We start from the raw sequence: 57,671 nt of genomic DNA, 5'->3' as shown, positions 1-57,671 counted from the left end.
GCTGGGTGACAGAATATATGTTTTTGTATACGGCGGATGATTTCACCGGAGAGATGACTGCCTGCAATGAGGGGACTCTGGAGTGGGTGCCTAAGAAAGAATTGTCCCGGCTGAAACTTTGGGAAGGAGATAAAATCTTCCTGAAACTGCTGGCGGAGGATGCGCCGTTTTTCTCCCTGAAATTATCGTATGAGGGTGACAAACTGGTTTTTGCCGCCCTGGATGGAAAAAGGATAAAATAATGGGGCGACAAGTTGATTTTGCCGCCCCGGACAGGAAAAACTGTTTTATCTCAAAAAGAATCGGACTAGTTTCTCGTTGAGAAATTTATATGGCTGGTATCGCATCGGAAGATCCAGCCATAATTTTTTGTCTACGATGCTCTTATAATGGGAGAAGGTGCGAAATCCGTCCAGACCATGGTAAGAGCCCATGCCGCTGGCGCCGAATCCACCGAATCCCATCTCGCTGGTGGCCAGATGAATGATCGTGTCGTTGATGCAGCCGCCGCCAAAACCACAGCGGTTCATGACCTTTCTGGCAGCCGCTTTGTTCCGGGTGAACAGATACAGTGCCAGTGGATGAGGCATACTGCCAAGCCTGCGGATGGCTTCCTCCAGAGAGTGGAAGGTGAGCACCGGCAGGACCGGACCGAAAATCTCCTCCTGCATGACAGCGTCCCGAAAGCTTACGCCGGTGAGAACCGTCGGTGCGATCTGCAGGGTCTGTGGATCGGTATTGCCGCCTGCAACGACCTTCTTCGGGTCGATCAGACCTGTGATTCTGTGGAAATGCTTTTCGTTGATGATCTTCCCGTAATTTGGATTGCGAAGCGGATCGCTGCCGAACTGACGCCGGATTTCTTTTTTGATCTCTTCTACAAGGGCGTTCCGGATGCTCTGGTCACAGTAAATGTAATCCGGAGCCACGCAGGTCTGGCCGCAGTTTAAAAACTTGCCGAATACGATCTGTCTGGCGGCCAGGCGGAGGTTGGCAGATCTGTCCACGATGCATGGACTTTTACCGCCAAGTTCCAGAGTGACCGGCGTGAGATGCTCAGAAGCCCGCCGCATCACTTCTTTCCCCACAGCCTGACTGCCGGTGAAGAAAATATAGTCAAAAGGCTGTTCCAGGAGGCAGGTATTTTCCGCGCGGCCTCCGGTGACCACAGCCACATAGCTGGAAGGGAAACACTCATGGATGATCCGGCGGATGATCTCGCTGGTGTGCGGAGAGTAGGCGCTTGGTTTCACAACGGCAGTGTTGCCGGCGGACAGGGCGTCCACCAGAGGTTCCATGGTAAGCATGAACGGGTAGTTCCATGGACTCATGATCAAAACAGTCCCATAGGGAGACGGTTTGACAAAGCTTACAGCATGAAACTGTGACAGCGGGGTAGGCACTCGTCTGTCCCGGGCGAAAGAGCGGAGATGCTTCAGCATGTAAGTGATTTCACTGTAGACCATGCCGGTCTCACACATATAGCTCTCAAAATTACTTTTGCCCAGATCTTTTTGCAGCGCCTGATGGATGGCGCTCTCATTTCTTTTAATGCAGACTTTCAGTCTCTGCAGCGCCCGTATCCGGAAGGATACGTCCAGTGTGATGCCCTTCTGGAAAAAATCGCGCTGGTTGCGCAAAATTGTGTTAATCTTCTTTTGATTCATTGATCTCCTCCGTTTTATTGTCCGGGATGTCTGCGGGCGATCCGGAAACGGCCGCGGCGGTTTCCTCATGGGAAGAAGAGCCGGCATCTTCGGAAGCGTCCGGGGCGGCCTTGCCATGAGAAAAGGTGCCTTCATTGGCGGAAACAGCCGCAGCATTTCTATTATGGGATATTTTGGCTTCCTCGGCGTGGCTTTGCGCGGCTTTCTGCGCTTTGTACTGCGCTGCCCGCTGTGCGGCCTGTCTGGCATAGGCCTGGAAATCCATCTCCGGCTCTTCCGGATGATGGTGTTTCGGCATTAACATATAGTAGAACTTCTCCAGCTCCTGAGCGTTCATGAGAACAGGAACCGGATAGAGAGGATTTGCCTCTTTGTCCGCATAATGGCTGAGCTTCGGGATATCTTCCTCACGGATCTCTTCGATGGTATTGCCGATCCCGTATCGTTTCTTCATGTTCTGAATGGCATAGATAAATAACCGTGCGCCTTTATAATGTGGGATATCCTTCCTGGCTATACCTGCTGCAACGGCAAGGTGATGCAGTTTCTTATAGATACATTCACCGTAAGAATCCAGCACATATGGAAGAAGCACTGCGTTGGCGTAACCGTGAGGCACATTGTAAGCGCCTCCGAGAGAGTGAGCCACCGCGTGGACATAACCCACATAAGATTTGGTGAAGGCACAGCCGGCGTAGTAGGAAGCCTTTAACATGTTCCGTCTTGCCTCCATATTATTTCCATCTTTGACAGCGGTATCCAGATTCTTAAAAATCAGGGACACAGCCATCAGAGCATTCTTTCTGGTGCCCGGTGTGGTGGAATTGCCAATGTAGGCTTCCACTGCATGGGTCAGCGCGTCCATACCGGTACAGGCGGTAATAAACGGAGGAAGACTGCGGGTAACCTCCGGATCCAGAACCGCATATCGCGGAATCAGCGGGAAATCATTGATGGCATATTTATGTCTGGTCTCCGCGTCAGTGATCACTGCGGCGATGGTCGTCTCGCTGCCGGTGCCGGCAGTGGTCGGAATGGCGATCAGCAGAGGAAGCTTTTTATGTACTTTGAGAATCCCCTTCATCCTGGCGAGAGATTTGTCCGGACGGGCGATCTTTACTCCCACAGCCTTGGCACAGTCAATACTGGAACCTCCGCCAAAGCCGATGATAGCGGAACAGTGATGCGCATGATAAAGGCCGGCGGCCTCATATACGTTAGTGGTAGTTGGATTGGCCACTGTTTTATCGTAAATGACATAGGAAATATGCTTGTCTCTCAGAGCGCTTTTTAATTTTCTGAGAAGTCCGAGGCTGACAATGCCCTTATCTGTGACGATGAGAACAGAATGGCATTTTTTCTTTTGAAGTACATCCGGAATTCTTTTGACGCTGCCCAGAATCTTCGGATGCCGGTATGGCAGAAACGGAATGGCAAATTTGAGTACGGACTGGAATGTCCGGCAGTACATTTTTCTCACTGGATGCATAATAATCTTTCCTTTCTGATGGTGTATGCATATCTCAGACGTACGGACGAAAACCGCTCCGTGACACATTGTGACAGGAGGCAGAATTCCGGGGATATGCACCGGTATATCTGTTATGATGATACATCCGATGGCGGGGAAAGGTCAATGCTTTCTTATTGAAATTCGGTCATGTTTTTGCGGTACCAGAGCGGCAGCATGGTTCTCTGGCAGCGGGGATTATATCGCTGCCGGATGCCAATGTGAGTAAAAAATCCTTTCCAGAGATCGACGAATGCATCGTCCGGTTTTTGGGAAAGTTCCCGCATCTCATCCGGGGACAGGGAAGTTAGATAACACTCCTGGTCTGCGGGATGGACCATGGCGAGACGTCGTCCGTCATCGATGATCATCCAGTTCTCGGAGGGCAGACGGTCGGAAAAATACGGAGAGACCAGAGAGAGAACATTGCTTTTGGGTTCGATATGGCTGACCAGAACACGATTCTCATAGCTGGCAAACCGGATAAATTCTTTAAAATAGTGGGCTTCATTGGAGACCTTCCGGTCCAGTTCAAAGAGACGCATGACTGCCGGATGCTGCAGACAGTCTGTGACGGATGCGCCAACATAAAAACCGAGATTTAAAAAGCGGTAGATGGCGTCTAGTTTGTCATCCTGGTCGGACATGGCGGCGCGGCAGACCATTTGAAAAGCCCGGCGGGAGATCTTCTGCCGGATGGTGCGCACAACGCTTTCGGCCTTTTCCGGCTGGGCGTCCACATGCCGGTATGTGCAGAAAAGCTCCGGCGTGCCCAGCGGTTCTGTGAGAAGACGCACATTGGAGTGTCCCAGACGGGAGGCCCAGGCGTCATAAATGCAGGTCATCATATCGTCAAACTGATCTTCACAGGTAAATACAGTGATCATGGCAGAGCTCCTTTCTATAACTGTCCCGAAAGCGTTTTGGCGGAGTCTTCTATCATCACGTCTCCGTCAATGTGAAAATCATCGAACAGGGAAAGCTGCCGGTAGGTTTCCGGGTGAGTAATCTCCCAGTTCTTCGCGGAATTGTCACAGGTAAGCCTCCGGGTGATGAAGTCTTCCTCAATGGGAATCCGGTGGAGCATCTTTCCGCCGCAGGTGATGAAATACTGGGCGCGCTTGAGAATGACCCGCATCTTTTTTAAATGTTCGAAAGTGAGGCGTCCGTGTCTTCTTGCCTGGACGATCCGTCGGGCAGACTTCACTCCGATGCCGGGAACCCGGAGCAGCTGGGCATAACTGGCGTGCTGAATCTCCACAGGAAACTGCTCCAGGTGCCGGAGGGCCCAGTCGCATTTCGGATCGATCAGAATATTGAAGTTGGGCCTTTCTTTGCTCAGAAGTTCCCCGGCGTGGAAACCGTAGTACCGGAGGAGCCAGTCGGCCTGGTACAGTCTGTGTTCCCGGAGAAGGGGAGGAGCGGTGTTAAGGTCCGGCAGGGCGGCGTCTTCGTTGAGGGGCACATAGGCGGAGAAGAAAACCCTCTTTAAATCATACTGCTGATACAGCCGCTGAGTGACAGACAAAAGCTCCAGATCGGTCTCGCCGGAAGCGCCGATGATCATCTGGGTGCTCTGACCGGCAGGAACGAAGGAGGAGGCACCTTCTAACACCGAATCCGGAAGGAAGATCTTCGATGCTGCTGCCGGGGCTTCTGTCTTTGAAAAAATGGACTTGCCAGCTGTGCTGTCAGGCGCCATTGACGCGGCAGATAACTCTGTGCGGCCGGGAGCCGCAGTCTCCAGTGAAGCTGACGTCTCGAAGAGTCCCGGAGCCCGGGAGCCTGCGGTCAGAAATCTGTAAGGGTTCTCCTTAAAAATCGTATGAGCAAGATACTGGTTCCCGGAGGCGCGCTCCATCTGAGGGTCTTTGCCGATGGCAAGGCGGTGTCCGGCAATACCCTGCTGAATCTGCCGCATGGGCCGGACGAGATTCTCCGGATTCTTATATGGAGCCAGCCGGTGAAGGCCCTCTCTGGTGGGCAGCTCAATATTGACGCTCATCCGGTCCACCAGACAGCCGGTGCGCATGATCAGCTCTTCCGGTGCGCCGGGAATGGCCTTGGCGTGAATGTAGCCGTTAAAACGATAGCGGGTGCGGAGAAGATGGATGGTCTGGTACATCAGTTCCATGGTGTAGGCGGGACTTTTTACCACGCCGGAACTTAAGAACAGCCCTTCGATGTAATTGCGCCGGTAAAACTCCACCACCAGCGTGCATACTTCTTCCGGAGTAAAGGTGGCCCTGGGCCGGTCATTGTCGGAGCGGTTAAGACAGTATCGGCAGTTGAAAATGCATTCGTTGCTCAAAAGAATCTTGAGAAGAGAAATGCAGCGGCCGTCGGAGGCGAAACTGTGGCAGATACCCGCAGCGGAAGCATTCCCCAGATACCCCTTCTTTCCGCGGCGGTCGGAGCCGCTGGAAGTGCATGCCACGTCATATTTGGCGGCGTCAGCCAGTATATTTAATTTGTCCTGCAGAGAAAGAGAGCCATTTGTTATATCCATCCTGCAAATCTCCTTTCGAATGTATGTTTGCTTATATGCTACCATATACTGAAACAAAATACAATAAAAAACGAACAAAAGTTCGAAAAATGTGAGAAGTAAATTTTTGCCATAAAAGATGGAAGAATTTATGTAAATTATGATGAATACTTTGTTACATTTTTAGAAAAGATTGAAAAAAATTAAGCAAAAAGCTGATTTTTACCTGTTAAAAACAGGTTTAATCTGTTATAATAAATAAAAATGAGCGGATGAAATATTTTTATATCAAAATATTACGAACGGACAGAGAAAACAAGAAAAAGTGATCTTTGTCTGTTCCGCTTGTTGTCACTAATTTTTAAGGAGGATTAAATGAAATGGGCAAAGAAATGATTGCAATGCTTCTTGCCGGAGGACAGGGCTCCCGTCTTTATGCTCTGACACAGAAGCTGGCAAAACCTGCAGTTCCATTCGGAGGAAAGTACCGTATCATCGACTTTCCGCTGTCGAACTGCGTGAATTCAGGAATTGACACAGTAGGTGTTCTGACACAGTATCAGCCTCTGGTACTGAACGAATACATCGGAAACGGACAGCCATGGGATCTGGACAGACTGTACGGCGGCGTGCATGTGCTTCCGCCATACCAGCAGGTATCCGGTTCTGACTGGTATAAAGGTACCGCCAACGCCATTTATCAGAACATCAACTTTATCGAAAGATATGATCCGGAGTATGTCATCATTCTTTCCGGTGACCAGATCTGTAAGCAGGACTATAGTGATTTCCTTCGCTTCCACAAGGAGAAGGGTGCGGAGTTCAGCGTGGCTGTCATGGAAGTGCCGTGGGAGGAGGCTTCCCGTTTCGGCCTGATGGTAACCGATGAGAACGATAAGATTACCGAGTTCCAGGAGAAACCGAAGGATCCGAAGTCCAATCTGGCTTCCATGGGTATCTACATATTCAATTGGGACATTCTGAAAAAATATCTGATAGAGGACGAGGATGACCCGGAATCCGAGAATGATTTTGGTAACAACATCATCCCGAACCTGTTAAGAGACGGACGGGAAATGTACGCCTATCATTTCAACGGCTACTGGAAGGACGTGGGAACCATTTCTTCCCTGTGGGAAGCCAATATGGAAGTTCTGGATCCGGAGCACAGCGGAATCAACCTGTTTGACGACGACTGGAAGATTTACAGCCGGAACAGCGGTATGACCGGTCACAGGATCAAAGCGGGAGCCGTTGTGGAGAATTCCATGATCACAGATGGATGCCGGATTGCCGGTGAAGTGAAACATTCCATCCTTTTTGCAGGCGTGAAGGTAGAAGAAGGCGCAGTAGTGGAAGACGCCGTTGTCATGGGCGGAACCATTATCAAGGCCGGCGCAGTTGTAAAACACTGTATCGTGGCAGAGAATGTCGTGATCGGTGAGAACGCGCAGGTTGGCGCAATGCCGACGGAAGAAGAATCCGGAGTGGCAACGATTGGTGCCGGCATCTATATCGGTGACAACGTAAAAATCGGCCCGAATGCCATGATTAATGAAAATGTAAAGGATGGTGAAGAACAATGGTAATGTCCAACAAGAGCGCACTGGGAATTATTTTCCCGAATATTTATGATAAGCTTGTACCTGATTTGACCAGCGAGCGTTTGATGGCTTCCATTCCGTTCGGAAGCCGTTACCGCATGATCGACTTTATTTTATCCAGCATGGTAAACTGCGGCATCAGCAATATTTCCATTCTGGTCCGTGAGAATTATTTCTCCCTGCTGGATCATCTGGGCTCCGGCCGTGAATGGGATCTGGCCCGCAAGAACGGCGGTCTGAATATTTTCCCTCCGTTCGCCCAGAAGTCCATGAGTGTCTATGGCGGACGAATTGAAGCCATGGCAGGTATCCTTGGTTTCCTGAAGTCTCAGAAAGAGAAGTACGTGGTAATGTCCGATGCGAATATCGCCATGAACTTTGATTTCAGAGCTCTGATCGAGGCTCACATTGCCAGCGGCGCCGACATTACGGCAGCTTACAAAAAAGAAGAGATTCCGGAAGACACTGTGACCATGAGAGAAGATTCCAGCAAAGGAACCTACTATACATTTGATATGGACGGCGACAGAATCAACGGTCTTCATATTAACTCCCAGAAGTCCGGTATCCAGAATTTTGGTATGAACATTTACGTGATGGAAAGAGAACTTCTCATCGATACCATCAACACCGCATTTATCAGCGGCGGCGTTTATTTCGAGAGAGATATCCTTCTTCCACATCTTAACGACCTGAAGATCTGTGGTTATGAGTATACCGGATATACTTCCAGAATCCTCAGTCTGAAAGGATACTTCGATGAGAACATGAAACTTCTTGACGATGAGAATCTGGATGCACTTTTCTCCGGTCACACCATCTACACGAAGATTCGTGATGATAACCCGACAAGATATATTGGCGACGCCAAAGCTTCCAACGTGATGGTAGCCGACGGCTGTGTCATCGAAGGAGAAGTGGAGAACAGTATCTTATTCCGTGGCGTTAAGATCGGAAAGGGCGCCAAAGTAAAGAATTGTATTCTCATGCAGGATACTGTTGTGGAAGACGGCGTGGACATCGAGTACGTCATCACGGACAAGAAGGTGACCATCACCGAGAACAAACACCTGAACGGAACCGATTCCTTCCCTGTCTTTATCGCAAAGAGACAGACCGTATAAAAGGATCCGGCCCACACATTTATTTGACCCATACATTTATTGACAAAAATAGAGCTGTTGCTCTGGACGGAAGTCGCAGGATTTCTGCCAGGGCAGCGGCTTTTTTGCGCCATAGATCCGGAAGACGGCCGCCGTGTCTGCACGGGTGGACACCCGACGGCAACGAAGAGCAAACGGCTTTGACTGCGCTATAAAACGTGAGCGATAAAAAGCGAATCTGTGACTTTACGAAAAGCAGGGGGCAGTTTATAATAGAAAAAGGGAACCAATGTTCTGAAAAAGGAAAGGAAATGTAAATGGAAGCAAGAGAAGTATTAAATCGTGTGAAAAACGGAGAAATTTCCGTGGAAGAAGCGGAAAAATATTTTAAGAGAGAACCCTATGAAGAACTGGGCTACGCCAAGCTGGATCTGCACCGGGAAGTCCGCTCCGGTTTTCCGGAAGTGATTTACTGCAGCGGAAAGCCTGACGATTATCTGGTATCCATTTACCAGAAAATGTACGAACACAACGGGGAAGTTTTCGGCACCCGTGCCAGCCGCCATCAGTACGAGCTGGTAAAAGAAGTGATTCCTTCTATTATATATGATGAGATTTCCCACATATTAAAAGTGGAAAAACCAGATAAAAAGCATATCGGCAGCGTTGCAGTCTGTACCGCCGGCACAGCGGACATCCCGGTGGCAGAGGAAGCCGCCCAGACCGCGGAATACTTTGGCACCCGGGTGGAGCGGATCTATGATGTGGGCGTCAGCGGCATTCACCGTCTCCTCTCCCAGGTGGACGAGATTCAGAGCGCCAACTGCGTGATCGCCGTGGCCGGCATGGAAGGAGCCCTGGCCAGCGTCCTGGGTGGTCTTGTATCCAACCCGGTCATCGCTGTGCCGACCTCCGTGGGTTACGGTGCCAGCATGAACGGTCTCTCCGCCCTCCTCACCATGATCAACTCCTGCGCCAACGGCATCGCCGTGGTTAACATCGACAACGGCTATGGCGCCGGATACATGGCGACCCAGATCAACCGTCTGGCGGAACGGGCGCCGCGGAAGTAAGCGCAAAGCTCAGGCCGCGGACAGTTACGCTGTGACATGATATGATGTAACATGGAGAGATAAGGAAAGATAACAGAAATGCAGCAATAATATCGATACCAATACATTTGGAAATATATTTGGAAAGGATACCATATGCCACAGAATGACAGAATAGAAAACGGACAAAATGACATGGCACGAGCAGCCTTTGAGAAACTGGACAAACTGAAAGCGTGGATGAGGGAAAAGGGACGGGTGGCCATCGCCTTTTCCGGCGGAGTGGACTCTGCCCTTCTTTTAAAAGCCGCCTGCGATGCGCTGCAGGGAGAAAAAAATCCTGGAAGTACAGATAACGCTGAAAGCAACACTGAAAGTGAAAATTGCGTCGGTAAGGGGAACAGCGGAAATGTCAGCCTGGCAGAGGACGCTGATGCAGTAAGAGACAAGGTTCTCGCCATCACCGCAGATTCCCGGGTGTTCCCGGGCAGAGAACGGACGGAGGCAGAAGAATTCTGCCAAAGTCTTGGCTGCCGTCAGATCATTTTCCGATTTGAGGAGATGGCAGTACCGGGCTTCGCCGATAATCCACCGGACCGCTGCTACATCTGCAAGACAGCCCTCTTTACCCGCATGAAAGAAATCGCGGCTGAAAACGGCATGGACGTTCTGGCGGAAGGCTCCAACATGGACGACCTGGGCGACTACCGTCCGGGACTGCGCGCCATCGGGGAGCTGCACATCGCAAGTCCCCTGCGGAAAGCAGGTCTTACCAAAGCGGAAATCCGTTTCCTCTCAAAAGAGCTGGGGCTTCCTACCTGGCAGAAGCCATCCTTTGCCTGCCTGGCTTCCCGGTTCGTCTACGGCGAGACCATCACCGAGGACAAACTTGCCATGGTGGAGCAGGGCGAACAGCTTCTGTTCTCCCTGGGCTTTCATCAATTCCGGGTGCGCATCCATGGGACTCTAGCCCGCATCGAGCTGCTGCCGGAGGAAATGGACCGGCTTCTGACGCCGGAGCTGCGAACAGAAATCGCGGAAAAGTTCCGAAGCTTTGGCTTCTCTTATGTGACCCTCGATCTGCAGGGATACCGGACGGGAAGTATGAATGAGGGACTGAAAAGTGTGAAAAACACAAAGATACGTAAATATCAGAAAATTGGTGCGAAATATCATCAAAAAAGTATTTATGCTGGATATGATTGTTTTGAATGAGGACCGCCATGTGAATAACCTTGCTGTCATTTATAGCAACAAATAAATTTTTTGCAAAAAATGTAATGGAGATAAGCATGAACGAAAAAGAACGCATGTTATCCGGCCGTCTCTATCATTCCCTGAAGATGAATGACGGGCAGTGGGAGCGGAGCCGGGGAGTATTGAAAAAGTTTAATGATATGCCTTTTGAGCAGGCCAAGGAGCGGATGGAACTGCTGCGGGGAATCTTCGGACAGATGGGAGAGGACGTTTATATTGAGCCGCCCTTTTACTGTGATAAGGGTGGGCAGATTCATATTGGCGATCATTTTTATGCCAACACCGGTTTTCTGGCGTTGGATGAGGCGAAGGTGACCATCGGGAATCATGTGATGCTGGGGCCTCGGGTGTGCATTTACACGGCCTGCCATCCGGTGGACGCGCTGATCCGGAACATGCATCTGGAGTTTGCCAAACCGGTGACCATCGGAGACGATGTCTGGGTTGGAGGAAATGTGGTGATCAATCCCGGAGTGACCATTGGAAGCAACGTGGTCATTGGCTCAGGGTCTGTGGTGACCAAAGATATTCCTGACGGAGTCATTGCGGCCGGCAATCCCTGCCGGGTGATCCGGAAGATCACGGATGAGGACCGGCGGTACTGGCAGGAGCAGGCGGACGAATATTTTGCTGATGAAGATGTCAGGGAAAAATAATAGGCAGGAAAGTATTTTGCCGATGAGACTGTGAGGATTTCAGGATATGGGAGGGAAAATGTTATGGGAAGATTAAAAAGGTCTGTGGCTGGAACAGTATTGTGCGCCGGCGTAGTTTCCGGATGTATGACTCTGGCGTTTCCGGTTTGTGCAGCTGATGCAGCAAGTGCATTGATGCAGGATATGGGGACACAGAAAGTATCTGTGCAGGCGAAGGATATGGGGACGCAGAAAGTATCTATTCAGGCGAAGAAGATGAATAAGAATAACTGGTATAAAAAAGTGCTGAAAAAGAAAAAAGGCAGCTATAAGGTACGCTGCTGGAATTATCAGTATAGTTATGCCTATAAAACCATTCGGACAAATGTATCTTCGTATTCTTATTACAAAACAGTGGATATCAATAAGGACGGTACAAAGGAACTTCTATTGTCTACCAGTTCCACAGGAAGAGGAATGGGCTCCCGTGTACTGGTTCTCACATTTCGTAAGGGAAAGGTAAAACCGCTGATGGCTTTCGAGGAACTGCGGAACGGCCTTTTTCTGAGGGGAAAGAAACTGTACGCGCAGGTAGGCGGCAGTACGGAGAGCATTATTACCGGTTATAAGATCAAAAAGGGAAAGGCGAAACAATTTGTGAAACTGGAACGGCTCAGGAGATGGCCCGGCGGAAGTCTTGATGAGGTCACAACATATTGGAAGAACGGTGGTCAGATTACAGAGACTCAGTATAATGCTGAATGTATGAAAAGCATAGCTTATAAGACGGCGCTTTCGTTTGCAAGAATTGACTGAGAGAAGTGCCGGACTTCTGTTGGAAAAGTGCAGAGACTTTTCAGAATGCAGTGCTTCCGGCCAGGTATGATGAAAAGATGAAAATCAAAAGTACAGGCAGGATAAAGTGAAAACAGGAAAGTAAAAGGCAATCCGGACAGTTGGTGTTACTGTCACACGGATTGCCTTTTTGTTGTTTGTCATAAATGTGTCAGGAGTATCCTCTGTTTTGTTATTCTTTTGACCGCCTCATTTATTTCTCTTTCTTACTCTCATAATCCTTCAGCGCTGCCAGCGCTTTCTTTGATAATGGATAGAGCATAAAGATATTAAATACTGTCATGAGTCCGACGCCCACATCGCCCAGATCCCATACCACAGAGTAGGCGGCGAGACCACCGATAAAGAGCATGACAAGGGCCAGGATCTTGTAGATGGTCTGGGATGTCCAGTTATCTCCAAAGAGGTATGCCACATTGGAGCGGGCGTAGAACAGGATACCGATGAAGGTGGAAAAACTGAACAGGAAGATGATGACGGCAATGAAGATGACGCCGAATTCTCCCAGGTGATACTGCATGGACGTCTGCAGTAAATCCATTCCCTGAAGGCCTGTGGTAAGTTTTTCCGGTGTGAGCAGCATGATCATAGCGGTGCAGCTGCAGATCAAAATGGTATCGATGAACACGCCGAGAGCCTGAGAAAGACCTACTTTTGCCGGATGGTCTGTCTCGGCGGTAGCTGCGGCGCATGGAGCGGAACCGGAACCGGCTTCGTTGGAGAAGAGGCCCCGCTTGACACCGTTCATGATCACAGCTCCGAATCCTCCGGCGGCAACCTGACGCAGGCCGAATGCCTCGGAGAAAATTCTGCCAAATACCGATGGGAGCATCTGAATATTTATGATAATCAGAATGATCGTCATCAGCAGATAGATACCGGCCATGATCGGCACCATGATATCCAGCACCCGGACAGTGGCATTTTTACGAAGAACGATGACCGCGCCCAGGATCACAAGAACGATCGTGGTATAAAGCGGCGGGATATGGAACGCATTTTCAAATGCGGAAGTCACGGAGTTGCTGACCACCTGGCTGATGCCAAACCAGCAAATGAGTCCGGACAGGGCAAACAGTACCGACAAAGGCACATACCGACGTTTTTTACCGCTGCGTTCTTCGAAATATCTGTGGATGTAATAAGCCGGCCCGCCGCGCCATCCGCCGTAGAGCGGATCCTTTTCTTTGTAAAGCTGAGCGAGAGTGGCTTCAATAAAAGCAGTGGATGAACCGATGATGGCGGTGATCCACATCCAGAATACGGCGCCGGCTCCTCCGGCGGAAATGGCGGCTACCACGCCCACCAGATTCCCCATACCGACACGGGTGGCCGTGGATACGATCAATGTCTGAAGAACAGACAAGGCGCTGTTTTTTTCATCTTTTTTGCCAAGGACGGCGCCGACCATGTCTTTAAAAAGCCGGACCGGCAGGACTTTGGTGCGGATGGTGAAATAGATACCTGTGGGAATCAGTAAAATCACCAGGATGGACAGCGGAAGCGTTCCGCCTCCCGGGAGGGGAAGAAAGAACAGATCTCCCCATAAAAAATTGTAAACAGTCTCAATTATTCTAGTCATACTTTCCTCCATAATAAAGAGTCGCGGGAAAATCTGCCCATGCGACTCCTGGCTAAGAATTTCATTTCTTTGAAGCTATAACTCTTTAATGATAAAAAGTGTATCGTAGTGAGTATATAATTTCTTTTGACATTTGTAAAGAAAATCCTGCAAATGTTCCGGTCTTTCATCGCATATTCTCTTGATTCAACATGGAAAAAGAATTTCCGATATGCTATTATTTTATATGATGCCATTTCGATGGCGGATATATTTCTATTAGAAAGGAATTTTCTACAATGTCAAATATACTTTATCTGGAATGTAACTCCGGTATCAGCGGAGATATGACGGTGGCGGCTCTTCTTGATCTGGGTGCCAGCGAGGAAGTTTTAATGAAGGCCTTGGACAGTATACCAGCCGACGGATTTTCGGTGGAAGTGACCCGGGTCAAAAAAACGGGGATCGATTGCTGTGATTTCGCGGTGTTTCTGGATGCCGAACATGAAAATCATGACCATGATATGGAGTATCTCCATGGACATCCCCACGAACACCTGCACGTCGAGGGGCATGAACACCCTCATGAACACCCTCATGGCGAGGGGCATGAACACCTTCACGAACATTATCATGGCGGGGAACATGAACATATCCATGAACATTATCACGGGGAAGAACATGAACATATCCATGAACACCATCATGGCGAAGAACATGAACATCATCACGGCGAAGGACAGGGACATTCCCATGAGCATCCGCACGGACATGTGCATCGGGGCATGAAAGAGATAAGAGAAATCATCGCTGTGGTAAAGATGACAGACCACGCCAGAAAGCTGGCACTGCGTATTTTTGAGATTATCGCCGAGGCGGAGGCGAAAGCCCATGCGGTTCCGGTAGAGCAGGTACATTTTCATGAGGTGGGAGCCATTGACTCCATTGTGGATGTGGTGGCTGCGGCGGTCTGCCTGGACGATCTTCATATTGAAAGTGTGGTGGTTCCAAAGCTTTGTGAGGGAACCGGAACTGTGCGCTGTCAGCACGGTGTGCTTCCGGTACCGGTGCCGGCGGTGACCAATATTGTGGAGAAAAATGGTCTGAATCTGGAAATTATGGATGTACAGGGAGAGTTTGTGACGCCGACAGGCGCAGCCATCGCGGCAGCGGTGAAGACTTCGGATGTACTGCCGAAGGCCTTCCGGATTGTCCGGACCGGTATCGGAGCGGGCAAACGTACCTATGAGCGTCCGAGTATTCTTCGCGCCATGCTCATTGAGCCGGCAAAGACGGAAGAAAAGGGAGACAAAGACTGCATTTACCGGATGGAGACCAATATTGACGACTGTTCCGGAGAGGTGCTTGGCTATGTGATGGACCTTCTTTTTGAGGCGGGAGCCAGAGATGTGCATTACCATCCGGTTTATATGAAGAAGAACCGGCCGGCGTGGCAGCTGAACGTCATCTGTGACGAGGCCGACATTGCCCGCATGGAGGAGATTATCTTCCGGGAGACAACAACCATCGGTATCCGGAGAGTGAAGATGGAACGAACCGTCCTTTCCAGAGAGTCCCGGGATGTAAAAGTAGGCAGCGGACGGGTACAGGTGAAAGTCTGTCATTATGGCAGCGAAAGCAAATTTTATCCGGAATATGAAAGTGTGAAAGAACTGTGCCGGACAACCGGGCGGTCTTACCGGGATATCTATCAGGAAGCGGTGGCTGCCTGCAGGCTTACAATGGAAACAGGCAGAGTAATGTAAAATAGTAAAGACATGGCAGAAGGAGGAAAAAACATGGCATATTTGGGAGAAGACATTAAAAAACTTGGTTTTGGACTGATGCGTCTGCCGATGAAAGGGGAGGCCATTGATGTGGAGCAGGTCAAAGCGATGGTCGACCGTTTTATGGGAGAAGGATTTACTTATTTTGATACGGCGTGGGCTTATGCCGGCAGCGAGGATGCCATCCGGCAGGCGCTGGTGGAGAGATATCCGAGAGAATCTTTCCAGCTGGCCACGAAAAACGCCGCGTGGATTAATTGCAAGACCAGGGAGGAGGCTGTCGCGCAGTTTGAAACTTCTCTGAAACAGACGGGAGCCGGCTATTTTGACTTCTATCTGCTGCATAATCTGGGAGAGTTCCGGACGAAGTTTTTTGATGAGTTTGATCTGTGGAGTTTTGTGAGGGAGAAGAAAGAGGAAGGTTTGATCCGGCATATCGGCTTCTCATTCCATTCCACACCGCAGGAACTGGAAAAGATCCTGAACGCACATCCGGAGATGGAGTTTGTACAGCTCCAGATCAACTATGGAGACTGGGAGAATCCGGCCATTCAGTCCAGGGCCTGTTACGAGGTGGCAAGAGCCCATGGCAAACCGGTCATTATCATGGAGCCGGTCAAGGGAGGCATGCTTGCCAATCCGCCGGAACCGGTAAAAGAGATTTTTAAACAGGCGGAGCCGGATGCCTCCTGTGCTTCCTGGGCGATCCGGTTTGCGGCAGATCTGCCTGGCATTATCACGGTCCTTTCCGGTATGAGCAGCATGGAACAGATGGAAGATAATCTGTCCGTCATGAAGGATTTCAACGGACTTTCTCCGGAGGAGAAAAAGACGCTGGATGAAGCGAGAGAAGCCTTAAATAAAATTCCGCTGATTCCATGCACCACCTGTAATTACTGCGCTAAAATCTGCCCGATGGAAATCGGTATTTCCGGTACATTTACCGCTATGAATTATCTGACGTTATATCAGGATAAGGCTGCGGCCAAACATCAGGAAGAATGGCTGGTGAACGGACACGGAAGGAAACCGGCATCGGAGTGTATTAAATGCGGAAAATGTGAAGTGGTCTGTCCGCAGCACATCAAAATCCGGGACGAACTGGTGCGGGCGTCAGAAAGTCTGGCATAAAAAGTCTGGTATAAAAAAGACAAAAGAATGCTGGCTGTCTTCTGAAATTGGGAGACAGCCAGCTGTCTGTGTGTGAACAGATGGTTGAGTAAGAAAATGGAAGGAGAGAGAATCATGAAAAAACAATGCTGGCTTTTTCGTATTTTTTTCTATATTTTATCACTGTTGATTTTGGCTCTGGGACTTACGCTCAACACGAAAACAGGATTGGGCGTATCACCGATTATCTCCGTGTCCTACAGCATATCACAGATTTTTCATCTGAATTTTGGAAATACGACGCTTGTGTGGTATACCGTTTTTGTGATAGCCCAGCTGATCATCCGGGGAAAGAACAGACGCTGGTATGATCTTCTGCAGATTCCGCTGAGTATTGTGTTCACAAGATTCCTGAATCTGTTTGAGAAATGTATTCCCTGGGAGACGGATTCCTTTGCCGCCAATATGGCATTGCTGATAGTGGCGATTATCTGTACCGGAGTGGGTGCGGCCATGTCTGTCAATATGCGGCTGATACCAAACCCGGGAGACGGTATTGTCGCAGCCATTGCGGATTTCATCCACAAAGATATGGGATTTGCCAAAAATATGTTTGACCTTTTAAACATTTGTATGACTTTTGTGATTGGTATCATTTCCGGACATTTTCTGCTGGGAATCGGAGTGGGAACAGTCTTTGCGGTCATCGGAGTGGGAAGAGCTGTCGCGGCTTTCAACTATCTTTGCAAGGAAAAAATGAATATCCTGTCAGGGCTTTCCGCAAATCCGGAGACCTGCACGCAGTAAAAATGTTTCGGCGGTCTGTGTAAACGGAATGTTTCTGTCATTGATTTGTATGATTTAGAGGAGAAAAAAAATGAGTGAAGAAAAAAGAGAGACGGTGGCGGGCAATCCGCTGGGAGAGGAACCGGTATCCAGCCTCATGGTGCGTTTCGCTGTGCCGAGTATAGTGGCTATGCTGGTCAGTGCTCTTTATAATATTGTGGATCAGCTTTTCATCGGACAGGCGGTGGGAACGCTCGGCAACGCTGCCACCAATGTGGCGTTTCCGCTGACCACCTCCTGCGTGGCGCTGGCCCTGATGTTCGGCATCGGCGGCGCTTCCTGTTTTAACTTGAACATGGGAAGAGGAAATAAAGAGAAGGCTATTTATTTTGTGGGAAATGCATTGGTGTGTCTGGCGGGAAGCGGTCTTATTTTATGTGTCCTGACCCAGATTTTTATGGTGCCTCTTTTACAGCTGTTCGGGGCTCCGGCAAATGTACTTCCTTATGCGGAGACCTATGTGAGGATCACGGCGGTGGGCTTTCCGTTTTTGATTCTGACCACCGGCGGCTGTCACCTGATCCGTGCCGATGGCAGCCCGCAGATGGCCATGATCTGCAACCTGACGGGAGCGGTTATCAACACGATTCTTGACGCTGTGTTTGTCATGGTGTTCCACTGGGGCATGGCGGGAGCCGCCATCGCCACGGTCATCGGTCAGGTGGTTTCCGCTATCATTGTGGTACGCTACCTGCTGCATTTTAAGACGATTCCGCTGCTGCCGGAACATTTAAAATTGCAGGCGGCTTACGTGAAGCGGACAGCGCAGATTGGTCTGGCGTCCTTTTTCAATCAGATCGCCATGATGATCGTGCAGGTGGTGCTCAACAACTCACTGACTCATTACGGAGCGCAGTCTGTTTACGGTGAAGCAATCCCCCTCGCCTGCGCCGGCATCGTCATCAAAGTCAACCAGGTATTTTTCTCCGTGGTCATCGGCCTGGCGCAGGGCAGCCAGCCGGTGGAAAGCTTTAACTACGGGGCGGAAAAATATGACCGGGTGCGGAAAGCCTATCGTCTGGCGGCGACCGCCGGAGTTATCATTTCGGTGATTTCTTTTGCACTCTTTCAGATATTCCCGGGACAGATACTTTCCCTCTTTGGAACAGGAGAGCCGGAATATTTTGAATTCGGCGTTCGCTTTTTCCGGATTTATCTGTTCTTTATCTGGCTGGACGCCTTGCAGCCTATTACATCCACTTTCTTTACTTCCATCGGCAAGCCGGCAAAAGGTATCTTCTTGTCTCTGACCAGACAGATTATTTTCTTTGTGCCGCTTCTTCTGATCTTGCCGCTGTTTATGGGCGTGGACGGATGTATTTATGTGGGGCCGATCGCGGACTTTATGGCGGCCATGGTGACCATCCTCATGGCATTTCTGGAGTTCCGGAAGATGCCAAAACATGCAGTCAGCCATGGGAGTGCAGCATAAAAGAAACGGATCGTGCAGGTTCTGGCTACGGCAGTTCTCCGGCGTCAAGCGCTGGAAGGGCTGCCGTTTTTATGATTTTTATGATCCGCCTTTTTGTTTGCTGCGGTATTCCTTAGGCGTACAGCCGTACCATTTTCGAAAATACCGGATATAGGAGCTGGCGGAGGCAAACCCGGTTTCAGAAGCAATCTTGGTGACGGAAAGTTCGGTGTCCTTCAAAAATGCTTCACTCATGTGCAGGCGGTATTTGATGAGATACTGATACGGCGATTCTCCCACATATCTGCGGAAACAGCGCAGACACTCTGTCTTGCTGATATGGGCGGCAGCGGCGATGGATTCCACGGAAAGTTCTTCCTGATAATTGCTGTGCAGATAGGTGAGAAGCTTCCGGATACGGAGATGTTCCCGGGACGGCGCTGCCGCCGGCAGCGGCGGAAGAATGGAAATAAATGAAAGCCACAGGGAAACCAGTGCCGTACTCAGCCTGTATTCATAATGCGGTTTTGTTTTCTCTAAAGGAGAAAAGTAAAGGTCGTCCAGGGCCTTGAGTGCATTGAGAACAGGTTCGTGGGCGGGCTCTGATTTTTTTATAAGAAAATGTGTGAACCCAGGATGGCAGAGAAAAGATTTCACATCCCTTTTTTCCATGATACTGCCGGGAAAGAAGGCGAGCATCTGTTCCGGAATGATAAAACTGTGATACCGGCAGTCTTCTTTTTCTATGGTCTTGTGGGGAACCATCCGGTTGATGAACAGGCAGTCCCCCGCGTGGACTTCAATCGCCTCCTCATAAATGCGGGTCTGAATCACACCCTGCAATACCCGGATAAACTGTACTTCCTCATGCCAGTGGAGTACCCGGAAACCTTCATTGGAAGGCGTGCAGACCTGTCTTTCCACATCCAGTACCAGCAATGGAAATTCACCGCCTTCATGGGGATTATGGGAGTAAATGGGAGATGGGCGACCTTCTGGCTGTTCATGCTGCGTGATATGCTGCGGACGGCGCTGTCCGTCGGTGATTTGTGACATAAGAGGCCTCCTTGATAACGATTTTGGCTCTTTTTTTCTATATTATAGGTGTGAAAAAGCTATTTTGCAAGACTGCGGGAAGTTATTATTATATTGTATGGAACAGCTGTCACCATGACATTTGATATATGATAAGCAACTACGAATCACGAAAAGGAGAACAGTCATGATCATTGATGGAAATGAAATCGAAAAAGCAGCCATGAAAGAATTTCACAAAGGAAACCGAAAAGAAGGATTGCGCATCCAGGAGGAATTTGCGTCCGCATTTCGGGAAGAATACAAAGAAAAAGATCACTGCTCCTGCAAAAAAGCCTGCCGCTATCACGGCAACTGCAAGGAGTGCGTGGCCATCCACCGGGCCCATCAGGAGCATGTGCCAAACTGTATGCGCCCGCTGATCAACAAAAAAATCCGACTGCTGTCCGAACTGACGGAGCACACCATCGCCAATGAAATCGAGGCGCCGGCAGAGGTGACGGTGAACAGGGATTTGTAAATCTCTTTATAATACGCGATAGTCCACTTTGAAAGAAGACAAGTCATTGATAAAAGTTTTCCTCCTCCACTTCGGCAGGCTGACACCTGGCTATATTTTATTAATATAATGTAGACGCCTGCGCTCACAGTCGTCGTCAAACCATATCAATGATTTGTCTTCTCCAAATGCAGTCTGCGTGCATAGAGATTTACAAGAATCCTGGCTATTGTGGTGAAACAACAGGTTGTGGAGGTATGTTGGCTGTGGAACAGTTCTATCATCGAAAATTAAAATTTCAGTGGTATTTTTCGCCTGGCAAATCGCTGCAATCTTTGCACATATCATTAAAAAGTCAAGAGGAACACCGACAGTCCCGGCGAGCCAGCTACTCTGGTATAGATTTCGTCGATTTGAATCCGGTGGCTTTGCTATAATCCGGGTGATGCAGAGGACAGGGATTTGCGGTATATGTGATAATGATAGAAAAATGAATCAGGGAAGATCGACGACGACTGTGAGTGCAGGCGTCGCCGGCAGTTATAAAAAAGGGGACGGTTATCAGCCTGCCGAAGTGGAGGAGGAGACTTCCCTGACTGCGTTTTTCTAGGTTATATATAAAGCCGCAAATCCCGTCTGTTTATCCATACCCCGATCATTTCAAAACCTGCGGATTCAAATCGACAAATCCCCATTTCAATGATAAATCTCTTCGCATTTATGGTATAATAATCCCGGTGTCTTTTCGGATGCCGGGATTCTTTCTTGAAATAGAGTATTTCGGCGGAAAACTTTGTTTTTTTCGGAAAATGCTATGTCACTTTTAATTTTAATATCAGGAGAGGAAAGTATTATGAAAAAAGAAAACTGGAAAGCGCTGCTGCCCATCGGGGTGTTTTTGGTGCTGTATCTGGGACTGGGGATTTTGTTTGAATATGTGATGAAGATTCCGATGGGATTTTATAATGTTCCCATCGTGGTCTCGTTTCTGGCGGCTCTGCTGGTGGCCTGCATACAGAATCCGAAACTGAATTTTGACAAAAAACTGGAGATCATGGCGAAAGGCGTGGGCGATAAAAATATCGTGACTATGATTCTCATTTTTCTGGCGGCCGGCGTATTTGTGGGCGTTGTGGGAAGAAGCAGCGCGGAGAGCGTGGCGTACTGTCTGCTTTCGCTGATTCCGGCGCAGTATGCGGTGGTAGTGCTGTTTGTGGTCAGCGCTTTTGTATCTCTGGCCATGGGAACTTCTGTGGGAACCATCACGCTGCTGACGCCTATCGCCGTGGCGGTGTCGGAAGCTTCCGGATTCGGCGCGGCTTCCTGCGTGGGCGCCGTGGTAGGAGGCGCTATGTTTGGGGACAATCTGTCTTTTATTTCCGATACGACCATTGCGGCCTGCAACGGACAGGGATGTGCCATGAGAGATAAGTTCCGGGCGAACTTTAAGATCGCGCTGCCGGCGGCGCTGGCGGCCATGGTGGTGATTTTCTTTCTGACGGCCGGAAATGTTCCGGAAGGCCGGATCGTGCAGGAGTATAATCTCATCCAGGTGATCCCGTATGTGCTGGTACTGGTGGGAGGAATCATCGGCATCAATGTTTTTGTGGTCCTTCTCATCGGCATTGTGTCCGGAGCATTGATCATGCTGGCGACGGGAAATATTTCGGGCGTTGATCTGCTCACCAATATGGGGTCCGGAGCGTCCGGCATGTACGAGACGATCATGGTAACCATTCTGGTGTCGGCCATCGGTGGTCTGATCGGAGAATACGGCGGATTCGATGCGCTGCTGCATTTTATCAAGAGGGTATTCCGGAGCCGGAACGGCGGAAAACTGGGCATCGGACTGCTGGTGGGAGCGCTGGATATCGCCACCGCCAACAATACGGTGGCCATCGTCATGGCGAATCCGATCGCCAAAGACATGTCGGAAGATTATGGCATCACGCCGCAGAATACCGCTTCGATCCTTGACACCTTTTCCTGTATTTTTCAGGGAGTGATTCCTTACGGCGCACAGATGCTCATTGCCCTGTCGGCGTCGGCGGAGCTTGGATGTGAATTGTCGGCGTTTGATGTGATGCCGAACCTGGTTTATCCGTATATGCTTCTGATCAGTTCTCTGATCTTTATGTTCCTGGTGCCGGATAAAAAGACTCCGGTGAAGGAAAAACAGTTGCAAAGTCAGTAAAAAGTAGTATAATAAAAATGTTCATAAGAATAAAAACGGGGAGCTTGCGTATCAAGCAGGCTGAGAGGGGGCTGAATCGCCTCGACCCTTTACCTGATTTGGATAATGCCAACGTAGGGATATATACAGGCACGAGGAATTTCGGCGGATATGTCAGTTTGGCATATCCGCCTTTTTGGGTTTGATATGATCAGGTACATTGCCGGATATCGGCAGACGGCAGTGCCCTGCGGGATCATCAGGGCGGCTGCATGATGACGATGTACAAAGTGCAGCGATGGCTGCATCATCAGAGAAGGAGGAAATGCGATGCTTGGAAAATGTTTTGATAATGTGAGAAATACCGTTCCGCTGGTACATAATATCACCAATTATGTGACGGTCAATGACGTGGCAAATGTACTGCTGGCCTGCGGCGGCAGTCCGATCATGTCCGATGAACCAAAAGATGTGGTGGACATCACTTCCATCTGCGGCGGATTGAATATCAATATCGGCACCTTGAATGAGAGAAGCATCCAGGGAATGTTTGCTGCCGGAAAACGGGCCAACGCCCTTGACCATGTGGTTCTGCTGGACCCGGTGGGCGCCGGAGCCAGCGCACTTCGGACTGACACGGCGGTAGAGCTGATGAAGGAGCTGGAACTTAGCGCCATCCGGGGAAACATTTCAGAGATCAAGACGCTGGCTCTCGGCAGCGGAACCACAAAGGGAGTGGACGCCGATGTGGCCGATGCTGTGACGGAAGAAAATCTCCCGGAAGCAGTAGCTTTCGTTAAGGATTTTGCGAAAAAGGCAGAGTGTATCGTGGCCATCACCGGCGCCATTGATCTGGTCAGCGACGGAGAAGTCTGTTATGTGATTCGGAACGGACGCCCGGAAATGGGAAAGATCACGGGAACCGGATGTCAGCTGTCCGGTATGATGACTGCATTTCTTGTGGCGAATCCGGACGATCAGACGGAGGCTGCTGCCGCTGCTGTGTGCGCCATGGGACTGGCCGGAGAGATCGGATGGAGCCGGATGCAGGAAGGAGACGGCAATTCCACTTACCGCAACCGGATCATTGACGCCATTTATAATATGGACGGGGCTGCTCTGGACAAAGGCGCCCGTTTTGAAATCAGATAGGGAGGACAGTTATGGGACTCAATAAGAGCGACCTGCTTTTGTATGCGGTCACGGACAGAAGCTGGCTGGGCGGCCACACACTGTATCAGGATGTGGAGGCAGCCATAAAAGGAGGAGCCACTTTCATTCAGCTTCGGGAAAAGAAGCTGGATGAGGAACATTTTCTCGAAGAAGCAAAAGAAATCAAGGAGCTTTGCAAAAAATATCGGGTTCCTTTTGTGATCAATGACAATGTGGACATTGCCCTGGCCATGGATGCCGACGGCGTCCATGTGGGACAGAGCGATATGGAGGCCGGAATGGTCCGGGAAAAGCTCGGCCCGGATAAAATCATCGGCGTGTCCGCTCAGACGGTGGAACAGGCGATTCTGGCGGAACAGAAGGGCGCAGATTATCTGGGCGTAGGTGCGGTGTTCCCGACCGGTTCCAAAGATGACGCCGTGGAGGTCAGCCATGATACATTGAAAGCTATCTGCGAGGCAGTGCATATCCCGGTCATCGCCATCGGCGGCATCAGTACAGGAAATGTGATGGAGCTTTCCGGCAGCGGCATCTGCGGTATCGCGGTGATCAGCGCTATATTTGCAAAGCCGGATATCGAGACGGCCGCCAAAGAGCTGAGAAAACAGACAGAGAAGATGCTGGATGCGTCGAAAAACTGAACAGAAATAATCGTTGCAAGATGCTGCCGGAAAACAGCCGGCAACGACACATACGGAAAAGGCCGTGCGCCGGCGGAAAAGGAGAGGAAATGACAGGAGCAATTTTTGATGTGGACGGAACCCTGCTGGATTCCATGCCCATTTGGGAGGATGTCAGCGTCCGTTACCTGAAGAGTCTTGGTGTGGAGGCGGAGAGCAATCTCTCACAGAAACTGGAACGGATGTCCGTGGAGGAAGGGGCGGCATATATAAAGGAAAACTATCATCTTCGGAAGTCCGAGGAAGAAATTGCGGCAGCCACTTTAAAAATCGTGGAAGATTTCTATTATAATGAAGCCCCTCTGAAGCCGGGAGTGAGGGAATATCTCGCAAAACTTAAGAAAGAAAAAATCCCCATGGTGATTGCCACTTCCAGCGTGCGTCTCCATGTGGAAGCGGCCCTGCGGCGTCTGGGCGTCCTTTCCTGTTTTGATAAAATCTTCACCTGCTCGGAGGTGGGCGAGGGAAAGACCCGTCCGTTGATTTATGAGAAAGCAGGCGAATACATCGGCGGAGATTTCAGAGACATTTACGTGTTTGAAGATGCCATCCATGCGCTGGAGACAGCAAAGCAGGCAGGCTTTTATACGGTGGCGGTCTATGACCCGTCTGCAGAGAAAGACTGGGGACGGCTGCAGGAAGAAGCCGATGTTTCGGTGACAGATATGCGCCAGCTGATGGCACAGTAAGAAATTTGATGAAAAAACGGCGGCACATTGGGGGCACCACCTTGTGTCGCTACCTGCGGCCGGCAGTTCTGTCTTCCGGAAAGAGGGCGGACGCCGGGATGCGGGGAATAAAATTAATGCGAAAGAGGGAATGAAATATGAGAACAGCATTAACAATCGCCGGAAGTGATTCCAGCGGAGGCGCCGGCATTCAGGCAGATATCAAGACCATGCTCTGCAATGGAGTGTATGCCATGAGCGCGGTCACAGCTCTGACTGCGCAGAATACCACCGGCGTAACAGGAATTATGGAAGTGACTCCGGAATTTCTCGGAGAACAGCTTGACAACATTTTTACGGATATCCGCCCGGATGCAGTAAAGATCGGAATGGTTTCTTCCGCGGCACTCATTAAAAAAATCGCCGAGAAATTAAAAGAATATCATGCAGAAAATATTGTGGTGGACCCGGTGATGGTGGCCACCAGCGGAGCAAAACTGATAGAAGATGACGCCGTATCTGCTCTGAAAGAATATCTGCTGCCCATGGCGGCAGTATTGACGCCAAACATCCCGGAGACAGAAGTACTTTCCGGTATGGCGGTCAGAACCGGGGAAGATATGATCGAGGCGGCAGAGGTCATCAGCAAGACCTATGGCTGCGCCGTCCTCTGTAAAGGCGGCCATCAGTTAAATGACGCCAATGACCTTTTGTACCGGGAAGGCACAGGCAAATGGTTTTACGGAAAACGAATCGATAATCCCAATACCCACGGTACAGGGTGTACGCTGTCCAGCGCCATTGCTTCCAACCTTGCCAAAGGATTTTCGCTGGATGAATCGGTGGAGAGAGCGAAGCGGTACATATCCGGCGCTCTGGCGGCGATGCTTGATCTGGGAAAAGGCAGCGGTCCGATGAATCATGGGTTTGATCTGCAAAGCGTTTTTCTTGGGGAAGCGACAACGACAGGAGGGCAGCGGTGATGGAAATGAAACGAACGGGAATCTTTGAAAACGGACTGATCTGGTTTGGGGCGGCGGTTTCCCTGGCGGAAATCCTCACGGGAACCTATATCGCGCCTCTGGGATTTCAGAAGGGGCTGGCAGCCATCCTGGTGGGACATCTCATCGGCTGCGTGTTGCTTTTCCTTTCCGGCGTCATCGGAGGCAGTGTCAGAAAGAGCGCCATGGAGAGCGTAAAAATGAGTTTCGGACAAAAGGGCAGCCTGCTGTTTGCCATCTTAAATGTATTGCAGCTGGTGGGATGGACGGCCATCATGATTTATGACGGCGCCATCGCGGCCGATGGTATCATGCATACCGGCCGCTGGGTGTGGTGCCTGGTCATCGGCGCGCTTATTATCCTTTGGATTTTGGTGGGCGTCACCAATCTTGGCAAGATCAATACCATCGCCATGGCGGCTCTGTTCATTTTAACTCTCGTGCTGTGCAAAGTGATCTTCTTTGACAGTGGCATGGCGGGAGCAGGTCTTGATGACGGTTCCATGAGTTTTGGAGCGGCGGTGGAATTATCGGTGGCCATGCCTCTGTCCTGGCTGCCGCTGATCAGCGACTATACCAGAGAGGCGGAGAAACCGGTGAAGGCCACGGCAGCCAGCGCCATTGTCTACGGGCTTGTGAGCTGCTGGATGTACGTGATCGGCATGGGAGCTGCTATCTTTACCGGAGAATATGACATCGCTCTCATCATGGTAAAGGCAGGCCTTGGCATTGCGGGTCTGATCATTGTGATTTTCTCCACCGTGACCACCACGTTTCTGGACGCTTACTCCGCCGGCGTGTCCGCAGAGACGATTTTTTCAGGAGTCAGGGGAAAATATGCGGCGGTGCTGGTGACAGTCATCGGTATTGTTGGGGCTATTGTCTATCCTATGGATAATATCACGGATTTCCTCTATCTCATCGGTTCCGTATTTGCTCCGATGATCGCCGTGCAGATTGCGGATTTCTTCTTTTTAAAAAGAAATGCGGAAGAAAAAACGGTGCAGATATCCAATCTCATCGTCTGGGCAATTGGATTTATCGTGTACAGAATCCTGATGCGCATAGATCTGCCTCTCGGCAACACCCTACCGGATATGGTGATCACCATTCTTCTCTGCCTGCTTGTGGCAAAATGCACAGGCGGACGGCAGGAAAAAGAATGATCTGCCGGGAGAACATTTGACAGAAAGGAAGGCCGGCTGAGAAAAAATCGCTGGCATAAAAAATGATAAAATTTTCTTGACGGCTGCCAAAAATCTATATTATAATAAATGCCGGAAATAATATATTGCTAAAACCTACTGTGGATTTTTCTGGTCAAGCCATTTTTCGCCACACAATCATTGGAGAGATGATTGTGTGGCGTTTTCTATTGTAAGTATATCTATGCAAAGAGGAGGAGATGAAAAATGAACGAGACATTTATGAAAGAAAAACCGGTGCTGCCGCTGCTGATTTCCATGTCCCTGCCCATGGTCATTTCCATGCTGGTCAACTCTCTTTATAATATTGTGGACAGCTTTTTCGTGGCAAAAATCAGCGAAGAGGCCATGACGGCGTTGTCTCTGGTTTATCCGGTACAGAACTTCATCAACGCCGTGGCCATCGGTTTTGGCGTGGGCATCAATGCGGTGATCGCTTACCATCTGGGCGCCCGGGAACACGAGAAGGCCAACCGGGCGGCCACCTGGGGATTTGTTTTGTCCCTGATACACGGGGCAGTGATGATGGTCGGATGTATTGCCGTCATGCCGGCGTTTCTGCGGATGTTCACCGGAGAAGAACAGGTGATCGATTACGGAATCCGCTATTCCCGAATCGCCTTTGCTTTCTCACTGATCATCGTTACCAGCCTTGCTTTTGAGAAGATCTTCCAGTCTGTGGGGCGGATGAAAGTGACCATGGGAGGTATGCTGGCAGGCTGTGTGACCAATATTATTCTGGACCCGGTGCTGATTTTTGGAATCGGACCATTTCCGGCCATGGGAATTGAAGGGGCAGCCCTGGCGACCGGCATCGGCCAGGTGCTTACCGTAGTCATTTATGTGGTCATCTATTTTGCCAGACCGATCCCGGTGCGCCTGGGTAGAAAATACCTGATATGGGAAGGCGGCTTGTTTCTCCGCCTTTATTCTATCGGAATACCAGCGACCTTGAATCTGGCGCTGCCGTCTCTGCTCATCTCTGCCCTCAATGCCATCCTGGCGGCATACGGACAGATTTATGTGGTGATTCTGGGGATTTATTATAAACTGCAGACTTTCCTGTATCTGCCGGCCAACGGTATCGTACAGGGAATGCGGCCGATCATCGGTTACAATTACGGGGCAAAAGAACATAAGCGCGTCAGACAGATTTACAGGATCACACTGACCATCAGCGCTGCCATCATGCTCATCGGCACGGTCATCTGTCTGGCGGTGCCGGGACAGCTCATCGCCATCTATACCACCAATCCGGAAACCATTGAAGCCGGAAAGACCGCCCTGCGCGTCATCTGCGCCGGATTTATCGTTTCCGCGGTATCCGTGACTTCCTCCGGCGCCCTGGAAGGTCTTGGAAAAGGAGTGCCATCCTTTATCATTTCCCTCTTCCGCTACGTGGTCATCATCATTCCGGTGGCCTTTCTGTTAAGCCGCGTCTTTGGCGCCGCCGGCGTGTGGAACGCCTTCTGGATCGCAGAGACGATCACAGCGGTCATCGCCTTTGTGGTGTACCGGAAAGCGCTGCGGGGAGCCTCCACTTTTCAATTTTCTTAACATTTCCCGAAATCTATTGCCTTTTTGTCGTCAGTCATCCATAATAGAGATATCATAAAAGAAAGCAGGTGATTGCCGATGGGCCTTCAGATTTCCGAAGAAGTGCCGCAGGACTACCTGTCGGAGGTGGAGCATATTCTCTCCCATGAAGACTTTATGGCGTTGGAGCAGTACACCCAGCATCAGTGGACGAACCGATTCATGCACAGTGTGAACGTGTCGTATCTGTCCTGGGTACTGGCCAGAAAGTTCGGATGTGATGAGAAAGCTGCTGCCAGGGCAGGGCTTCTCCATGATTTCTGTCTGTATGATTTCAGCGAGGAGACACCGACCGGAGAACATCAGGCCTTTTATCATCCTAAGGCCGCGGCTGAGAACAGCACCCGTCTCTTTAACATCAGTGAAAGAGAAGAGGCAGCCATAAGAAGCCATATGTTCCCTCTGGGACCGCTCCCGAAGAACAAGGAAGCATGGATCATAACTCTTGCGGATAAGATCTGCGCCACCATGGAGTTCTGCCATGTGGCCATTGCTCTTGCGAGAAAGAACCGACTGGTAGTCGAGAGAGCTTCTGCGTGAAACAAGGTGAAGAGAATGATAATGTCAGCCGTCAGCGTAATGTATCGGATACAGCGCTGGCGGCTGTTTTTGTGTGAAAACATATCCCATTGGAACGCTTTCTTCTCCTTTTTCTTGACAAATCAGAACAGCGGCCTATAATAGTTTCTAAAGAAACAGTTCTTTTTATAACTACTTAGAACAATGCTTTACATGGATCATAATTTCAATGGATCATAATTTTAAAGCGGGAGGTCTTAACGTGAATCAGACGACCAATTATCTGATTGGCATCCGGCGGATCATCAAGCTTCATGAAAGTATGCTGAAAGAATCCGTCTGCCGGGAATATGCGCTGACGCTGACGGAGGCGACGGTGATCAGTTTCCTTTATAATAATCCGGGAAAAGATACGGCGGCGGATATCGTGGAACTGCGGATGCTCCAGAAAGGAAACGTATCTCAGGCCGTGGAATCGCTGGTGAAGAAATCTCTGCTGATCAGGAAGCAGGATGCGGAAGACAGAAGAAAGATTCATCTGTCTCTGACTGACAAAGCAGAACCTGTGGTGGAGATGGTGGAGAGAGTATGCCGGGAATTTCACGAGGAGGTATTTTACGGAATCACTCCGGAGAAGCTTCATACATTTTCTGAGGTCAATGAGCAAATGGAAGAAAATGTACGGAAGGCCATCGAGAAAAGAGGATAGAGTGTGCGCTTATTGCATCGTGAATACATCAGCACACGGACGGAAAGGAGAGAAATCAAATGAGTGAAGAGAAAGATTTCCTTGGGACAGAGCCTGTCGGGAAGCTTCTGGCAAAATTAGCGGTGCCGACGGTTGCCGCGCAGGTCATCAATATGCTATATAACATTGTAGACAGAATTTATATCGGTCATATCCCGAAAGAGGGAGCCATGGCTTTGACCGGCGTGGGCGTCTGCATGCCGCTGATCATGATCGTCACAGCCTTTGCCGCTTTCGTGGCTTACGGCGGTGCGCCCCGGGCAACGATTTTCATGGGAAAAGGCGATCATAAGACGGCGGAAAAAATACTGGGGAACTGTTTCATCGTGCAGATTATTATTTCGGTACTGCTGACAGCAGCGCTTCTTCTGTGGAACAGAGATTTTCTCATGGCCTTTGGCGCCAGTGATAATACCATCGACTACGGCGTGGCATATATGAACATTTACGCCTTAGGAACGATTTTTGTGCAGCTCACCCTGGGAATGAACGCCTTTATCACGGCGCAGGGGTTTGCTAAAACCGGAATGCTCTCCGTGCTGATCGGAGCTGTCATCAATATCATCCTGGACCCGGTATTCATTTTCGGATTCCATATGGGCGTGGAAGGAGCCGCTCTGGCAACCATTATTTCCCAGGCGGTATCCTGTCTCTGGGTGCTTTTGTTCCTGTTTGGAAAGAAAACGCATCTGAAGATCCGCACGGCAAATATGAAGCTGGAAAAAGATATCGTTCTGCCCTGTCTGGCGCTGGGACTGTCCAACTTCGTCATGCAGGCCAGCGAGAGTGTCATTTCCGTCTGCTTTAATTCCTCGCTGCTTCGCTACGGCGGCGATATCGCCGTGGGAGCCATGACCATCCTCACCAGCGTCATGCAGTTTGCCATGCTGCCGATGCAGGGGCTGGGCCAGGGAGCGCAGCCAATCATCAGCTATAATTTTGGTGCAGGAAATGTACAGAGAGTGAGGGGCGCTTTTAAGCTCCTTTTAAAATGCAGCCTCATTTATTCCTGCCTGCTGTGGATGTTCGTGATGATTTTCCCGCAGGGATTTGCCGCCATGTTCACTTCCGACGCGGACCTGCTTTCCTACACACAGATGGCTCTGCGGATTTACATGGGAAGCATGCTTCTTTTCGGTATTCAGATGGCCTGCCAGATGACTTTTATCTCCCTGGGCAATGCCAAGGCTTCCATTCTGGTGGCTGTTATGCGGAAGTTTATCCTGCTCATTCCGCTCATCTATATCATGCCGCACATTTTTACGGCGGACAAGGCGAGGGCCGTTTACATGGCAGAGCCGGTGGCGGACTTTGTTGCCATCTGTTTCACCGCCGTGCTGTTCTATTTCCAGTTTAAAAAAGCATTGCGGAAGATGGGAAAAAAAGCACAATAACAATAGAACGACAATAACAGCCGCTGGACAAACTCCGGCGGCTGTTGTTTGAATTTATTCCCGATTTTTTATTTTACAGATCATCTGTGTCATCGTGCCCATAGGGCAGTACACGCACCAGCTGCGGGGCTTAAACAGTACCATGGTGATCAGGCCAAGTACCGTGGAAGTGAGCATGACGCTGTAGAAACCGAAGGCAAACTGCGCCGTGCCCGAATGTCGATGACGCTGGCCGGACATTCCTTTGCACATTTTCCACATCCGACACATTTATTCTCGTCCACCTGAGCCATGATCCCCTTGATGATACGGATTGCTCCCAGAGGGCAGACTTTGACACAGCAGCCGCAGGCCACGCAGTCGGATTGTTCTACGATGGCCTTTCGCTTTTTTTTGATGACAGTCATGATGATTTCTCCTTCCATTGGAATTCTTTTTTTATTTATATAATAGTTCACCGCTTTTTTCTGTGATAATATCACATTTGGAGAAAGATTCTGGTTCTGCAGCTATAAATATGATACAATAAATATATTTGCAGGAAAGGAAAACACCATGAAGGAAAATGTCAGACAGTATATTTTAATATTGGAGGATGATGAGGATCTGGCGGAGGGAATCTGTCTCTCCCTTCAGAGTCCGGAGCTTACTTTTGTCCGCTGCCGGACCATCGCCCAGGCAAGGCAGCTTCTGAAGGACCGGAAGTATGATCTGCTGATTCTGGATATCAATCTGCCCGATGGCAGCGGACTGGAGTTCTGCCAGGAGATACGGAAGAGCAGCCAGGTTCCCATTGCTCTGCTGACAGCCAAAGATATGGAGCTTGATATTGTCAGCGGACTGGAGAACGGCGCCGACGATTATATCACAAAACCATTCAGTCTGATGGTGCTGCGGGCCAGAATCCGGGCGCTTCTTCGCAGAAATGTACCGGAACAGAAAAATGAATACCGGAAAGGCTGTTTTCATTTTCTCTTTGACCGGATGGAGTTTTATAAAAACGGACAGTCCATTGATCTTAGTAAGACCGAGCGGCGCATCCTTCATCTGCTGGTATTTCATGAGGGGCAGATCATTACGAGAGAGCGCCTTATGGAGTGGGTCTGGCCGGACGGCGCAGAATATGTGGAGGATAATGCCCTGTCTGTGGGAATCCGGCGGCTCAGGGATAAGCTGGAAGATACTCCTTCCAAGCCCGGATATATCCGGACGGTATATGGCAAAGGTTATGTGTGGGAGATGAAAGAATGATCAGATTTATGATTTATGTGGCAGTACCTGCGGTGCTTGTGGGTATTGCCATCATTTTTATCAGACGATATTACAGGAAAAAGATGCAGGACACCGCCCGGGCGCTGCAGGAACGGCTGGACAGAGCCATCGGCGGGCAAATGCAGGATACCGTCTTTGATGAATCGGTGGACGCTGCCGTGACCGAGCGGCTGAACCGCCTGTTAGAACTGACCGGTATGCATCAGGGACATGCGGAAGCAGAACGGGATACCATCAAGTCGATTATCTCGAACATCACACACCAGATTCGCACGCCGATTACCAATATTATGCTGTATACAGGATTGCTGCAGGAAATTTTAACCGCGTCAGGGAAGGATGACGGAGAGAGCGCCCATACAGGTAAAATCAGCAAACAAAGCGCTGGAAAGAACAATGGTGAATCGGGGGTGAAAGATGGAGAGAAGACGGAACAAATCATCCACCTGCTGTTAAAACTCCAGAAACAGGCAGACAAGCTTGATTTTTTCATGAAGGAGCTGGTGAAGTCCACCTACACGGAACAGGAAATCATTTCCCTTCATCCCGAGATGAGCGATGTGCAGGAGATAGTGGCCTCCGCCTGTCAGAATGTGGAACTGTCGGCCATGAAAAAGGGGATCGTCATCGCTGCAGATATGGCGGGAGGCGAAAAACAGCCTGGAAATAAAGAAGCAGCAAAAGGAATCTTTTGTTATGCCGACAGCAGATGGACGGTGGAGGCGCTTACTAATGTGCTGGATAATGCAGTGAAATATTCTCCGGAAAGTTCCCGGATCGATGTCCGGGTGCGGGAAGGGGAATCCTTTCTGTGTGTGGAAGTGGAAGACCGGGGCCGCGGCATCCGGGAAGAAGAGCAGGGTAGAATCTTTGAACGGTTTTACCGTTCGGAGGAAGTCAGTGCAGAACCAGGTTTTGGTATCGGCCTGTTTCTTGTCCGTGAAGTACTGTCCCGGCAGGGTGGCTATGCGAGAGTGAAGTCTGCCCCGGGGAAGGGGACGACCATGTATCTTTATCTGCCCCGCTATGGAATGGGAAGCCGGCAAAGTCAGCGGTAGTAAAGAAAGTGGGACGGATGGAGCAGGTGGGCACAGCGAAAGGATCAGATTGGCCACAGTGTCAATTCTGTCCGGATTGTCACTTTTCAGAAAGATTTGAGAAACCTTCTTTTGTTATTATTCAAGTATGTCTGGTACTGATATGTTCATGATCTGATGGATGGTGCAGAGGGAACGATACAGCATACCAGACTATGACAATACATAATAGAAGAAAGCGGGTGCGAACATGAATATTCTTGAGGTAAAAGACTTAAAAAAATATTACGGCCAGGGAGAGAATCAGGTGAAGGCGCTGGATGGCATCAGCCTCTCGGTAAAACAGGGAGAGTTTCTGGCGGTGGTGGGAACCTCCGGCAGCGGCAAATCCACGCTGCTTCACATGATGGGCGGCCTCGATACGCCCACATCGGGTCAGGTGATCGTGGCAGGAAAGGACATTTCCACCTTATCCAGGGATGAACTGACTATATTTCGCAGAAGAAAGATCGGATTCGTATTTCAAAGTTATAATTTACTGCCGCTCATGAACGTGTATGACAATATCGTTCTGCCCATAAAGCTGGACGGCATCCGGCCGGACGAGACTTACGTGGAACAGATTCTTGTTTCTCTGGGACTGGAAGAGAAACGATGCGCCATGCCCAATCAGCTTTCCGGCGGTCAGCAGCAGCGGGTGGCGCTGGCAAGGGCGCTGGCGGCCAAACCGGCGATCATTCTCGCCGATGAGCCCACAGGGAATCTGGACAGCCGCACTAGTATGGACGTGCTGGGACTTATGAAGACTTCCGGGGAACGGTTCGGACAGACCATCGTGATGATTACCCATAACGATGAGATCGCTCAGATGGCCGGGCGCATTATCCGTCTGGAAGATGGGAGAATCTGCGGACACTGCGGACAGCCCGGGCGGAGGCAGGAAGTCTCTCATGAAAGCAGAAGGGCAGGTGCTTTCTATGCTTAAAGTATCCAACAGGAAGATTATAGCGGAGATTGCCGCCGTTACTTATAAAGCCAATGGAAAGAGAAATCTCCTTGCTGTCTTTGCCATGTTTCTCACTACATTCCTGATCTCGGTGATCATTGTTCTGGGTGTCAGTTACTGGAATACCATCTCCCAGCGGCAGATTCGCATGGAAGGCATGGATTACGATGTGGAGCTGACAGAGCCGGAAGAACGGCAGGTACAGATCATCCGGGATATGGATGAAGTCAAATACGCCGGGCTGGCAGTAAAATGTGCCATTGTAGAAGAATATAACGGAAAAACACTGGGTAAGATGCGGCTCTACTGGCTGGATGATGTTTGCTGGGAGCGGCAGACCATTCCGGCGCTGGAAGAGTATGAGGGACATTATCCGCAGAAAGAAAATGAGATTATGCTGTCGGGAAGTGCGCTGACAGCCATGGGTATTGAGAAGCCAAAGGAAGGTATGTCCATTCCGGTTACTTATTATACGTTGGCGTCGGAGGAAGAAGGTGCTGTCGAAACGGACAGTGCATCAGAGACAGACAATGCGGATGGAAGTGCCGGAGGAGACAGCGCGGCGGAAGAAGGCTCCGCAGCAGAAAATGCGCAGGCGGCAGGCGATCAGAGCGTTCAAAAAGAATTCATTCTCTCCGGCTGGTACACTGATTATACCGGAAGTGACAGAGGATATGTGTCGAAAGAGTTTTTCCAGGAGACCGGTGTGAAGCAGACGGATCTGACCCAGGGCTCTTTAAAGATTTCCCTGAAAAATCCCCTGTATTCAGAGAAAGATATCATCCGGATGCAGCAGGCGGTGGGCATTGGAAGGACGCAGATTATCGAGGGAGATTATGATACCATCAGCAGTTTCCTGAAAATGTCAGCAGTGCTGGCCGGCCTGCTCCTGATGATCTTTGCCAGCGGATGGTTGTTCATTTACAATACGCTGTACATTTCCATCACAAAGGATATCCGCTATTACGGCCAGTTAAAGACTGTAGGAATGACTTCACGGCAGCTGAAAAATGTGGTGTACCGCCAGGCGTTTTTTAACTCCTGCATCGGTATCCCGGCGGGACTGTTTGTCTCAGCGGCCGTATCCCGTCTGGTGGTTCCGGGGATTCTCCACCTGGTAAATCCCACCGTACCGACTGGTCAGGCGGTGCCGGCTGGCATCTGGATTTATCTGCTGGCGGGCGGGTTTGCGCTGCTGACTAATTTCCTGAGCAGCCGGAAGCCGGCAAAGTTCGCAGGAGAAGTCCCACCGGTGGAAGCCATGAAGTATGTGGCGGGGTCAGCCGCAAAACTTCGGCGCTCATCGGGAAGAGAGCGGATGCCGAAGCCGCAGCGGGCGGTCAAAATGGCGCGTACACAAAAGCCGCGGCGATCATCAGAACTGCCTCCGGTTTCCAAATCACAACATTCGGGGCACATCCTGCTGTCCATGGCGAAGCAGAATATGTTCCGGGATAAAAAACAGGCGGCGGTCATTTTCCTGTCGTTTATCATCGCATTGTCTGTATTTTTTACTGTCAATGTGATCCTGCGGGGCAATGAGGCGGCCAGGGTGCTGGGTGAGACCATGGATTATGATATCCAATTGAAAAATGAGACCACTCTGGACGAAGACAGGAGGCAGCTCATCACCGATGACAAGATTGAGCAGATTCGCGGGATTGCCGGCGTAAAGGAAGTCCGGAAGGTGACTTCCACCGTGGCGGTAGTGCCGTATCAGGAGGAGGCGTATGGCGAGTATCTGAAAGAAATCTACCAGACAAGGTACAGTCCGGGAAATTATAAGGAAGATATGGAGAAGTACAGGAAGGATCCGTCCTGGGACATGTTTAATTCCCGGCTTATCGGCGTAGATGAAGCAGGATTTGATATTATCAATGAAGAACTGGGGAATGTGCTGGATAAAGAGAAGTTTCTGCGGGGCGAGATTGCAGTGTCCCCGAACTTTTTCCTGGAAGGAGATGCCGGCATGAAGGGAAAGACGGTACATTTCTATCTGCCGGACGGCATGGATCCTGACAAAGAAGAAACGGTGGAGATTGCCGCTGTGGGAGCAGGCAGTATCAATCCCGCTTATTTTGCGGGCGGTTACATTCCGGAGCTGATCGTCAGTGAAAGTTATGCGGAGAAGCTGATGGGAGAGACCTTTACAGAGTTGATTGATGTGGTCTACGACAAGCCCTTTGCGGAAGAGACGGAAGAAAATGTAAAGGCAGTCTTTGCCGGGGAAGATGACATTACTTATAATTCCAAGCTGGAAAGATACAATGAGATGAAACAGTCGGAGAATCAGGTGCGGGTGCTGGGAAGCAGTCTGGGGGGGGATCCTTGCCGTCCTTGCCGTACTGAATTATCTCAATGTGATGGCCTCCGGGATACAGGCAAGACAGGATGAACTGGCCACTCTGGAGAGTATCGGCATGACGGTGAAACAGACCCGAAAGATGCTGTGTATGGAAGGTATAGGATACGCGGCCTTTTCCATGGCAGGCGCGGTCCTGCTTGGAATACCGGTCAGTTTTGCTGCTTTTCAGGCGATGAACGTATATGATATTTCTTATTCCATACCGTGGCTATCCAATCTGCTTCTCTTTGCGGTAATCCTCCTGTTATGCGCGGCGGCGCCGGTCTGCATTTATGAGAGGACCCAGAATAAAAGCGTCATTGAGCGGCTGCGGAATGTGGGGGATAATTAAATGAACAGGCGGGCACAGTGGAAATAATAATCTGCTGTGTCCGTTTTACTGAAAATGTAGTAAAATTAATTTTCATAATTGAAATAATTGAAATTTTACTTTCATTTTACCATTACGTGATAGAAGCTCTTACATTTCTCCGGTAGTATATAGTTGTTTCCGGAACAGAGACAAAAAACATTATCATTGCTGCTGGAGCAGAAAGCGATGATCATTGTTTCGGGGACGGGAACAAAAAATAATGAAGAAATAAAACAAAAAAGGAAAAAATGTGGAGGAATGAAAATGTCTATTACGCAAAATGGAGCTGTGACGCAGTCTCAGAAATTAATGATTTTTGTTTTATCAATGTCCTTATACGGACTGGCAACTTTATTTACAGAGCTGATTCCGAGCTTTCAGGTGGGAATCGTGGAGTTTTCCGTGGAATTCTTCCTGTTTATCCCGCTGGTGCTCTCGATGTTATTTGACCCGCTGTCCGCGGCTCTGGGCGCAGCCACCGGCGAGCTGGTTTTCAGTGAAATCATGCTGGGACAGTTCGGCGGACTGGGTGAACTGGAAAAATTCATCACCGTGACCATCGGCGTGTATATTGCCGGACGTCTGGTGAGAAACCCGAAAAACCGTGTGATGGTCGGCGTCGCCGCCTTCGTGGGAACCGGTGCACAGCTTCTCATGGGAACGATCGTGGATATCTTAAAAGTACAGTTTGCCGTATCTGATTTTGAGGCGGTGGCCGGACTTCCGGAAAGTGTTTTTGCCACCGAAGGATTTGCTTTCTTAAATGACCTGTTATTTTCCGGCATCCTGTTCTGCCTGCTGCCGACCCTCTACCTGGTGCCAAAGCTTTACGGAAAGATTGAGCCGCTGCTGGGTATGCAGCCTCGCACCGAGGAGACCGGTCTGGGTCAGATCAGCGTGAAAAATGTGATCGTCTGTCTTATCGCCTTTGCCTGTGCCATCGGTGCGGAGATGATGGCAGAAAGCGGCCTTTCCCTCATTGACTGGGAAGCAGGATGGGCGGAAAGCGGTACCGCTCTCGCTGTGGGCATGGTTGTCGCTGCCGTGATCGCCATTGTGATGCTCGTTGCCATGAGAAAAAATGCGCAGCCCGTCCGTGAGGCGAAATAGCGCAGCCATGGGAGATACAGGAAACAATATGGATACAATCATTAAAATAGAAGACCTGACTTACACCTATCCCGGTGCCAGCCAGCCGACTCTGAATCATGTGAATCTGGAGATTGAAAAGGGCGATTTTCTCGCCATTGTCGGCAACAACGGCTGCGGCAAATCCACCCTCTGTAAAATACTAAACGGGCTGATCCCTCATTTTATCACGGGGAAATTCACCGGAAATGTGTGGGTGGAAGGAGAAAACACGCGGGACGCCGACGTGGGAACCCTGGCCCGGAAGGTGGGCTATGTTTATCAGGATTTCGAGAATCAGATTGTCCGTCCCACGGTGCTGGACGACGCTTCTTATGCCTGCCTCAATTACGGCATGAAAGACTATGAGGAGCGGGGAAGAAAAGCGCTGCGTCAGTGCGGACTGGAAGGCAGAGAAAATGAATATATCTGGCAGCTTTCCGGCGGCCAGACCCACCTGCTGGCGCTGGCAGGGGCGGTCGCTCTGGGACCGGAGGTATTGATCCTCGACGAGCCCATCGCACAGCTGGACCCGGGACACGCGGACCGCATTTACGAGGTGCTGCGGGAATTAAACGAGACTTACGGAAAAACTATCATTGTCATTGAACATCATACAGAGTACATAGCCGATTACTGCAAACATGTCCTCCTGCTGCGGGACGGACAGACAGCCTGGATGCTTCCCGCCAGGGATGCCCTGGCCCGGGTGGAAGAACTGCAGGAGAGCAACATCTTCCCGCCTCAGGTGACCATTGCGGGCTACCGCCTGCAGAAATCCGGCCGTCTGCCGGAAAATCAGATACTTCCGACCACCGTGGAGGAAGGCAGAGAAGCCATGTCAGACCTCTCCTATACGGAAAGAAAAAATACGGTGAAAGAAACCGTACCGGATCCTGTGGGAGCTGTGGCAAAGTTTACAGATGTGACCGTTTCTTATCGTTCTGTGAAGGGAGAACCGCACAGAGTCTTTGACCGGCTGAATCTTTCCATACATAAGGGAGAGAAGATCGCCCTCATCGGCTCCAACGGCGCCGGAAAGTCCACGCTCATGAAGATGATGGTGGGCCTTTTAAAACCGGCGGAAGGCACTGTGGAACTGAATGGTATTTCCGTAAAAAATGTAAAGCCGGAGCAGCTGTCCCGGCAGATTTCCCTGGTGTATCAGAATCCGGAGGAAATGTTTATCAAGGATTCCATCTACAGTGATATTGCCTACGCCATGCAGGTGCGGAATGTGGAAAACTGGAAGGAAAAAACACAAGAGCTTTTAGAGCGTTTCCGCCTGACGGAGCTTTCCGACAGAGACGGACGTCTGCTCTCCGGCGGACAGATGCGCCGGGCCAGCCTTGCCATCGGCGTGGCGCTCAATCCGTGGATCCTGCTTCTGGATGAGCCGACGGCAAACCTGGATATTGCCACACGAAAAGAAATCATGCGAACATTGAGCGACATGAAAGAAATCACTGATACGGTGATGATCGCCACCCACGACATGCAGCTGGTATGCGAATGGGCCGAGAGAATCATCGTGCTGTGCCAGGGACAGGTGGCAGCGGACGGAACAAGAGATGAGATTTTTGGTGACGCCGGTCTGATCGACCGGGTGGGCATCCGGCCGCCGGAGATATTCTCCATGGGACAGGCCCTGGACAGCCGGGCGTTATGTTACACGGTGGATGAGTTTCTGGAAGCCTTTGCCGGTGAAATAAGACAGGAGGAATGAAACAGATGATGCAGAAATTATCAGAGAGTGTCCTGGATAAATTTTCTATGGACTTTCTCAGAAATCAGGTTTTAAAAAATGCATATGGAAACGATGACACGGTTATTGCCGTGAGAGACCCGCGGATTCTGCTGGTATGGTACCTGTTCTTCGGCCTTGTGCCGTGGTTTGTAAACGACCTGCCGTTTCTTCTGGGCTGTTTCCTGCTGGTGATGATCACCACAGTGCTGGCAAAGGTGGCCGGACTGGTACTGCTGCTCTTCGCCGTGGGCGTCTTCTCCCAGACCGGATACCTGCTCATCGCCACCTGGATCTTCGGCGGCGACGCCTCAGCCATCGCGCCGCTCCTGGTGCTCACCCTGAAAGTTGCCACCATATCGCTGGCGTCAGTGACCGTATTTTCCGGTCTGGACCCGGATCGTCTCTCCAACGGACTCATGTGGTTCGGCTGCCCGGAACGGCTGTCATTTTCCATCTCTTACGCCTACCGAATGCTGCCGATGCTCATGGAAGAGTTCCAGAACGTACTGCTTTCCTACAGGTTGAGAGGCAACCCGCCGGCCCACGAGACCGTGCCGGGCAAGATCAAATATCTGATTTACCAGATTAAAATCATCATCCACGCATTCTATCCGCTGATGCTCAACACGGCGAAACGTTCCCGAACCACAGTGGAAGCCCTGGAGATCAAAGGATACCGCTACGCGGCTGTAAACAAAGAAGTGCGGAAAATGAAACTTTCTTCTCTGAAAGTGACCTACGATGACATGATTTTCCTTGCCATCTCTTTTCTCTGGGTGGCAGTGACCGTGCTGGTATCCACCTTAGTATAATGCATAATTGATATGGACAACAAGACAGGAGGAGCATACAATTGTATATAGATTTTCACACCCACGGAAAACTGGCAAAAAAACTGCCGTTTTCCGAAGAATATACCCACTGGCTTTTTTCAGAAGCCCGTCAGGCAGGACTTGACGCCCTGTGCCTGACAGAACATTTCAACACGCTGGGATTTGACCGGCTGTACCGATTTATCGCAAAACACTCCGAGAGAGAGGGAGACACCCTCATCTTCGACGGACTGCGGATCTTCCCTGGAATGGAAACCGACATCGCCGAGGGCGGACACATTTTATCCATCGGTCCCATGGAGGCGATTCTGGAACTGAACCGGCGGTTGGAACCCCACAAAGAAAAAGGACATTTCCTTCCGTTCCAGGAGCTGAGAGATCTGTTTGACCAGTATCCGGTCATTGTGGGAGGCGCCCACCCCTTCCGTGAGGGCGGGCATATCCCGGAGCTGCCGGAAGAACAACTGGCACGGTTTGATTTCTTCGACCTGAACGGAAAAGATGTGGCAGAACACCGGATGCGCACCGAGAGACTCACCTATCATCTGGGAGAAAGCCTGCACAAACCGGTGGTGGGCGGCAGCGACACCCATCAGGCCGTGCAGTACGGCTGCATCCGCACCAGATTTGAGAAGACCTGCACCACCGTACCGGAATTATATGAGGAAATGCAAAGCGGCAACTATGAGATCGCCATCTCCGACCAGGCAGCCTTCCAGGTGAAGACCGCTAACCTTCTGAAACGGGCGCTGAAAGAAATCCACGCCCTGGGCGGCGATTACGTGGCTCTCCTCATGGGAAAAGAGAGCGGGACAGAGACAGAAAAACCTGCACAAACAAAACAGAACGACAGAGAGAAAGTCTGCACAGAAAAGGAAGCAGGCGGCAGCGCACTGAATTTTAAGGAAAGGAAGCGCAGAAATGCATCTTGAATTTCCAAAAACGCCGGAGAGATTAACTCCGGCGGAACAAAAGCTCCTGGAATACATCGAAGGAAACCGGGAAGAGTTCCTATTCATGACTATCGGCCAGCTGGCCGCTAAAATGGACGTGTCCGAGGCGACCATCTCCCGTTTCGCAAGACACCTGGGCTGCCAGGACTTTAAACAACTGAAAAACATTGTCATTGAACAGAACCATCTGGAAGGCCCTGCCGGCAAGATGGCCGGCACCCTGTTCACCGGCAGCAGCGAAGATTCCTTTCAGGCGGCGAACTTTTTGAATAAGCAGATGCTCTATCTGGAAAAAACCATGCAGCATCTGGACAAACAGACCTTTGAGGACGCCATCGGCGAAATCCTGTCCGCCCGCCGGATCTGGATTCACGCCAAAAGTGCCTCCACCTCCATGGGACAGCTCCTGTTCTTCCGCCTGCGGCGGCTGGGACTGCCGGTCTCACAGCTTCCCTCCGGTGGAACCGAAATGCTGGAAGGACTGGCCCAGGCCGAAGAAAACGATCTGGTCATCTTTTTCGGATTCTCCAAAGTATCCTGGGAAGGACAGGTCATCCTCGACTGCCAGAAAAACGCCGGCTATCGAACTCTCTGCTTCACCGGACGCCTGCACGCCCCAAAAGAAGAACAGGCCGACGTGAACCTGTACGTTTACCGGGGCGAAGCCGGAGAATACCATTCCATGACGGCCGCCGCCGCTCTGGTGGATGCCCTTGTGGTGGCAGTCTCCGAAAAACTGGGCGCCGACGGGGCCACAAACCTTCAGAAAATACATAAAATGAAAAAGAGATACCGGCTGTAACATTATCAAACAGATTATACAATACGCTTTCTCATAATATAATTTCTTATAGAGATACCTTTTCGCACCACCTGCTGCGCTTTCACCACCGCATATCCCCTTTTCTCAAAAAAAGGTCTGGCGGTGATGGAAGCGTGGGTGGTGAAGGTATCGTTTTTTATTTTTTCAGAAGTGTTTTCTTTCTGCACATAACTGTCCAGCATCACATTTTTTTGTGCAGCACTATTCTGTAAAAACTGTCCATGGGACAGCCAGAACTCTTCTTCCAAACGGTCGCAGATTGCGGTGGCGACGCCTTTTCTCTGATAATCCTTATGCACATAAAGCCGGTCCAGATAGCCGGTGTCATCCATATCACCAAAACCGATGATGAGAGTAGTGGCCGGGATGTCGTCAGTTTTGCGGGGAGCAGGGCCGGCGCTGTCAGATGCACAACTGTCGATATCATCGGCGCCGTCGCACTCCTGCACAGCCACATAGGTATTGTGCGCCAGAAACGATTCGTTCCATGCGTTCAGATCCACCTGGCCGTCCGCCCAGGCGTCAAGCTGTTCCGGCGAATAATCTTTGGCGTTGACGGTGTGGACCGTCTCATAAAAAAGCGCCGCCAGAGCGGCACAGTCGGAAGGGTGGTATTTTCTCAGGTACATATATAAAATCCTCCTTGGTTTTGTATGTGATAATAAAATAAAGATGTTACAGCAGAAACGAGCAAAGAAAAGATGATAATCTTTCGGCTAAACAGTGTTATAATATAAAAAATAATATTTTGTCAAGAAACGAGGATACAGAAAATGAATCAATCTTTTTCCATTATTTTAAATCAGCTGATTTCTTTTTTCTTATGATGATTGCCGGCTACCTGGCGGCCCGTCTCAAAATCATTTCCCGGATATTCCTTGACGGACTGTCTGCGCTTATCATGAAAATACTGCTGCCGGTGCTCGTTTTTGCCAATATGATGAACGGCACCAGCCGGTCACAGCTGGCGCAGGACTTCCCTATCCTGTTCCTGTCAGCAGCCATGTACATAGCGCTGATCATCATTTTTGCACTGCTGGCGAAACTCCTCCGCCTGCCAAAAGAACGGGGGCAGGTCTTCCAGGCCGCATTCATCTTTGGTAACGTCGGTTTCATCGGTATCCCTCTGGTCATGGGGATCAGCCCGGAACACGGAGCCATCTATGTGGCTCTCATGAGCATTATAGACCAGGGATTATTATGGACCTACGGTCTTTATCTCACAACACCCTGTGAGGATACCGCCGCATTCTCCTGGAAATACTTTCTCAATCCGGCTCTGGGCGCCATCGCCCTGGGAATCATCCTTCTTTTATGTGATATCCACCTGCCGGAAGTGGTGGAAAGCAGCTTCCTGACCATCGGCGACACCGCAACACCGCTGTCCTTGATCTACATCGGCGGCCTTCTGTTCTTTTGCAACTGGAAAACAGTGATCCGCCGGAAAGAACTGTACGTGGGAATTCTTGTAAAAATGATCTGCTTCCCGCTGCTGTTTTGCGCGGCGGCGTCCCTGTTTACAACGAACACCGATATGGTTCACGTGGTATCCGTGCTATCAGGGCTGCCTGCCATGGTAACCATCGCCATGTTCGCCCAGGCCAGACACAAAGAAGGAGAATACGCCCTCGGCATGGTGCTGGTGGAGACGGTGGCCAGCCTGTTTACTCTCACGCTGGTGGCGTGGTGGTTGTTTTGAAAATGTTATGAGAAAATGTTTTGGGGGGAGAGCGAGGCGTTCTTCTCCCTTTTTCTTATGTTGCTGAAGCGGGAAATACCAGAACGGAACTTTATGGGAAACTCAGAAAACACAGTGCTCCGATCAGCGGAACCTCCGCCACAAGAATTGCCTTTTCACCGAAGAGTGCGGACATACATACCCCGATGGCGGCACCGCCTATAAATGTAAGAATAATGCCAAAATACTGCCCGGCATTCTTCCGGAACTTTGAATCCTTTGTCGTAATCGCATGATAAAGATTCTCTGTTCCGCTGCGCAGATTTCCCGTACACATCGTCGATGCGAAAACCTTGCCTCCCACTTTGCGAAAACTCTCCGCCTGGAGAGCACATAAAAAAGAGACAAGTACATTGGCAAAAACATTTGCGGCTGCACCGACCGGGATGGCGCTGACAATTCCCGCCACTACTATCTCTACAAGCAAAACCCTCTGCCGCCAGACAGACGGGCTTCCTTCTACATATCTGTCCTTAATGGCCATGGCCAGAAAAACTCCTCCGGAAAAAGCAAAAATTGGGATCAGATAACGAATCAAATGTTCATAATCCCGCATAGCAACAGCGATTCCCACCTGCACGATATTGCCGGTCTGTGCATTGGCAAACACATGATCTCGGCAACAAAACGTGTAGGCATCCAGAAATCCTCCCGTTATCGTCAACAGGACAGCCAGAAAAAAAGACTCTTCCGCCGGCTCCCCTGTTTTCCTTCCCATCATATCTTAAAATGCTGCCATTTTTGCAGCACCGTTGTATCCCAACAATTCCAACATAAAAAAGAATATCGCATCACGTCCGCCTTCCTGCTATTACCCGGCGAAAATTGCCGGGGTTTATATTTGATGTTTGTATGTGATGAATTTTATTATACACAAAGAGGGAAGAAGAGGCAATGGAGGAGTGCGAGAAGGAAAGCGATGTGAGAAGAAAGAGCGAATTTGGGAAAATTCAAAAGAATATTATGAAAAGAGTTAATGATCATTGATAATAGAAAATATGGTAAAATATAAAATAAATTTAATTGATATTATACGGGAGCTTAAACTATGACCAATGAAAAGCTTAACAATACAATCACTTCTACAATAGAATACTATAATAAAAATGCAGAGCATTTTATGGAAGAGACCGTGACAGCGGATTTTACTGCAATCCAGGAGATGTTTCTGAGCCTGCTTCCCCCTGGAGGAAGAATACTGGATTTCGGCTGCGGTTCCGGGAGAGATACTCTGGCGTTTCTCAAACGAGGATATCAGGTGGATGCCACGGACGGATCAACCGAAATGTGCAAATTAGCTGCAGAATATACAGGCATTCCGGTTCGCCAGATGCAGTTTCAGGAATTAAGCGTGCGGGAACACTATGATGGAATCTGGGCGTGCTCATCCATCTTACATTTGCCTGAAAATGAACTTAAAAATGTGATAGGGAAAATGGAAACAGCATTAAACCGATGTGGAATTATCTATGCATCTTTTAAATATGGGACATTTGCAGGTGAGCGCAATGAAAGGTATTTTACGGATTTTACAGAAGAATCTTTTGAAACATTTGTAAAGCAGATCAAAGGGCTTAAGATTAAAAAAATGTGGATCACAGGAGATGTAAGAGTCGGACGGGAGAAAGAAAAGTGGCTGAATATCCTACTGCGAAAACAGATTATATCTTAAAAATTGACGGGAAATATGAGAATACACTGGACGTCGAGGGATTTGCTCAGATGATGAAGGATCCTTCCTACTGCTATAAATTCTATTGGCTGGAAGCAATTGTGAATTTGATTTCTCAGGATGTAGCAGAGACTATGTTGTTTATAGAAAAGGTTAAGATATAGAGTTTTTTAATCCTACAAGTACTGTCTGTAACAGAAAAAAGAGTATTAAAGGCTTCTAATGATATCTTATAGCCTAATTTTCATAGTTTGGCGCTATATCTGGTGTTGTCTGTAGCTAACGCTACAATAAGAAAGACAAGATTATCTATAAAGCTTTATTCTGTTTGATGGATAAGTTAGGAAATATTATGTTTCTCCAGTCCGTTTGCAGTATCAAGGATGTCCTTATGGGATATTTTCACATCATGAGATGTATAAAATTTTAGATAAAGAAGAATTGTGGTAATTGGGTAAATAATGTCACTAAAAAAGAATCTGTGTCTGAGATTATCGACTGGATGATTGTGGAATGCAAAAAATGTTTTCGGAAAATATAGTTTTATTTACGTGTCGAGACATTTGTCTTGTTTTAATGAGATTTCTGGGAAAAATAGCTTTATTGATAGAACGAAAAGAGGTCTAATCGGTCGCGAATAAATATATTTTTAAAGTAAAAAAGCTGTTATGGAAAATTATGCAAAACTTTTGGACAAGATCTTTGTTCTTATGGAAAAGTGTGAGAATCTTTATGGACTTCGAATCATATATGGTTGGAAAATCTCCCTTATTTTTTAAAAGTTTAAGGGAAAAGATGTGCGGGATCAAACAGGAGATAGAAGTATATTTGTTTATGAAACAGGACAAAGAAAAAAGCGTTTTCAGAAATCAATAGAAACTTATATAGCCAAACTGAAAAAGGATGATATGTCAAAGAATAGCTGAAACTGCTTTACAATCTTCATCATGGAGTAGATTCGAAATATATTACCTGGCGGGATATCGAGCGGACAGAAAGCATGGGGTATGATGAAAAGATGGACTATTGTTATTGTAAAAAAGGGTAGACATTGATGGTACAAGTCTATTGGAAAACAGTTACTATATATGGAAGTAATGACTTTTTTTAAAACAACCTGTATTAAGAATAATAATTCGTTAATGTAATTTGATAGTCACAAGATTGACTATATGTGTATAATTGATTAAAATAGAGATGATAAAAATAGTAGATGATGAAAAAATATTTTTGATAAAAAACGTTGGTATTATTAGTGTTCAGAAACTAGTAATAAAAGAAAAAGTAGGTGAGTATCAGAATGTGGTGTAGAAATTGCAATATAGAAACAAATGAAAAAGAGTGTCCAATCTGTGGAGAAAAAACCATGGAAGATCTTCCTACGGAGGTTTATTGGTGTAAAACATGTAATATTCCTATTATTCAGACAATAAATCAAGCTGATAAAGGAATATGTCCGATATGTGGAGGGACAACAAAATACTTGTCTACGGATTTGAGACCCGTTTTCCCAGAAGAAAGGCTGCTTTTAGAAATATTACTGGATAAGAAGCCCCAAGAATTTAGCAAAAGTTCGATATGGGCAGCTAATAATAGATATTATATTGATGGAAAAGGTATTTCTATTCCAAATTCAGTATTTCAACATGCAGATACAGACGCAATTAGCGAAAAATTAGAAGTGAATGCTGTATCGAATACATATGAATATTTTGACAAATATATTGAAGCATTTATAAATGCTAATAGAAACAGACTGAATTATCTCAAAAATGAAGCGTTTGAATTTGTAAGAAAAACCGCCTCTGGATTTGATGAAGAACGATTAGTTATTTCATTTTCTGGTGGTAAGGATTCGACAGTAACAGCAGATGTTGTTGTAAAGGCATTAAGTAATCCTAGCCTCGTGCATATTTTTGGAAACACAACATTGGAATTTCCAACAACTATAAAATACGCTGAAATGTATAGAAAAAATCATCCTCAGGCAATTTTCCTTTTTGCCAAAAATGAAGAACAGGTATTTTATGATGTTTGTGAGGATATAGGACCGCCGGCAAGGATGATGCGGTGGTGCTGTTCAATGTTTAAGACCGGTCCAATAACACGAGTGATAAATAGTTTGTATAGAAATCAGCAGATTCTTACATTTTATGGAATTCGAAAATCCGAATCTGTTAGTCGTAGTAAATACAATAGAGTAGAAGATGATGCAGAGTCCGTGAAAATCCAACAGCAAACAGTGGCTTCTCCCATTTTTTTCTGGAAGGATTTAGATATATGGTTATATATACTGGCGGAGGAAGTGGATTTTAATGAAGCGTACAGATTGGGGTATGATCGTGTTGGGTGTTGGTGCTGTCCCAATAATAATCAGAGAGCTCAATTTTTATCTAGAATTTATATGCCGGAACAATCAAAGAAATGGCGTGAGTTTTTAATCAGATTCGCTAAGAAAATAGGAAAACAAGATGCAGAAGTTTATGTAGATACAGGAAAATGGAAAGCTCGGCAGGGAGGAAATGGACTTGCGGCAGCTGGTGACGTAAAAATCAAGTATACAAATTGTACATCAGAAGAGAATGCGAAGATTTATCGATTGGTAAAACCGTTTGATGATGAACTAATAGGCATGTTCACTCCGTTTGGGCGAGTTGCGCCTGAACTTGGAAAGAAGTTATTAAGAGAGACATTAGTTCTTGATGCAAAAACTAATGTTCCAATATTGTCTATTCAACCATTCAGTCAGGATAGATATGAGTATGCAGTAAAGGTTCGAACTATGAATGTTAAAGATCATGATGCTTTACAACGTATGGTTGGATACCAGATACGGAAGTTTAATGCATGTAGAAAGTGTTTAAAGTGTGAATCTATTTGCAGAGCAGGGGCTATTTCAGTATCTGAAGACATCTATTATATTGACCCAGATAAGTGTGTACACTGCAAAATGTGTATGACAGCAAAATATTTGGATGGCGGTTGTATGATGGATAAATATTTGAGAACAAAGTAACAATAATGGAGGGTAGTATTATGGCAATGAAGTTTCGCGCTCATGATACATTTTTTATAAGAAAAGGGTGGCTCAGTAAGGGTATGGAACGCGTAGTGGAAAAGCCAGATTTGTTTATAGATAAAAATGAAAATCCAATGGATATTTTGGGCATTGGATCTAATATGGTTAAGGCGCTTAGGTATTGGTTACAGGCGGTTGGACTTACAACGGAGTCTAAAAAGGGTAGAAGAATACAGAATCTTACACCATTAGGAGAACAAATTTATTTGAACGATAGGTATATAGAAGAATTAGGGACTTTATATTTATTACAATATCAACTTGCAAAGCAGAAAGAAGAAGCTACAGCATGGTATTATTTTTTTAATGAGTTTTCAATATCAGAGTTTACAAGAGAAGAGTTTGTACAGGCATTACAAAATTATATATTAATGATGGAGGGGGTAAATTCCGTTGCAATTAGATCTTTAAATGACGATTTTAATTGTATTGTTAATACCTACCTACCTAGATACAAATTAAATCCGGGGAAAGTTTCTCCAGAAAATAATATTGATTGTCCGTTCGGTGAGTTAGGGTTGATTGATATAGCAAATAGAAAACAAAAAACATATAAAAAGTCAATCCCAGCAGCAGGATCTTTAAATCCGTGGGTGGTATTTGCTGTGATTGAAGATCAAGCAAAAGGAAGAGACGAAATAGGTCTTAACGAATTGCTTACTAAACCATGCAATATAGGAAAAGTGTTTAATTTGGATGCTATTACTATGTTAGATGCATTACACGAAATAGAGAATCTTGGCTTACTTAAGATAATTAGAACAGCTGGATTGGATATTGTTCATTTGAATCAGAAATTGGATTTCAATGAATGTGTCCAGAAATATTACAAAACCATTGATTAAGAAGTATAGGTGGCATTAGATGAGTAAAATGATTTCTGTCGCTTCAGGATTTCAATATTCGGTAAATATTGGATATGATCTGAACAATGACGATAAATTAAAAAATTTTATACCAACGAGATCGGCATTAGCGTTGCTTGAAGAAGTTCTTCTAAGCACCGCTCCTTCATCAACAGAACGTGCTCGTGTACTTATTGGCGCTTATGGTAAAGGAAAATCCCATATAGTATTAACTATTTTGGCCATGTTAATGAGACGGGATCTGAACCTTTTCAAAAAAACTATGCCTAAGATTAAGGATAATCCTAAATTGTTTCAGTGTGTCAAGAATTATTATGAATCAAATAATAAGCTTCTTCCGGTTATTATTACGGGAAGTAATACAAGCTTACCTCAGGCATTTCTTCTTGCTTTACAGAGAACATTGTCCATGAATGGGCTTCTAGATGTAATGCCTGAAACAAATTACAAGGCAGCTGTTAAAGTAATTGAAAGATGGGAAAATGAATTTCCAGAAACATATCAAAAGCTAAAAGATGCAATTGATATACCAATTGAGAAGTATATTGAGGAATTGCAGTCATATAATACAGGGTCATATGAGCGATTTGAAAAAATATACCCAACATTAACTTCTGGCAGTGTTTTCAATCCTTTTTTGGGCTTTGATGTTGTGGAGCTTTATGAGGAAGCAGTTTGCGGATTGAAAAGTAAGGGGTATACAGGAATATATGTTATATATGATGAGTTCAGTAAGTTTCTAGAAGCAAATATTACAGATGCTTCAGTAAGTGATACAAAAATGCTTCAGGATTTTGCTGAAAAATGCAATCGCAGCGGAGATCAGCAGATGCATTTGATGTTAATTTCTCATAAAGAAATAGCAAACTATATTGATCAACTTCCTAAACAGAAAGTTGATGGATGGCGTGGTGTATCTGAGAGATTTAAGCATATTCATCTTAATAATAATTTTACTCAGACTTATGAGATTATTGAATTTGCTATTCAGAAAAGCGAGAAACTTTGGTCGGCATTTTGTACAAGGTATAGTGAAAGCTTTCAAGGATTAATACAAAGGTATAAGAAGCATAACATCTTCAGTGATGTTGCTGAAGACCAGATAAAAAAAACTATTTTTGGATGTTATCCTTTACATCCAGTTTCAACATTTATACTGCCTAGATTATCAGAACGCGTTGCTCAGAATGAAAGAACACTATTTACGTTTCTTTCAGCACCCGGGATGTCAACTTTACCTGCTTTTTTGGATTCTTATCAGGACGATCATTTTGAGGTTATTACGCCAGACTTAATCTATGACTACTTCGAACCGTTGCTCAAAAAGGAAGTATATAGTGGGAGTATTCATGAAAAATATATTTTAACGGAATTGATTTTAGAGAAGATTCAGCCGACTTCTCTTGAAAGTAAGATTGTAAAGACACTATCGCTTATTTATATACTTGAACAATTTGAAAAATTGCAGCCTTCAAAGAATGAGCTGATTAGTATTTTTTCAATAAGCTATAGTCCGGAACAGATTAATCGGGCAATTGATAACCTTATAGAGAAAGAGTATGTAGTGTACTTGAAGCGAAGCAATAACTATCTTCGCTTAAAGCAGACGTCCGGAGTAGATATTCGCCAGAAGATTTGTGATATGGTTGAGGCTCAGAGTAGTAGGGTGACAGTTAAGGAAACACTCAATAACTCTAATTTTGATAATTATGTATATCCGTCTCGATATAATAATGAACGAGATATGATTCGTTATTTCGCATTTGAATTCATTGACGAGGATGAAGTGACAGAAGATGTTGATTGGATAAGCAAAAGTGAAGATATAGAAGCGGATGGTGTTATTTATGGGATTATTCCGCATAGCGAAGAATCTATTAGTAACTTGAGAGAACTGTTGATTACCACAAGTAAAAATTGTGAACGTTATATTTTCATTTTGCCAAAGCATTTTTCACCTATTGAGGAGATTGTAAGAGAATTTATGGCTGTATCTGTCTTAAGAGATGACGCTAATGACGATAAAGTTCTATTTGAAGAATACGAAGTAATCTACGAAGACTTGAGAGAAGTTATTGGATCCTTTATGCGCGGATATATACGACCAGAGGCATATAAATCGATATATATTCATAATGGAGCTCAAGCATCGGTAGGTAGAAAAGCTGCACTGACAGAACTGATGTCTAACATTTGTGATCATGTTTATTCATGTACACCGGTCATTAATAATGAAGCCATGAATAAAAATGAGATTACCACAACTGCTAGTAATAGTAGAAATAAGATTATTGCAGCCTTATTACGAAATGAATTAGAACCTAATCTTGGACTAAGTGGTTCAGGTCAGGAAGTATCTATTATGAGAAGTACTCTTGTACGTACAGGCGTATGGGAAGAAAATAATGGTTTGCCAAGACTGAATCTTCATCCGAAAAAAGTGGAGCATATGGCGAAAGTTTTGGAAACTATTGAAAATTTTATATTGGAGGCACGAAAAAAAGGGACAGTGTCTTTTGCAGAGTTATACAGAAGGCTGATTTCACCGCAGTATCATATTGGCCTTAGAAAAGGATTAATACCGATTTATTTGTCTGCTGTTATTCACGAATATAAGAGAGAAGTAATAATTGCTGATCAACATGGTCAAATTCCTGTATCAGTAGATACACTTATACAAATAAATTCTAAACCAGATATGTTTACAATGTCGTATTTGGACTGGAATCCAGAAAAAGAAGCATTTGTACAACAGCTGTCAGATTATTTTTCGGAGTATATCGTGGAAGCAGAACGTTGTGCTAATTCTTATGATTATGTTGTTTTTGCGATGAGACGATGGTATATGGCTTTGCCGAAGTACACGAAGGAATGCAAAGCCAAACCAGATGGCGGAAAACTCAGAAAAGATTATCAAGAGATGCTAAAATTATTAAAACAGAATATCAGCGGAAATGAATTACTATTTGAGCAATTGCCAAAGATATTTGGCTTTACAGAATTTCAGGAGGCGTTAGCTGATAATGTAAAAATGACAAAAGATTTTTATGATAGTTATTTATCAGAAGTAAAAAAGGAGTTAAAAAAAGAAGTAAAGGAAATATTTGTTCTACCGAAGGAAAAAGACTATGTGGATAGGATGTCACTGGCTTCGGTTATTAAAGATTGGTGCGAATCGTTAGATCAAGCAGTATTTGAGCAATTGTTTACCGATGGAACGGAAAAATGTCTGGGATTGTTTAAATCGATTACAAATGATGATAATCTTACAATTGTTAGGCTAGCAAAGCTTGCTACAGACCTAAGAATAGAAGATTGGGATGAAAAGGTAAAGGTACTGTTTATATCTAATATAAAGAAATACAAGAAGACAGCAGAGGCATATCATTCAATTAAGAACTATATAGGAGAAGAGCAGAGCACAAGTGCATACCAAATAAGTTTTATTGACGATAATGGTGTTGTGATTACAAAAAGGTTTGACAAGGTTACAAACACAGGTAAAGGCAGATTATTACATAATCAAGTGACAGCAGCATTGGATTCAATGGGATGTTCAATATCTGATCAAGAAAAACGGCAAATCCTGATGGAAATATTAAAGACACTTTGCTAAATAGGGAGGGAAAAGATGGCTTATTTTGATAATGCTGCAACAACATACCCGAAACCAGAAGAGGTTTATTCTTTTATGGATAGTTTTTACAGACAGAATGGAGGAAACGCTGGACGTGGAAACTATTTGATAGCACAAACGGCAGGGAGCTTAATATCTGATACAAGAAAAAGAATACAAGAGTTATTGCATTGCCTCGCCAAGCAGGTGATTTTCACACCAACCGCAACAATTGCCTTAAATATTATCATTCAGGGCATAATAGAAACAGGAATAAGAAATGTTTATATAAGTCCGTTTGAACATAATGCGGTAACAAGAATTCTGCATCACTTTGAAAATAAAGGCTCTGTGTCAGTTTATCAGCTTGCTGTGACAAAAGAGCTTGTATATGATATGAAAAAAATAAGATATCAGTTTGATTCTGTTAAGCCTGATCTTGTCATTGTTAGCCATGTAAGTAATGTTATTGGACTGATATCGCCTGTGGAAGAAATTTTTTCATTAGCAAAAAAGTGGGGTTCCCTTACATTGGTTGATATGGCACAGAGTGCTGGTCTGGTTGATTTAAATGTAGGGCTTAACTGCATTGATTTTGCAGTCTTCGCTGGACATAAGACTTTGTATGCCCCTACAGGGATTTCTGGTTTTGTTATGGAACCGTTGGTTAAGTTTCCTGCTGTTATTTATGGAGGAACAGGATATGAATCATCTAATCAGGATATGCCAGAAAGTCTTCCAGAAAAATATGAAATTGGAACACTTAATATTGTTGGAATAGCTGGGTTGAATGCCGCCATTAAATGGATGCAAGAAGTTACTGTAGAGGAATTATGGAAGAAAGAAATAGATCATAAAAATCATTTGATAGATATTCTGAATCAATACGAATTTGTCAAAATTGTTGGCGCTCCAGACGGAGCAAATTATGCTGGGATAGTATCATGTTTATTGGATGATATTAGTAGTGATAGCGCAGGCAATATTTTTGATCAACAAGGGATTGCTGTAAGAGCTGGTCTGCAATGTGCACCATTGGCACATCAGTTCTTAGGGACATATCCTGCTGGAACTGTTCGGTTTAGTGTAAGTTATTTTACCAATGATGATGATTTTGATCAATTACAAGCGGCATTAGATTTTATAAAAGAGAATCTTTAGGAGAAACTTAATGGGACTTAGAGAATTGACTATTAAAAGTGAATATAGATCGTTTATTGATGATGTGGTTAAAGACTTCTATATTCCATTGTTAAGTGAAGCTGTTTTGTATCAAAGAGCAGTTGGTTTTTTTAGCTCATCGGCACTTTCAATGATTTCGAGAGGAATAGATGGATTAATAAAAAACGGTGGTAAAATACAAATAGTAGCGTCCCCGAGATTGACAGAAGAAGATTATATAGAAATACAAAAAGGATATGAACTCAGAAAGGTAATTGAAAATTCACTTTCTAGAGAACTAAAAGATCCTGAAAATGAGGAGGATAGAAAAAATTTATCTTTGATAGCTCAACTTGTGTCGCAGGGGATTCTAGATATTAAAATTGCTTTCTTAACTACAAACAATGAAGTCTCTATGTACCACGAAAAAATGGGAATAATAACAGATGCTAATGGTGATTCTGTAGCGTTTTCTGGATCTATGAATGAAAGTGAAAATGCTTTTAGAGGCAATTACGAGTCATTTGATGCTTTTTGCTCTTGGACATCGGATGCAGAAAGAGTATTTCAAAAGGAGATGGCATTCAAAGCAATTTGGGAGGATTATGAACCTGGAATTGAAATTTATGAATTCCCAGAGGCTGTGAAACAGCGATTATATGAATATAATCCCACATTAGCTGATAAACTGAATATTAAAGCTACGAAGTCGAAGAAGGATAAAAGCACAGCCGACGAGAAGTTGCCTATTCATTTACCGGATGATTTCAGAATACGATCATATCAGAGTCAGGCATTAGAAAAATGGAGGGAAAATGGATTTCGGGGTATATATGATATGGCGACAGGTACTGGGAAAACGCTGACTGCACTTGCTAGTATTGAATATTTGTATAGATTTAATAATAACCGTTTGGCAATCATTATTGTATGTCCTTATCAACATTTAGTAGAACAATGGTGTGAAGATATTGTCCGATTTGGAATAAGACCAATAATCGGATTTTCGGCATCGCCACAAAAAAAATGGAAGAAACATCTTGAGCAAGCAGTAAGATCTTTTAATTTAGGCGTACTAGATTATTTTTGTTTTGTAACAACGAATGCGTCATTTGTGACAAAATCAGTACAACAGCAAATTCAACTTTTGGCTAATGATACTGTTTTGGTTGTAGATGAGGCTCATAATATGGGGGCACAAACTTATAGACGATATTTACCGAGTGGAATACCTTTCCGATTAGCACTATCTGCGACAATCGACAGGCATAACGATGAAGAAGGGACCGAAGCCTTAAAATGTTATTTTGGAGAAAAGTGTATTGAGTATTCACTTAGAGATGCTATAGATAATAGAATGCTGACAAGATACTATTACCATCCGGTCTTAACATATTTGGAAGAAGATGAGCTGGAAGACTATTTATCTATCACCCATCAATTAGCGAAGGCCATTAAAAAGAGAAATGGAAAAGTAGTTTTTTCGGAATATGCAAAACAACTATTGATAAAAAGAGCAAGAATTATTGCAGGGGCTAGAGGGAAATTATCAGAGTTGGAAAAGCAGATTCAACCTTATAAAAAAGACAATCATTTACTGATATATTGTGGAGCAACAACAATAAAAAAAGGGGATGTTGAAGATCTTTCATTCGGAACTAGACAAATAGATATTGTTACAAATCTACTTGGAAATAAAATGCAAATGCGGGTAGGAAGATTTACATCGCAAGAAACTGCTCAGGAAAGAGCACAGATAAAAAAAGAATTTGCTAAAGGAGACATGCTACAGGCTTTAGTAGCCATTAAATGTTTAGATGAGGGCGTCAATATTCCAAGTATAAAAACCGCATTCATTCTAGCTAGTAGTACAAACCCAAAGGAATATATTCAGCGTAGAGGAAGAGTATTAAGAAAGTTTCCAGGAAAAGAGTATGCAATAATATTTGATTTTATTACTTTACCATTTAGTGCAGACACAATTGGTAGCCATAGTCCTGATGTTGTTAGTTCGTCTAAAGGATTAGTAAAAAGAGAATTAATAAGAATGTTGGATTTCGCAGAAATATCTGAAAATCCTTCAGAGACATACAATTTAATTTATGAATTAAAACATGGATTCGGAATTACAGAGGAAGATTTGAAAGAAGAGGAGGAACAAAGCAGTGTTGTCTGATGAGATTAAGAAAGTACAGATTGATGAACAAAAATTGACACAAATGAAAAAATTAATTATTTCAGCTGAGCGAAGAAACATTAAAACAGGAGAATATACTACGCAGGATATGGTTAAGGCCATACGAAGAATTGTTGAAAAGAATGCCGAGTAAGTCCAGCTAATAAATGTCAATAGATAAATGAAAAATATTTTTCATCAGAAAAAAGGGCAGACTTTCCCCTTGGTGATAATATCATTTTTAAAAAGATATTGATTCGTTGGATTTGC

The 57,671-nt window shown here is 47.0% G+C and carries 50 protein-coding genes, 1 pseudogene and 1 riboswitch (1 of these 52 running past the window's edge); of the genes and pseudogenes, 41 read left to right on the top strand and 10 right to left on the bottom strand.

Going from position 1 to position 57,671, the window contains the following annotated elements; all coding sequences use genetic code 11:
• Positions 1–242 carry the 3' portion of an 8-oxo-dGTP diphosphatase gene (locus tag B5E53_RS12315; RefSeq protein ID WP_087315471.1) on the top strand. 226 nt of this gene lie to the left of the window's left edge, so the window shows 242 of its 468 coding nt (coding positions 227–468); the start codon falls outside the window, past its left edge; the stop codon is at positions 240–242.
• Positions 243–287: 45 nt separating this feature from the next.
• Here B5E53_RS12315 and B5E53_RS12310 read toward each other — a convergent pair whose 3' ends face one another.
• The 4 genes from B5E53_RS12310 to B5E53_RS12295 all read right to left on the bottom strand — a co-directional run bounded on the left by B5E53_RS12310 (position 288) and on the right by B5E53_RS12295 (position 5,686).
• A complete protein-coding gene (locus B5E53_RS12310) occupies positions 288–1,667 on the bottom strand; it encodes an aldehyde dehydrogenase (RefSeq protein WP_242963694.1) in 1,380 nt (459 codons plus the stop codon).
• Complete coding sequence (locus B5E53_RS12305) at positions 1,648–3,138, bottom strand: iron-containing alcohol dehydrogenase (RefSeq protein ID WP_343215649.1); 1,491 nt, start codon at positions 3,136–3,138, stop codon at positions 1,648–1,650. Before B5E53_RS12305 ends, B5E53_RS12310 begins: the two co-directional genes overlap by 20 nt.
• Positions 3,139–3,311: 173 nt before the next feature.
• Positions 3,312–4,064: a TIGR03915 family putative DNA repair protein gene (locus tag B5E53_RS12300; protein ID WP_343215648.1), complete on the bottom strand. Its 753-nt coding sequence runs from the start codon at positions 4,062–4,064 to the stop codon at positions 3,312–3,314.
• Between the two features lie 14 nt (positions 4,065–4,078).
• The gene (locus B5E53_RS12295) at positions 4,079–5,686 is read right to left on the bottom strand and encodes a putative DNA modification/repair radical SAM protein (protein ID WP_087315465.1); all 1,608 of its coding nucleotides are present in this window, start codon (positions 5,684–5,686) and stop codon (positions 4,079–4,081) included.
• A 359-nt stretch (positions 5,687–6,045) separates the two neighbouring features.
• Between B5E53_RS12295 and B5E53_RS12290 the strand changes: the two genes are divergently transcribed.
• From B5E53_RS12290 to B5E53_RS12265, 6 genes are all read left to right on the top strand, one after another.
• Entirely contained in the window at positions 6,046–7,254 is a 1,209-nt protein-coding gene (locus B5E53_RS12290; RefSeq protein WP_087315463.1) for a glucose-1-phosphate adenylyltransferase, read from the top strand.
• A complete protein-coding gene (glgD, locus tag B5E53_RS12285; RefSeq protein ID WP_087315461.1) occupies positions 7,248–8,393 on the top strand; it encodes a glucose-1-phosphate adenylyltransferase subunit GlgD in 1,146 nt (381 codons plus the stop codon). Before B5E53_RS12290 ends, glgD begins: the two co-directional genes overlap by 7 nt.
• A 296-nt stretch (positions 8,394–8,689) precedes the next feature.
• Positions 8,690–9,445, top strand: coding sequence for a nickel pincer cofactor biosynthesis protein LarB (larB, locus tag B5E53_RS12280; RefSeq protein ID WP_087315459.1), 756 nt, complete (start codon positions 8,690–8,692; stop codon positions 9,443–9,445).
• Between the two features lie 174 nt (positions 9,446–9,619).
• Positions 9,620–10,639 (top strand): ATP-dependent sacrificial sulfur transferase LarE, encoded by a 1,020-nt coding sequence (gene larE, locus B5E53_RS12275; protein WP_242963693.1) that lies wholly within the window; start codon positions 9,620–9,622, stop codon positions 10,637–10,639.
• Positions 10,640–10,716: 77 nt separating this feature from the next.
• Positions 10,717–11,337, top strand: coding sequence for a sugar O-acetyltransferase (locus tag B5E53_RS12270; protein ID WP_087315457.1), 621 nt, complete (start codon positions 10,717–10,719; stop codon positions 11,335–11,337).
• A 63-nt stretch (positions 11,338–11,400) separates the two neighbouring features.
• Positions 11,401–12,132, top strand: coding sequence for a hypothetical protein (locus B5E53_RS12265; protein WP_087315455.1), 732 nt, complete (start codon positions 11,401–11,403; stop codon positions 12,130–12,132).
• A gap of 232 nt (positions 12,133–12,364) precedes the next feature.
• Here B5E53_RS12265 and B5E53_RS12260 read toward each other — a convergent pair whose 3' ends face one another.
• Positions 12,365–13,753 (bottom strand): alanine/glycine:cation symporter family protein, encoded by a 1,389-nt coding sequence (locus B5E53_RS12260; RefSeq protein WP_087315453.1) that lies wholly within the window; start codon positions 13,751–13,753, stop codon positions 12,365–12,367.
• Positions 13,754–14,031: 278 nt separating this feature from the next.
• On the opposite strand from B5E53_RS12260, the gene larC reads away from it, so the two are divergent.
• The 4 genes from larC (at position 14,032) to B5E53_RS12240 (ending at position 18,907) form a co-directional block, all read left to right on the top strand.
• A complete protein-coding gene (gene larC / locus B5E53_RS12255; protein ID WP_087315451.1) occupies positions 14,032–15,498 on the top strand; it encodes a nickel pincer cofactor biosynthesis protein LarC in 1,467 nt (488 codons plus the stop codon).
• A 33-nt stretch (positions 15,499–15,531) separates the two neighbouring features.
• Positions 15,532–16,650: an aldo/keto reductase gene (locus tag B5E53_RS12250; protein ID WP_087315449.1), complete on the top strand. Its 1,119-nt coding sequence runs from the start codon at positions 15,532–15,534 to the stop codon at positions 16,648–16,650.
• Between the two features lie 114 nt (positions 16,651–16,764).
• Positions 16,765–17,436 (top strand): DUF6198 family protein, encoded by a 672-nt coding sequence (locus tag B5E53_RS12245; protein ID WP_087315447.1) that lies wholly within the window; start codon positions 16,765–16,767, stop codon positions 17,434–17,436.
• 70 nt (positions 17,437–17,506) lie between these two features.
• Positions 17,507–18,907, top strand: a complete 1,401-nt coding sequence (locus B5E53_RS12240; protein WP_087315445.1) for an MATE family efflux transporter — start codon at positions 17,507–17,509, stop codon at positions 18,905–18,907.
• Positions 18,908–18,985: 78 nt separating this feature from the next.
• Here the strand turns inward: B5E53_RS12240 and B5E53_RS12235 are convergent, their stop codons facing one another.
• Positions 18,986–19,942 carry an AraC family transcriptional regulator gene (locus tag B5E53_RS12235; protein ID WP_087315443.1) on the bottom strand — a complete coding sequence of 319 codons (957 nt, stop codon included), beginning with the start codon at positions 19,940–19,942 and terminating at the stop codon, positions 18,986–18,988.
• A 166-nt stretch (positions 19,943–20,108) separates the two neighbouring features.
• Between B5E53_RS12235 and B5E53_RS12230 the strand changes: the two genes are divergently transcribed.
• The 11 genes from B5E53_RS12230 to B5E53_RS12180 all read left to right on the top strand — a co-directional run bounded on the left by B5E53_RS12230 (position 20,109) and on the right by B5E53_RS12180 (position 31,577).
• Positions 20,109–20,441 carry an LPS biosynthesis protein gene (locus B5E53_RS12230; RefSeq protein ID WP_087315441.1) on the top strand — a complete coding sequence of 111 codons (333 nt, stop codon included), beginning with the start codon at positions 20,109–20,111 and terminating at the stop codon, positions 20,439–20,441.
• Positions 20,442–21,273: 832 nt separating this feature from the next.
• On the top strand, positions 21,274–22,614 hold the full coding sequence (locus B5E53_RS12225) for a Na+/H+ antiporter NhaC family protein (protein WP_087315439.1): 1,341 nt from the start codon (positions 21,274–21,276) through the stop codon (positions 22,612–22,614).
• 26 nt (positions 22,615–22,640) lie between these two features.
• A riboswitch (TPP riboswitch) is annotated at positions 22,641–22,751 on the top strand.
• 172 nt (positions 22,752–22,923) lie between these two features.
• Positions 22,924–23,745: a hydroxyethylthiazole kinase gene (gene thiM / locus B5E53_RS12220; protein ID WP_087315437.1), complete on the top strand. Its 822-nt coding sequence runs from the start codon at positions 22,924–22,926 to the stop codon at positions 23,743–23,745.
• Positions 23,746–23,756: 11 nt separating this feature from the next.
• Positions 23,757–24,407, top strand: coding sequence for a thiamine phosphate synthase (gene thiE / locus B5E53_RS12215; protein WP_087315435.1), 651 nt, complete (start codon positions 23,757–23,759; stop codon positions 24,405–24,407).
• A gap of 89 nt (positions 24,408–24,496) precedes the next feature.
• The gene (locus B5E53_RS12210) at positions 24,497–25,135 is read left to right on the top strand and encodes an HAD family phosphatase (RefSeq protein WP_087315433.1); all 639 of its coding nucleotides are present in this window, start codon (positions 24,497–24,499) and stop codon (positions 25,133–25,135) included.
• Positions 25,136–25,272: 137 nt separating this feature from the next.
• Positions 25,273–26,097, top strand: coding sequence for a bifunctional hydroxymethylpyrimidine kinase/phosphomethylpyrimidine kinase (gene thiD / locus B5E53_RS12205; RefSeq protein ID WP_087315431.1), 825 nt, complete (start codon positions 25,273–25,275; stop codon positions 26,095–26,097).
• The gene (cytX, locus tag B5E53_RS12200) at positions 26,097–27,281 is read left to right on the top strand and encodes a putative hydroxymethylpyrimidine transporter CytX (protein ID WP_087315429.1); all 1,185 of its coding nucleotides are present in this window, start codon (positions 26,097–26,099) and stop codon (positions 27,279–27,281) included. The genes thiD and cytX overlap by 1 nt, the downstream gene beginning before the upstream one ends.
• A 246-nt stretch (positions 27,282–27,527) precedes the next feature.
• The gene (locus tag B5E53_RS12195; RefSeq protein ID WP_087315427.1) at positions 27,528–28,877 is read left to right on the top strand and encodes an MATE family efflux transporter; all 1,350 of its coding nucleotides are present in this window, start codon (positions 27,528–27,530) and stop codon (positions 28,875–28,877) included.
• 78 nt (positions 28,878–28,955) lie between these two features.
• Complete coding sequence (locus B5E53_RS12190; protein ID WP_087315425.1) at positions 28,956–29,456, top strand: HD domain-containing protein; 501 nt, start codon at positions 28,956–28,958, stop codon at positions 29,454–29,456.
• A gap of 241 nt (positions 29,457–29,697) precedes the next feature.
• Positions 29,698–30,144 (top strand): MarR family transcriptional regulator, encoded by a 447-nt coding sequence (locus B5E53_RS12185; RefSeq protein ID WP_087315423.1) that lies wholly within the window; start codon positions 29,698–29,700, stop codon positions 30,142–30,144.
• 59 nt (positions 30,145–30,203) lie between these two features.
• A complete protein-coding gene (locus B5E53_RS12180; RefSeq protein ID WP_087315421.1) occupies positions 30,204–31,577 on the top strand; it encodes an MATE family efflux transporter in 1,374 nt (457 codons plus the stop codon).
• A 54-nt stretch (positions 31,578–31,631) separates the two neighbouring features.
• Here B5E53_RS12180 and B5E53_RS19775 read toward each other — a convergent pair.
• Both B5E53_RS19775 and B5E53_RS12170 read right to left on the bottom strand, forming a co-directional pair.
• Positions 31,632–31,784: pseudogene (locus tag B5E53_RS19775) on the bottom strand (4Fe-4S binding protein); the annotation flags it as partial.
• A complete protein-coding gene (locus B5E53_RS12170) occupies positions 31,727–31,984 on the bottom strand; it encodes a 4Fe-4S binding protein (RefSeq protein ID WP_087315419.1) in 258 nt (85 codons plus the stop codon). The gene B5E53_RS12170 and the pseudogene B5E53_RS19775, both read right to left, overlap by 58 nt.
• 148 nt (positions 31,985–32,132) lie before the next feature.
• Between B5E53_RS12170 and B5E53_RS12165 the strand changes: the two genes are divergently transcribed.
• From B5E53_RS12165 to B5E53_RS12120, 10 genes are all read left to right on the top strand, one after another.
• Positions 32,133–32,828, top strand: a complete 696-nt coding sequence (locus B5E53_RS12165) for a response regulator transcription factor (protein WP_087315417.1) — start codon at positions 32,133–32,135, stop codon at positions 32,826–32,828.
• Positions 32,825–33,907, top strand: coding sequence for a HAMP domain-containing sensor histidine kinase (locus B5E53_RS12160; RefSeq protein ID WP_087315415.1), 1,083 nt, complete (start codon positions 32,825–32,827; stop codon positions 33,905–33,907). Before B5E53_RS12165 ends, B5E53_RS12160 begins: the two co-directional genes overlap by 4 nt.
• A 229-nt stretch (positions 33,908–34,136) precedes the next feature.
• Positions 34,137–34,871 (top strand): ABC transporter ATP-binding protein, encoded by a 735-nt coding sequence (locus tag B5E53_RS12155; protein WP_087315413.1) that lies wholly within the window; start codon positions 34,137–34,139, stop codon positions 34,869–34,871.
• Positions 34,837–37,287, top strand: coding sequence for an ABC transporter permease (locus B5E53_RS12150; protein ID WP_162611906.1), 2,451 nt, complete (start codon positions 34,837–34,839; stop codon positions 37,285–37,287). The genes B5E53_RS12155 and B5E53_RS12150 overlap by 35 nt, the downstream gene beginning before the upstream one ends.
• Complete coding sequence (locus B5E53_RS12145) at positions 37,256–37,588, top strand: FtsX-like permease family protein (protein ID WP_087315409.1); 333 nt, start codon at positions 37,256–37,258, stop codon at positions 37,586–37,588. Before B5E53_RS12150 ends, B5E53_RS12145 begins: the two co-directional genes overlap by 32 nt.
• Positions 37,589–37,873: 285 nt before the next feature.
• On the top strand, positions 37,874–38,719 hold the full coding sequence (locus B5E53_RS12140; RefSeq protein ID WP_087315496.1) for a cell division protein FtsQ: 846 nt from the start codon (positions 37,874–37,876) through the stop codon (positions 38,717–38,719).
• A 28-nt stretch (positions 38,720–38,747) separates the two neighbouring features.
• Positions 38,748–40,463, top strand: coding sequence for an energy-coupling factor transporter ATPase (locus B5E53_RS12135; protein WP_087315494.1), 1,716 nt, complete (start codon positions 38,748–38,750; stop codon positions 40,461–40,463).
• 5 nt (positions 40,464–40,468) lie between these two features.
• The gene (locus B5E53_RS12130) at positions 40,469–41,296 is read left to right on the top strand and encodes an energy-coupling factor transporter transmembrane component T (protein ID WP_242963692.1); all 828 of its coding nucleotides are present in this window, start codon (positions 40,469–40,471) and stop codon (positions 41,294–41,296) included.
• A 41-nt stretch (positions 41,297–41,337) separates the two neighbouring features.
• A complete protein-coding gene (locus tag B5E53_RS12125) occupies positions 41,338–42,249 on the top strand; it encodes a PHP-associated domain-containing protein (protein WP_140401491.1) in 912 nt (303 codons plus the stop codon).
• Positions 42,239–43,072 (top strand): MurR/RpiR family transcriptional regulator, encoded by an 834-nt coding sequence (locus tag B5E53_RS12120; protein ID WP_087315405.1) that lies wholly within the window; start codon positions 42,239–42,241, stop codon positions 43,070–43,072. Before B5E53_RS12125 ends, B5E53_RS12120 begins: the two co-directional genes overlap by 11 nt.
• A 14-nt stretch (positions 43,073–43,086) precedes the next feature.
• Here the strand turns inward: B5E53_RS12120 and B5E53_RS12115 are convergent, their stop codons facing one another.
• The gene (locus tag B5E53_RS12115; RefSeq protein WP_087315403.1) at positions 43,087–43,722 is read right to left on the bottom strand and encodes a GNAT family N-acetyltransferase; all 636 of its coding nucleotides are present in this window, start codon (positions 43,720–43,722) and stop codon (positions 43,087–43,089) included.
• Positions 43,723–43,841: 119 nt separating this feature from the next.
• Here B5E53_RS12115 and B5E53_RS12110 point away from each other — a divergent pair, with 119 nt between their 5' ends.
• Positions 43,842–44,792 carry an AEC family transporter gene (locus B5E53_RS12110; RefSeq protein ID WP_087315400.1) on the top strand — a complete coding sequence of 317 codons (951 nt, stop codon included), beginning with the start codon at positions 43,842–43,844 and terminating at the stop codon, positions 44,790–44,792.
• Positions 44,793–44,883: 91 nt separating this feature from the next.
• On the opposite strand, the gene B5E53_RS12105 is transcribed toward B5E53_RS12110, so the two are convergent.
• Entirely contained in the window at positions 44,884–45,552 is a 669-nt protein-coding gene (locus tag B5E53_RS12105; protein ID WP_242963690.1) for a YoaK family protein, read from the bottom strand.
• Positions 45,553–45,879: 327 nt separating this feature from the next.
• On the opposite strand from B5E53_RS12105, the gene B5E53_RS12100 reads away from it, so the two are divergent.
• The 8 genes from B5E53_RS12100 to B5E53_RS19310 all read left to right on the top strand — a co-directional run bounded on the left by B5E53_RS12100 (position 45,880) and on the right by B5E53_RS19310 (position 57,555).
• Positions 45,880–46,503 carry a class I SAM-dependent methyltransferase gene (locus B5E53_RS12100; protein ID WP_087315399.1) on the top strand — a complete coding sequence of 208 codons (624 nt, stop codon included), beginning with the start codon at positions 45,880–45,882 and terminating at the stop codon, positions 46,501–46,503.
• The gene (locus B5E53_RS12095) at positions 46,464–46,667 is read left to right on the top strand and encodes a hypothetical protein (RefSeq protein WP_087315397.1); all 204 of its coding nucleotides are present in this window, start codon (positions 46,464–46,466) and stop codon (positions 46,665–46,667) included. Before B5E53_RS12100 ends, B5E53_RS12095 begins: the two co-directional genes overlap by 40 nt.
• A 1,136-nt stretch (positions 46,668–47,803) precedes the next feature.
• Entirely contained in the window at positions 47,804–49,519 is a 1,716-nt protein-coding gene (locus B5E53_RS12090) for a phosphoadenosine phosphosulfate reductase family protein (RefSeq protein ID WP_087315395.1), read from the top strand.
• A gap of 20 nt (positions 49,520–49,539) precedes the next feature.
• Entirely contained in the window at positions 49,540–50,427 is an 888-nt protein-coding gene (locus B5E53_RS12085) for a DUF4007 family protein (RefSeq protein ID WP_087315393.1), read from the top strand.
• A gap of 19 nt (positions 50,428–50,446) precedes the next feature.
• Positions 50,447–54,064 carry a hypothetical protein gene (locus B5E53_RS12080; RefSeq protein WP_087315391.1) on the top strand — a complete coding sequence of 1,206 codons (3,618 nt, stop codon included), beginning with the start codon at positions 50,447–50,449 and terminating at the stop codon, positions 54,062–54,064.
• Between the two features lie 15 nt (positions 54,065–54,079).
• Positions 54,080–55,225, top strand: coding sequence for an aminotransferase class V-fold PLP-dependent enzyme (locus B5E53_RS12075; RefSeq protein ID WP_087315389.1), 1,146 nt, complete (start codon positions 54,080–54,082; stop codon positions 55,223–55,225).
• Between the two features lie 10 nt (positions 55,226–55,235).
• Positions 55,236–57,401, top strand: coding sequence for a DEAD/DEAH box helicase family protein (locus B5E53_RS12070; protein WP_087315387.1), 2,166 nt, complete (start codon positions 55,236–55,238; stop codon positions 57,399–57,401).
• Positions 57,391–57,555: a hypothetical protein gene (locus B5E53_RS19310; RefSeq protein WP_162611905.1), complete on the top strand. Its 165-nt coding sequence runs from the start codon at positions 57,391–57,393 to the stop codon at positions 57,553–57,555. Before B5E53_RS12070 ends, B5E53_RS19310 begins: the two co-directional genes overlap by 11 nt.
• Positions 57,556–57,671: the final 116 nt, after the last annotated feature.

Origin of the sequence: Eubacterium sp. An11, assembly GCF_002161065.1 — a bacterium.
In the GTDB taxonomy this organism is placed as follows: Bacteria; Bacillota; Clostridia; order Lachnospirales; family Lachnospiraceae; genus Anaerobutyricum; species Anaerobutyricum faecale.
This window is presented reverse-complemented; position numbering and strand designations above follow the sequence as displayed.

What these genes read in the sequence shown, in the direction of transcription:
- B5E53_RS12300 (WP_343215648.1), bottom strand. Translation starts at nt 4,064, where the DNA reads ATGATCACTGTATTTACCTGTGAAGATCAGTTTGACGATATGATGACC.
- cytX (WP_087315429.1), top strand. Translation starts at nt 26,097, where the DNA reads ATGGAAATGAAACGAACGGGAATCTTTGAAAACGGACTGATCTGGTTT.
- B5E53_RS12235 (WP_087315443.1), bottom strand. Translation starts at nt 19,942, where the DNA reads ATGTCACAAATCACCGACGGACAGCGCCGTCCGCAGCATATCACGCAG.
- B5E53_RS12225 (WP_087315439.1), top strand. Translation starts at nt 21,274, where the DNA reads ATGAAAAAAGAAAACTGGAAAGCGCTGCTGCCCATCGGGGTGTTTTTG.
- B5E53_RS12070 (WP_087315387.1), top strand. Translation starts at nt 55,236, where the DNA reads ATGGGACTTAGAGAATTGACTATTAAAAGTGAATATAGATCGTTTATT.
- B5E53_RS12305 (WP_343215649.1), bottom strand. Translation starts at nt 3,138, where the DNA reads ATGTACTGCCGGACATTCCAGTCCGTACTCAAATTTGCCATTCCGTTT.
- B5E53_RS12115 (WP_087315403.1), bottom strand. Translation starts at nt 43,722, where the DNA reads ATGTACCTGAGAAAATACCACCCTTCCGACTGTGCCGCTCTGGCGGCG.
- B5E53_RS12120 (WP_087315405.1), top strand. Translation starts at nt 42,239, where the DNA reads ATGCATCTTGAATTTCCAAAAACGCCGGAGAGATTAACTCCGGCGGAA.
- B5E53_RS12165 (WP_087315417.1), top strand. Translation starts at nt 32,133, where the DNA reads ATGAAGGAAAATGTCAGACAGTATATTTTAATATTGGAGGATGATGAG.
- B5E53_RS12190 (WP_087315425.1), top strand. Translation starts at nt 28,956, where the DNA reads ATGGGCCTTCAGATTTCCGAAGAAGTGCCGCAGGACTACCTGTCGGAG.
- B5E53_RS12290 (WP_087315463.1), top strand. Translation starts at nt 6,046, where the DNA reads ATGGGCAAAGAAATGATTGCAATGCTTCTTGCCGGAGGACAGGGCTCC.
- B5E53_RS12085 (WP_087315393.1), top strand. Translation starts at nt 49,540, where the DNA reads ATGGCAATGAAGTTTCGCGCTCATGATACATTTTTTATAAGAAAAGGG.
- B5E53_RS12080 (WP_087315391.1), top strand. Translation starts at nt 50,447, where the DNA reads ATGAGTAAAATGATTTCTGTCGCTTCAGGATTTCAATATTCGGTAAAT.
- B5E53_RS12180 (WP_087315421.1), top strand. Translation starts at nt 30,204, where the DNA reads ATGAGTGAAGAGAAAGATTTCCTTGGGACAGAGCCTGTCGGGAAGCTT.
- thiE (WP_087315435.1), top strand. Translation starts at nt 23,757, where the DNA reads ATGGGACTCAATAAGAGCGACCTGCTTTTGTATGCGGTCACGGACAGA.
- B5E53_RS12170 (WP_087315419.1), bottom strand. Translation starts at nt 31,984, where the DNA reads ATGACTGTCATCAAAAAAAAGCGAAAGGCCATCGTAGAACAATCCGAC.
- thiD (WP_087315431.1), top strand. Translation starts at nt 25,273, where the DNA reads ATGAGAACAGCATTAACAATCGCCGGAAGTGATTCCAGCGGAGGCGCC.
- larC (WP_087315451.1), top strand. Translation starts at nt 14,032, where the DNA reads ATGTCAAATATACTTTATCTGGAATGTAACTCCGGTATCAGCGGAGAT.
- B5E53_RS12210 (WP_087315433.1), top strand. Translation starts at nt 24,497, where the DNA reads ATGACAGGAGCAATTTTTGATGTGGACGGAACCCTGCTGGATTCCATG.
- larB (WP_087315459.1), top strand. Translation starts at nt 8,690, where the DNA reads ATGGAAGCAAGAGAAGTATTAAATCGTGTGAAAAACGGAGAAATTTCC.
- B5E53_RS12140 (WP_087315496.1), top strand. Translation starts at nt 37,874, where the DNA reads ATGTCTATTACGCAAAATGGAGCTGTGACGCAGTCTCAGAAATTAATG.
- B5E53_RS12160 (WP_087315415.1), top strand. Translation starts at nt 32,825, where the DNA reads ATGATCAGATTTATGATTTATGTGGCAGTACCTGCGGTGCTTGTGGGT.
- B5E53_RS12245 (WP_087315447.1), top strand. Translation starts at nt 16,765, where the DNA reads ATGAAAAAACAATGCTGGCTTTTTCGTATTTTTTTCTATATTTTATCA.
- B5E53_RS12155 (WP_087315413.1), top strand. Translation starts at nt 34,137, where the DNA reads ATGAATATTCTTGAGGTAAAAGACTTAAAAAAATATTACGGCCAGGGA.
- B5E53_RS12240 (WP_087315445.1), top strand. Translation starts at nt 17,507, where the DNA reads ATGAGTGAAGAAAAAAGAGAGACGGTGGCGGGCAATCCGCTGGGAGAG.
- B5E53_RS12250 (WP_087315449.1), top strand. Translation starts at nt 15,532, where the DNA reads ATGGCATATTTGGGAGAAGACATTAAAAAACTTGGTTTTGGACTGATG.
- B5E53_RS12100 (WP_087315399.1), top strand. Translation starts at nt 45,880, where the DNA reads ATGACCAATGAAAAGCTTAACAATACAATCACTTCTACAATAGAATAC.
- B5E53_RS12230 (WP_087315441.1), top strand. Translation starts at nt 20,109, where the DNA reads ATGATCATTGATGGAAATGAAATCGAAAAAGCAGCCATGAAAGAATTT.
- B5E53_RS12105 (WP_242963690.1), bottom strand. Translation starts at nt 45,552, where the DNA reads ATGATGGGAAGGAAAACAGGGGAGCCGGCGGAAGAGTCTTTTTTTCTG.
- B5E53_RS12310 (WP_242963694.1), bottom strand. Translation starts at nt 1,667, where the DNA reads ATGAATCAAAAGAAGATTAACACAATTTTGCGCAACCAGCGCGATTTT.
- B5E53_RS12075 (WP_087315389.1), top strand. Translation starts at nt 54,080, where the DNA reads ATGGCTTATTTTGATAATGCTGCAACAACATACCCGAAACCAGAAGAG.
- B5E53_RS12150 (WP_162611906.1), top strand. Translation starts at nt 34,837, where the DNA reads ATGAAAGCAGAAGGGCAGGTGCTTTCTATGCTTAAAGTATCCAACAGG.
- B5E53_RS12295 (WP_087315465.1), bottom strand. Translation starts at nt 5,686, where the DNA reads ATGGATATAACAAATGGCTCTCTTTCTCTGCAGGACAAATTAAATATA.
- B5E53_RS12090 (WP_087315395.1), top strand. Translation starts at nt 47,804, where the DNA reads ATGTGGTGTAGAAATTGCAATATAGAAACAAATGAAAAAGAGTGTCCA.
- larE (WP_242963693.1), top strand. Translation starts at nt 9,620, where the DNA reads ATGGCACGAGCAGCCTTTGAGAAACTGGACAAACTGAAAGCGTGGATG.
- B5E53_RS12260 (WP_087315453.1), bottom strand. Translation starts at nt 13,753, where the DNA reads ATGACTAGAATAATTGAGACTGTTTACAATTTTTTATGGGGAGATCTG.
- B5E53_RS12195 (WP_087315427.1), top strand. Translation starts at nt 27,528, where the DNA reads ATGAACGAGACATTTATGAAAGAAAAACCGGTGCTGCCGCTGCTGATT.
- B5E53_RS12145 (WP_087315409.1), top strand. Translation starts at nt 37,256, where the DNA reads ATGGCCTCCGGGATACAGGCAAGACAGGATGAACTGGCCACTCTGGAG.
- thiM (WP_087315437.1), top strand. Translation starts at nt 22,924, where the DNA reads ATGCTTGGAAAATGTTTTGATAATGTGAGAAATACCGTTCCGCTGGTA.
- B5E53_RS12265 (WP_087315455.1), top strand. Translation starts at nt 11,401, where the DNA reads ATGGGAAGATTAAAAAGGTCTGTGGCTGGAACAGTATTGTGCGCCGGC.
- B5E53_RS12130 (WP_242963692.1), top strand. Translation starts at nt 40,469, where the DNA reads ATGATGCAGAAATTATCAGAGAGTGTCCTGGATAAATTTTCTATGGAC.
- B5E53_RS12135 (WP_087315494.1), top strand. Translation starts at nt 38,748, where the DNA reads ATGGATACAATCATTAAAATAGAAGACCTGACTTACACCTATCCCGGT.
- glgD (WP_087315461.1), top strand. Translation starts at nt 7,248, where the DNA reads ATGGTAATGTCCAACAAGAGCGCACTGGGAATTATTTTCCCGAATATT.
- B5E53_RS12270 (WP_087315457.1), top strand. Translation starts at nt 10,717, where the DNA reads ATGAACGAAAAAGAACGCATGTTATCCGGCCGTCTCTATCATTCCCTG.